Raw genomic sequence first — 57,671 nt, 5'->3', positions numbered from 1 at the left:
TGCATGGGACTACGCACCTTATACATGGCAAAACGTCCAGCAATTGAAAAAAGGCAAAGCCATTTTCACGCAGCCCCCGATGCCCATTAAATGTGCAGGTGCGCCACAAAAGGCGATGTATCTCGCTTGCAGTGAGTGGTTGTCGAAAGGTATTTTACCTGACATCGAGGTCGAGTTTTGTAATGCCGGTGGCGTGTTATTTGGGGTTACGGATTATGTGCCAGCTTTGGAAAGTTATATACAAAAGTATGGGATTGACTTGAATTTAAGCCAAAATTTGGTGGCGGTCGATGGCGAAAATAAGATCGCAACCTTTGAAATCGTATCAGAGCAGGGCGAAAAAGTTCGTATCGAAAAAGAATTCGACATGTTGCATGTTTGCCCTCCCCAAGGGCCTCTAGATTTTATTAAAGATAGCTCTTTGTCAGACGATGGGGGTTGGTTTGATGTGCACCCAGATACACTACAGCATAAGCAATATAACGATGTGTTTGGGTTGGGCGATGGTACTAACACGCCTAATGCGAAAACAGCGGCTGCTGTACGTGCCCAAGCTCCTGTCGTAGCGGAGAATGTTCTGTCAGTCTTGGTCAAACAACCCCCTCGTGCAATATACGATGGCTACGGCTCTTGCCCGCTTACTGTTGAGCGAGGCAAAATTGTGTTGGCTGAGTTCACCTACGGTGGCAAGATAAAACCCTCGTTCCCAAAATGGTTTATTGATGGTACTCAACCGTCCTATTTAGCTTGGCTGCTGAAAGAGAAAAGTTTGCCATGGGTATATTGGCAAGGCATGTTGAAGGGACATGAGTGGTTGGTAGATCCACTTATTTCCTCGAAACCACCGCGACAGTAACAGGCAAAAGGCGCTTTTAAAGCGCCTTTATTATATATAGTCCATTGCACCAATATATTTTTAATAAGCTGGCCAAAACAAGTTTTAGTAAAAGAGTAAATTTTTAAGTGTAGATGCCTGACGATTGATCAATTTGGGTAATTTGAAGAATAGGTTTTGTTTGAATATAGATTTCATTGCTATGCTAAAGCAGGGTAGAGCATGAAGTGTTTTCAGGGAAATAAGCACTACGTTGTCATGCTGTAGTCCATGGACGGCTAAATTTTATTAATAATAAGCGACTACATATTTATGAGTGATTCTGTCCCGAATAAGGCCAGTCAAAGTTCTTACAGTTTCAGTGTTATTGTGTTCCTCATAGTTTTTGCTCTGGGTTTAAGTGCATCGTATGCGTGGCAGTCACAACAGACTAAGGTGAAACGTACGCAGGCTATTTCGGTAGCTCAGTCCTATGCTTATCATTTAAAACAGGTGTTGGATCATAATCTGTCTGCGAATTATACCTTAGCAGCGCTTGTTCATGAATTTGGCGGCTTTACTCGTTGGTTTCCCCCCGTCGCTCAATCATTGCATCGTATTTATCCTGAAGTGAACAATTTTGCGTTGTCACCCGGTGGAATAGTTAAGCAAGTGTATCCAAAAGAAGGTAATGAGCGCGCTATTGGCTTTAACCAGTTAATGGATATTGAACAAGGCACTGAGGCTTGGTTAGCCATGAAACAACAGAAAACGATTCTGTCAGGTCCGCTAAACTTGGTGCAAGGAGGTAAAGGCCTTATTGCGCGCTACCCTATTATGTTAGAAAACCGAAACGAAGGGCCAGAAAAGTTTTGGGGCTTTAGTAGCGTCGTGATACGAATTGACTCACTACTTAAAAGCACTAATCAAATTGGACTGTCTGAACAAGGCTTTGCTTACAGTCTGCAACGAGTCGACACAGATGAACCTTTGCTAGTTGTACAAGACAGAGCTGAATTAATTAACGACCCAGTCTCGATGGATCTAAGTTTTCCAAGCGTTAAGTGGCGATTAGAGATTGCACCAGCCGAAGGCTGGATCCCTTCTTATATGCTGGTTACCTATATACTAGCAAGCCTAGCATTGGCATTGCTAGTCGCTCGATTTGCATTTATGGCACTACGTTTACGTCAACAAAAGCAGATGTTGACGCATTTATTGTCCGAACAAACTAAGTACGCCAACCAGTCTGATTATCGACTAAGTAGTACGCTGCAAGCGATCCCCGATCCATTAATTGAGTTAAATGCTGATGGCGTTGTATTAGAGGTGCGCTTGCCGAATGATGAAGCGGATCTCCAAGCGTTTTTTGTTCAAGGTGAACACTTCAGTGCACATTTATCAGAGCCTGCCGCTCAAACTTTAGAACTTGTGTTTAGCGAAGTAAGGCACAGCAAAACAAACAGTCATCGAGGTGCTTTGTTTAGTTTGCTGCTGTCTGACAGTAGAACGCTTTGGTTTGAAGTTTCTGCTGTCTTTCGTTCTTTTTCCGAAGAAGTCAGCGCAGGACATTTTATTGTTTTATTGCGAGATATATCACTGCGTCAGGAAGCCGAGCAGCAACAGCGTATTGCTGCTACCGCGTTTGAAACACAGGATGGAATTTTGATCAGTGACCGTCAGAACCGAATCATTCGAGTGAACAAGGCGTTTCAAAAGCTAACAGGGTATACCGAGAGTGAAGTGTTAGGGCAGACACCAGCGATTTTACAGTCTGGAAAACACAATCCTGAATTTTATCAAGAAATGTTTGAGAGCCTCGATCAGAAAGGCGCTTGGGAAGGAGAGGTTTGGAATCGCCGTAAAGATGGAGAGATTTACCCTGAATGGCTGAGTATTTCAACAGTACACGATCTCCTAGGTCAGGTGAGTCACTTTGTTGCGACGTTTAAGGATATTTCAGAACGTAAAGCTTCTGAACGTAAAATACAGCAACTTCATTATTATGACAGCCTAACTCGACTAGCGAATCGAACACTCTTGCTTGAAGAAATGAATGACCTATTGGAAAACTATGGCTTGCATCAATCTCAAGCCGCTGTTTTATTTATTGATTTGGACCACTTTAAAGACATAAATGATGTCTGGGGGCACAGCATAGGTGACCAGTTGCTGCAAAAAGTGGCAACACGTTTATCAGATACCATACGTACAAAAGACATCGTGGCTCGATTTGGTGGTGATGAATTCCTGGTGATGTTGGAGCCCGCAGATGTTTCAGCTAATCCCGACCGCATGGCTTATCGTGCGAGTCAGGTCGCAGGTAAATTGATGCGATCACTTGAGCGACCATTCACGATAAACTCTGTGGATTACCAAGTGGCGGCCAGTTTCGGAATCGCTTTGTTTGATGAGACATGCAGCGATCCGTTGGATGTGATCAAGCAAGCAGAGCTGGCAATGTATGAAGCGAAATCGTCTGGTCGATCCGGTTTCTATTTTTATAAGCAAGGCATGCAAGAGCGTGTACTGGAACGTGTGCAGTTGGAAAATGACCTAAGACATGCGTTAGAGAATGAAGAGCTTGCGTTATATGTTCAACCTCAATGGGATGCAAAGAAGTTTATGATAGGTGCCGAAGGCCTGTTACGCTGGTTTCATCCAGAGCGTGGTCCGGTATCGCCGGCAGCCTTCATTCCGTTGGCAGAAGAATCTCGTCTTATATTATCGATTGGTGATTGGGTATTAAGGCAAGCTTGCCAATGGCTATCGAAATGGAACAAAGATAAGCCAATGGAGAACTTTGTTTTTTCTGTCAATGTGAGTGCGGTGCAGTTTGCCCAGGAAGGGTTTGTACAACAAGTTGAGAGCATACTTAATGAATATCAGACGCCACCTTCTGCATTACAGCTTGAATTAACAGAAAGCATGCTGGCACATGACCAACAAGATATCATTAGTAAAATGGAAGCCTTAAAAGCGTTAGGTGTACTGATATCACTTGATGACTTTGGTACGGGCTATTCATCGCTGAGCTATTTACACCGATTGCCAATTGACCAATTGAAGATCGACCAATCTTTCGTCGCCAACATTGATAAAGGCGCGAAAAATGCTTCACTTGCTGAATCGATCATCAGCCTTGGGCATAACTTAGGCATGGAAGTTATTGCCGAAGGCGTGGAAACCTCTGCTCAGTTTGACTGGCTGAAAGAGCAAGGGTGTGACTTATTTCAAGGTTTTGGTTTGGCTAGACCAATGACAATAGAAGACTTGATCTTGCTCTACCGTAGCGCGGATTGAACGTCATTACTTAGAAGGGTATAGAGTGGCTCGTTGGGGATTAAGGTGGAAATCACTGGTAGTGCTGTTATTAGCAGGCGCTGTGGCATCTGTATTGGCGCTATCGTTGGGCTGGTATGTTGTCGCCGAGGGACGTCAGTATTCAGCTAAAGCGTATGCGGAAAATTTTACCGAGCTTAACTACCAAAAAATACTCACGCCCATGGCCCGTGAACTCGCCTTGGCACGTCGTTTTGCCGAACTGAGTACACTGCAACGGTGGTTTAAAGAGCCTGAAAATACAGTTCTTAAAGCGCAGGCTCTGCAAGATGTTGAGCATTTTCAGTCCGCTTTTGAAGACGGTGCCGTCTTCTTTGTTGCTGATAAAAGCTTAGCGTATTATTACTATGATGATCTGTTGCCAATTGACGGTGACTCCCAGTATTACCTTGACGAGCAGATGGAATCTAATAAATGGTATTTTTTAACTCGAGAACAGACTCAGCCCTATTACATAAACATCGATTTAAACGAGTATCTAAATAAAACGAAAATTTGGATTAACGTCCTAGTCCGAGATGAAGAGACATTTCTAGGTATCGCTGGGACAGGGTTTGAGCTGGGGCGTTTTATTGATAGTTTTGCTTCGTCACCGCAGCCAGGTGTGCAGCCATTTGTCATCAATGCAGATACGCTCCAAATTGAAGCCCACTCGAACACCGATTTAATTGCTATCGACGGTATTGCAAGTGCAGAGGATGAACAAAGTTTATACAGCTTAGTCGATAGCGATAACGATATTAAAGCGTTGCAAAAAAGTATTATTCAAGCGAAGCAGAATAGACAAGTTGAAACATTAAAACTTCGTATGGGTGGGGAAGATTTTATCTTATCCATACGCTATATGCCGGATCTGAATTGGCTGGTCGCGACCAGTGTGAATCTCGATGAAGTTCGCTTGCTGAATACCGACTTGATTATGGGTGTTGGGGTGGTTTTTGCTCTGTTACTCGCCATTGTTCTGTTGTTATTTGGTTTTGCGGTGGATCGCTTAGTATTACAGCCTCTGCGTCATTTACAAATGTCTGCGAAAGCGATCTCTCAAGGCTCTTACGAAGTCCGCTTACCAGTCAGATACGATGATGAAATTGGTGACCTAAGCCGTACTTTTAATTTGATGGCGCAGCAGGTAGAGAGTCATACTGCTGAGTTAGAATCTCGTGTAAAAGAGCGGACTTATGAACTTGAGCAAAGTAATGCTCAAATTAAAGCGGCAAACCGCAAGATAGGTGACTCGATTGATTACGCCAGTCTAATCCAACGAGCCATATTACCAGACCGACAAATGCAGCAATTCTTGGGTGCTCACCATAGTGTAGTATGGCGTCCACGCGATATCGTTGGCGGTGATTTTTATGTGTTCCATACCAATGATGAAGGGTGTTTATTAGGCATTGTAGATTGCGCTGGACATGGAGTCCCTGGTGCTTTGATGACCATGTTAATGCGAGCTGCGATAGACAAGGCGATCAATGAATTAGGCATCGCTGATCCCGCTAAACTGCTATATGCTATAGATCAGACTGTTCGGTCAATGTTGCATGAAGAGGCGACTGGCCATCAAGTCGCCACCAATGCGGACGTCGGATTGGTGTTTATTCGCCATCAGGGTGATCAGCTACGTTTTAGTGGTGCTAAAATTGCCTTATATGCAAGCGACGGTACATCAGTCGTCAAGCATGCAGCCAACAAGCGCGCCTTAGGCGACCGTAAACTCGGCCAATATGAGAATGTTGATTTACCACTTGCTGGTTGGACTTATTATATGACGACAGATGGTTACCTTGATCAAGCCGGAGGAGAGAAGAGTTTCGGTTTTGGTAATAAACGTTTTGAGCAATTGTTAGTCGAGAATACGCAATCTCCTTTGTCTGAGCAGACTACACGTTTTGCAGAAGCATTGGACGAATACATGGGGGATTTACCACAGCGTGATGATGTCACCTTGTTGTCTTTCCGCTTTGAGCATAATTCAAGTGAAGGAGGAGAATAGTATGTCAGTGCCGGACCTGTTCGACTTACGTAAACGTTTTGATAATGAAAAGATTCTATTGTGCTTCAATGGTCCTATCTCACGCAGCTTGATTGAAGAGATTGGTAATGCATTGCGAAATTACATGAAGTCTGAGCAGGCATCACCAGCCGACGCATTAGACGTATTTGCTGTATACATTGAGCTAACGCAAAATATTCGCCATTACGCTTTGGCTTCAAAACTGTTAGGTGCGGATACTGCTACGGTAGTTGTAAGCTACCGTGACGGGCATTATCACGTATCTGCGGGCAATATAGTACGTCAAGAAGACGGTCAAAGATTGATGGATCAAGTCGTTATGCTAGCGGCATTAGATAAAGTAGGGCTTAAAAAAATCTACAAAGAACAGCTGCGAAAGCCAAGAGATGTTGGGGCGACCAGTGGTGCGGGGTTGGGGTTAATTGACATTGCTCGAAAAGCATCAGCACCCGTTGTTCCAACTCTTCAATTACTAGACAACGGCACCAGTTATTTTAGTTTAAGTGTGCAAATTTGAGTAATAAAGCATGAAAGATTTAAACATTGTTTCCACCCAGGCAACACCTTTGATTGAAACCGATAGTAATCGCGGTGTGGTGTATATGGAAGGTGATTCTTACCCCGAGAATTCGTTTGAGTTTTACTCCGAATTGGTGGCATGGGTCACAACCTATCTTAAAAGTAATGATCGACCAATGACGGTTGAATTAGCACTGCTGTATTTGAATACCAGTAGCATTAAGGTCCTGATGGACATTTTTGATGAGCTTGAAGAACATCACCAAAAGGGTCGTGATGTCACGGTTAACTGGCGTTATGACGTGGATAATGAGCGTGTTGCAGAGCTAGCAGAAGAATTTAAGGAAGATTGTAGCTTTGCGTTTAATATCATAGGCCAAGAATGAAGCACAATATCAAAGAACTCGAACAGCGTGTTTTGGCGGCTCTCGCAGATGAGGCCCATCAAGAACATCCATTACATGACGTTTTAGAAGCCCTATGGGAATACAATCAAGATCAATGGTCACGTATGGAGCATTTGATTCGAGTGTCTGATTCTTATCAGGACATGATGATTCAGAAAAAGAAAACGTTGAGTGAGCGCTTTGATAAGCATCTTCGTCAATTAGATAAAATTACCCGTATTTCAGATCGTTATCAAACTGCTTTGCGTGAAGCAAACATTGAGCTAGAGCAAGCATCTTATATCGATGCTCTGACAGGGTTGCCGAATCGTCGAAAAATGCTGCGGCGCTTAAAAGCGGAGTTTGATATGCGCCCCGAGTCGGTGCGTCTTGCGATGATTGATATTGATTATTTTAAACGTATTAATGATGAATTTGGCCACTTAATCGGTGACGATGTTTTAGTCTCTGTTGGTAACTTAATTGAACTTACGGTGGGTGATTCAGGGCATATTTCCCGCTGGGGAGGCGAAGAGTTTCTTGTGATCTTCTCTCAGGTAGAGCATGCAGAAGTTGAATCTTGCTTGAAGCAGTTGACGAAGGTGATTCGAGAAGCCTATTTTGAAGCGGGTGATCACACTAAAATTCGCACTACGGTCAGTATTGGAGTCTCCCATTATCAAATCGGTGACTCAGCCGATTCATTGATTACTCGTGCCGATGATGCGCTTTATCGCGCCAAAGACAGCGGCCGCGACAAAGTCGTGTTTAGCTAAATTGCCAAAGCGCGACTAAATCTACCGAGTTCTTGTCTTGAATCCTTATACCTTGGTATTAAATCTTCATCCATGGTGGTAACTGTGGATATCTCGACGTATCTTTAAACCATAAAAATAACATTAGGTATTTGGTTTATGGCAGCGATAGATATCCCAGAAGTCCTAAAATTTATAGACAGTACGCCTCCGTTTTCAGGTCTAACATCCGTACAGCAAAAACATCTACTCGGTGGCGTCGAGCTCACGTATGCGAGGCAAGGTGAGAAGCTTAATCTAGAAGGTTCGCGTGCTACGCTGCACCTGATTCGACGCGGTGCGTGTGAAATCCGTTCAGCAAAAGGCGGGCTAGTAGATAAGCTGGCCGATGGCGATTGTTTTGGTGTATCCAGTGTCTTGGAGCAAAACCCAGACGGGTTACAAGTCGTTGTGTTAGAAGACAGCCTTATCTACCGTTTTCAAAAAGATGGCTTTCAAGAGCTGCTGCAGGAAAGCGAAGAGTTTGCATTGTTTTTTGCTCATACACGTACCAGTCGACTGCGTAAATTATCTCGAGCTCACGCAACAGATTTGGCCACTCCGGTACTGCAGCTCTCCACTTCGATTAGCCAAATCATGGCGCGTAATCTAATTACTGCAAGTGTTACAGATACCGTGCAGCAAGCCGCCTCTGTCATGACTGACGCTCGTGTCAGTTCGATTCTAGTATTGGAGAAAGACAGACTCGTCGGCATTGTCACAGACCGAGATTTACGCTCAAGAGTGTTGGCCGTCGGAGCATCAGCCGACATACCGCTTAGCGATGTGATGACGCATGCTCCAGCCTCGATTGATTCAAGAAGTTTGGTGATGCACGCGCAGACCTTGATGAGCGAAAAAAATATTCATCACTTGCCTGTTGTCGAGTCTGATCATACGCCTGTTGGTATGATCACAGCTGCAGATCTATTGAGGCATCAAGAACTTAGTCCATTACTTCTTATCAATCAGATTAATCGTCAGACGGATATCACCAGTCTTCGAGAAGTGTGTCAGCAGTTGAACAATTTGATTGTAAATCTGATCCTGACTGATATGAAAACCACAGACATTGGTAGCGTTATTGCGGCAATCAGTGACAGTTTAACGCGACGAATTATTGAGCTGGGCATCGAACGATATGGTGCAGCACCTTTTGCTTTTCAGTTCCTAGTATTCGGTTCACAAGCTCGTAAAGATCAATCGCTTGGCAGCGATCAAGACAATGGCATGATGTTGTCCCAAGAGCCGACATCCGAACAAGCTCAGTATTTCGCGAAACTGGCCCAATTTATCTGTGATGGCTTAGCACAATGCGGTATTCGCAGTTGTCCTGGTGACATTATGGCGTCGAATAAGAAGTGGCGTTTGACCCAGGACGGTTGGAAGCAAACATTTGCCAATTGGGTTGAAGCCAGCTCACCTTCGTCTTTACTGAACGCCAGTATTTTCTTTGATATTCGTTGTGTTTACGGTGATGAAAACGGTGTAACAGAACTGATTCAAGATATGCAATCACGTGTTGCCAAAACCTCGCTGTTTTTAGCCACCTTAACTCGAACAGCTACGGCCTCTAAACCTCCAATTGGTTTCTTCCGCAATTTTTTGCTCGAGTCCTCAGGTGAGCACAAGCATCAATTAGATCTAAAGCATCAGGGCTTAGCATTGATTAATGATTTGGCCCGAATTTATGGGCTAGGTTGTAAGCGCTATCATGTGGCGACAAAAGATCGTCTTGAACAGGCCGCTCGGGAAAAACTGATGGGGTTGGACATTGCCCGAAACTTGATGGACGCATGGGATGAGCTGAATGAGCTTCGCCTACAAGCGCAGCGTCAACATTGGCAAACCACAGGTGAGCCGAGTGCTTATTTAGATCCGTCTGAACTAAGTTCGCTAGAGCGTAAACACTTAAAGTCGACGTTTGCCATCATCGCAGACGGGCAATCTGCTGCCTTGCAACGTTTTGCTAGAGGTTATGCATAAGATGCCAAAGCGTATTTTTCAAGCTATTGATAGCTGGCGTGAGCGGCGTGAAGAGCAAACGAAGCCTTGGTATGAGCATTCTTATTTCGTGTTAGATATGGAAACCACAGGGTTGGATCCCAAGCAGCATCAGGTAATTAGTTTAGGCTGGGTGTTGATTGAAAATGGCGCGATTCAACTGGATACGGCTCAGCATTTATTATTAGACTCTGCTGAGATTGATGACGTCAGTGTCGGAATACATATGATTACCGACTCTGATGTAATGGAGCAAGGGCGTCGTCATGAGAGTGTGCTGCGTTACTTACGACAGATTATGAAAGATAAGATACTGGTGGTTCATTACTCACCACTGGAATTGGGCTTTTTAAAATCCCTCTGGCAGACTCAGCCCATGCCTGCGCTGGCATTTGATTGGATCGATACCATGCAGGTGGAAATGCAACGTCGCAGCCGTGCTCAAGAAGTCATTGGTGACGGTGGTTATCGCTTACCTGCTTGCCGTGAGCGTTATGGTTTACCTGACTACCCTGGACACGATGCGCTCACTGATGCCATGGCTACCGCGGAGCTGTTGTTAGCGCAAGTGGCGCATTTTAATGATCATGCGCCTAGCTTGCAGGAATTAGTCCGTATCGGCGGTGGCCGAGCTCGTTTATCATCCAATAATAAGGCGCCTTAAACGCGAGCCAAACAGCCTTATTTATTAAGCCAAGGAAGGTGTTGTTCCAAGTGTTTCGTGGCTGGGTTCACTGGCGAGGAAGCAAGGCTGTTCTGACCAATGTAATAGCTGCAATTCGCCATCCTCATGCTCTACTAGTGCGGTACAGTGTTCTACCCAATCCCCATCGTTGCAGTACAACACATCACCTTGACGTTGAAAGCGTGCAAAATGGATATGTCCACCAATATACCCATCTAGTTTTTTATTTCGTGCAGTTTTGATCGCCGCGGTTTCAAAGCGGGTGATGAACTCTTGTGCTTTACTGACGTGCTGTTTGAGGTAACCTGCAAAAGACCAGTAAGGTCGTCCAAAGGCGCGTCTAATGCGATTGAAATGGCGATTTAAAGACAGCATTAATCCATGGACTTTGTCACCAATTGCTAGCATAAATGGGCTGACTTTTACCATTTGATCAAACTCATCCCCATGGCTAACTAGAAAGCGACGGCCATCTGCTGTGGTGTGAATTGCTTGCTGCTCTAATGCAACGCCTGAAAGAGTTTGACCGCAAAATTGACGAAAGAATGCATCATGGTTGCCAGGGATGTAGGTTACCTTAGTACCTAGCTTTGCCAACTCTAAAATTCGTTGTACAACTTGCTGTTGCGTATCGTTGAAGTAAGCGCGTTTGCGCATTTCAATTAAGTCGATAATGTCTCCGACCAAATAGAGGTTTTCGGTCTCTATTTTATGAAGAAAATCGAGTAAGTGTTCCGCTTGGCAAGCTTTTGTACCAAGGTGGACATCTGAAATAAAAACCGCGCGGAATTGAGTCTTCATAGGCTAACCTCTTTAGCTGATAGCTTTAGGCTAGAGAGGTTACGTGACGCTTTCGTGAAGCCTAGATGTCGAATTGATGAGATCTAGCCGCAACAACGATTGACTTCAGCTGGAATGTCATCGTCGTAGTGGTATTGGTAGGGTTGTTGGTATATTTGATTGCCACCTCGTTGCTTGGCTGATTTCTTGGCTTGAGCGGCTAACTCTGCAACGAAGTGGTGGCTATCACATACCTTTGGGTTTGGGTTCACAACACCAATGGCCAAACTTAGAACATCAAAAAAAGTATGATCGCCATCACGACTTTTAGTCCAAATGCCACCTTCATCAAGGTCGGCAGGGTTATAGAATTTAATCACTTCTGCTGCGAATCGCTCAAGGATGATATGACATTGATCACACCAGTTTTCTTCTTGGAAGATGACCACAAAATCATCGCCGCCAACATGTCCAATGAAGTTCTCTTCTGAGGTTACGACACTACGTAAAATACTACCGACCAATTGGATTATGGCATCACCTTTAGCGTAGCCATAATAATCATTAAACGGTTTAAAGTTGTTTAAATCAAAATACGCTACATAGAAGTCGTGCTCAGCCAATAAGCGTCGATCAATCTCACGGTTAATCGGTACGTTACCCGGCAAAAGTGTTAGGGGGTTGGAGTAAGTCGCGTTTTGAATCTTCAGCTCTGTAATACGTTTCAGTAAGTCTTTTAAGTGTCCTAATCCAAAGTATAGCCCTTCGTGTACGATCACGATTTCATTATTGACCAAGTCGGTGTCTTGATCAGTAAACATCGTCGAAACACTGGCTAAGGATACATTGCTTTCGACAATCAGCACATCTGTAGAGGTAACTGCTAACGCGGATTTGTTTTCGTACAGTGCACGACCATAGGGGGTTGAAAACAGCTCATGTAATGCATGTCGGCGAATAATCCCTAACGGTTTACCATTTTCCACAACAGGCAGCGCGAAAATGTTTTTGTTTTTTTTGAAAAGTTTTGCCACTTCGTTTAAAGGACGGGTGCTTTCAACGAAAACTGATTCTCGATTTAATGATTGTACGGTTTCTCCTTGTTGAGCGTGGAATTTATTGCGCTTCGTTACATGATTAAGCAAATACTCATGAGGTTCTGTATTCGGTAATGGACTAGGGTGTTGTAAAAAGAAACCTTGTCCAAAGCGTACGCCCAACTCAAGTAATTGATCTAGCTCTTCTTTATGCTCAATCCCTTCGGCCACCAAAGCACATCGTAATCGCTGAGAAATGCTAATGATGGATCGAACAAACTCACGCTTAACCTCATCGCGGTCGATGCCTTCAATAAAGTGTTTGTCGAGCTTTACAATATCGGGTCTAACTTCAGACCAGAGACGAAGTCCAGAGTAACCAGCCCCCAAGTCGTCTATAGCGACCTGAAACCCCATTTCACGATAATGCTCGACACTTTGATGGGTAAGACCATTTTGATCGTAGGGGTGCTTTTCAGAGAGTTCAATAACAATGTTATTTTGATTTAACCCAAGGTCTTTCAAAATGGATAATGTCATGCCTTTTTGATGGTCTGGAGAGCTCAGTAGAGAGGCGCTGACATTAAGAAAAAGTTGGCCTGGAAGTTGAAGTTCGACAAAACGTGAGATGGCACGTTCACGGCACAAAAGCTCGAGTTCGTGTAATCGCCCTTGTGCTTGAGCAAATGGAAATAAAACGTCTGGGGCAAACAGCTCAGTGTCTTTTGGGCCACGAGACAGCGCTTCATAGCCAAAAATATGGCCTGAAGTTAGATCATAAATCGGTTGAAATAGAGGCGTTATTAGGCCTTCTTCTAAAACCTTATTAAGTAATGATGAGCTGTCTAGTTGCATGTCCGTGCCGCCACTTTGTGCCAAGAATATGTCGCTATGATATGAACAAATGATGACAGATATATGACAGGTTTTTGTAGTGCAGGGATTGATCTAAAAACTAAGTGTAAATAAAGGAAGGTTTGATATAGGGCAAAATGATATTAGATTAGTACATGAGAGGGGCTTCGTTATGCTGATCGTATTTTTGTTTTTACTGTTGCGATCAGTAACGAATATTGGCAAAAATGCCAATCAAGGACGCCAAACTTAGTGAACTGGGTTACCTTGTAAGGGTGCAGAAGTTGAACGTTTGCCAGAAGTTAGAGCAGACTTGATGCGGGCAACAAGAGACTTTACAGCGGCGGCAACGTATTCACTACGCAGCTGGTAAGCACGTTCTACATAGTATTCTGTATCTAAGTGATCGAATGAGTTGTTCATAGTTTTCTCCAGAAAAGTATTGGCTTTAAGATGATTAAATAGTAATCACTGGCCACTTAATAAACAAACGATCAATTTTCAGTAGATAGATGAAAAAAACTAACCATTTGTTTTTATTGTTTAATAATCAATTATTTAGGTTTTTTGGAGTGCTAGAGTTGCTGTCTGTACTGCCCAGGTGTGATGTTTTCACAGCGTTTAAAAAATCGTGAGAAATATCCGGGGTCTTTGAAGCCTAAGTCGTACGCAATTTGTTCAACCGATTTCTGGGTATAGATTAGATGACGTTTGGCCTCCATTAATAAATGCTCGTGTGTGAGTTGTATAACGGTCTTGCCAAAAGCGTGTTGGGTGAGCCGGTTGAGCTTTTTATCCGACACATTGAGCTGTGTTGCATAGTCCGTTAATTTCCAATGATCCGTAAGATGGTTATTCACGAGACTTTTCAAGCGCTGCAATGTGAGTTCGTCTTGGGTTTGTCGTTGGGCAACGTTAACTGTGTGGTGTCGCTCGACAAATATCAGTATGGCTTTTAGTAAATGCTCAATAAGCGTATTTTTATGATCTTTCACATGATGAAATTCATGTTCCAGTAACGTAATCAGTTGCCACAAGTGACTAAACTCTTCAGCGTCCCCATTGAAATTAAGGCAACCCGACGTAGTCACAAAGGCACTATTGGCATATTCATCTCCTAGTAGCGCATCTGAGATAGATAGCACACGTCCATCTGTTTGAGGGGCAAACCGAAAGCTATGCACGGTCCCAGGAGGAATAATGATCCCCCAGCAGCCTTCTAGGAAACGGGTTTGGGTATCTAGTTGTAGTTGCACCGAGCCACTTTTCAGTAACAGCAGTTGCACTAATTGAGTGTGTTGATGTGCTTTTATATGCCAACCCAAATGGCTACTGCGTGCGGCAATATCTTCTATGTGAACAAAGTCTGGATGATCGATCCAGCGTCCCTCACCGTATAAACCGAACTGCGGAATTGTCTGATTCATAATGTTTCTACTGAAAAATTAATGTCATTGCCAAAAACCAATAATGCACTTAAAAACCTCTAAAAAGCGTTTTATTTGGTTTTTATGTCTTTAAATTACGCTATTTTTATACTTTTTATTAAAGCTCTGCCTGTCCGAAAAGTACAATTTATTGTCCTGAAAGTTCCTGATTATTTTGTTCTTACTTGTCCATTATTAAGTGATTGAGAAATGATAACGAACAAAAATAATACAGGTAAAAAGTCATGAAAACACAAGTAGCGATAATTGGTGCGGGACCTTCAGGTTTATTACTGGGGCAATTACTGGCGAAGCAAGGCATCGACAATATTATTGTGGAGCGCGTCAGTGGTGAATACGTGTTAGGGCGTATCCGCGCTGGCGTACTGGAGCAAGGTATGGTCGAGCTACTCCACGAAGCCGGTGTGTCTGAACGAATGGACCGTGAAGGTGAGGTGCACACGGGGGTGGAATTGGCATTCAACGACAAGCGTGTACGCATCGCTCTAGATGAACTGACTGGGGGTGATACCGTCATGGTGTATGGTCAAACAGAAGTGACGCGTGACCTTATGGAGGCTCGTCAAGCGTCAGGTCAAACCACAGTCTATGAAGCCAGCAATGTACAGTTGAATGATGTGAAAACCGATGCGCCGTATGTCACATTTGAAAAAGACGGTGAATCGGTTCGTTTAGATTGTGAGTTTATTGCTGGCTGTGATGGCTTCCATGGTGTGTCACGTAAAACCATTCCTGATGACGTCAAAACCGAGCACGAGCGAGTGTATCCATTTGGGTGGCTAGGTTTACTATCCGATACCAAGCCTGCCCACGATGAGTTGATCTACTGTAAAACCGATCGAGGTTTTGCCCTAGCCAGCATGCGATCGGCGACTCGTTCACGCTACTACCTTCAAGTGCCTCTGACGGATAAAATAGAACAGTGGAGTGATGACGCGTTTTGGAGCGAATTAAAACGTCGATTACCGACGGATGTGGCCGCTTCCATGGAAACTGGACCAAGCATTGAGAAAAGCATTGCACCACTGCGTTCCTTTGTCTGTGAGCCCATGCAATATGGCAACATGTTCTTAGTCGGAGATGCCGCGCACATCGTACCGCCTACAGGCGCGAAAGGCTTAAACTTAGCGGCGTCTGACGTAGCGACACTTTATAAAATCTTGACAAGAGTGTACCAAGACGGTGATCGAGACTGCATCAATCAATATTCAGAAGTCTGCTTGCGTCGTGTTTGGCACGGAGAGCGTTTTTCTTGGTGGATGACCAATATGATGCACGACTTTGGTGATGTGGAAGTTAACGGTACAGATTCCCAGACCTTCTCACGCTTTATGGAATCTGAATTGAACTTCTACACCGATAATGAAGAAGGTCGTCGCGTGATTGCCATGCAATACGTTGGTTTACCTTATGAACAAATCAAGTAGTGGTGTAGCCGGAAGGTAGCGATTAAAGAAGCCGGTCATCGTCAAACGGTTGCGATGGAATGTGCATAACTTGTTGGTTTTTCAACAAGCATAGTCATGGTTGGTAATGCTCAGTTTTTATTTAGAAATTCTTGTAAAAACAGCATACCAATCATGCCCATGCAAACCAAATACAACAGCATCCAGCGCATCTTCATGCAGTAGGGACAAGGTTTACGTTTTTTCTTAGCCATAAGCGTTCCTGCTGAGGCCAAACAAACGCCTCGATAATGATAGTACCTGATGATGGTAGCAACTATTCCCCTCCAGTACGACCCGACCCTGTTTGGGGAAGCGATATCACAACCTCAGCATCACCCAATTTTGCTCTACTTCAATCTTTGTGGAAAGGAGAATCCATGCATTGTATTCGCTTGCGCAATGTCGCTCCGCGACCGTCAGCGCGAATCCAAAGCATGTGTTCTTAATCAAGACTGAATCATCCCTTTTGTAAGGTTCGACTTGCTTGGGCAACGACTTATAAATTCCCATAAAAAAATCCGATTAAGTTGCCTTAATCGGATTTTTAATTTGTAACCTTGGCAGTGGCGATTATTGAGTCGCTTCCGCTGTTTCGTTTTGTTGCTGCTGTAGGTTTTCTAGGTACAGTGCATCAAAGTTAATTGGTGCAAGCATCACTGGGTTGAAACTACCCTTCGTGATAACAGAGTCAATCGCTTCACGTGCGTAAGGGAACAATGTGCCAGGGCAGAATGCGCCAAGAGCGTGATGTAGTTGGCGCTCTTCAAAGCCAGCAATCGTGAATAAGCCACCTTGTAAAACTTGTACTAGGTAGGCAGGTTCATCGTTGTTTTTAACGTTAACAGTGATGTCTAAAACAACTTCGTAAAGGTTCTCACCAACTTGACGGCTTTTAGTGTTTAGCTCAAGGCCTACTTCTGGCTTCCACTCTTCTTGGAATACAAGTGGAGAGCGAGGAGATTCGAACGATATATCTTTTAGGAAGATACGTTGAATTTGCAGTTGTGGTTGAGCTTGGTTTTCTTCAGCCATGATAGTTCCTTGGTTTGTTTAGTTAGAAGCAAGCAGAGCATCAAGCTCGCCAGCATTGTCGAGAGCAAATAGGTCGTCGCAACCCCCTACATGACGCTCGCCAATCCAGATTTGCGGTACCGTGTGGCGACCGCTTTTTTCCTTCATTTGTTGACGTGAAGTATGGTCGCCGTCGACACAGATTTCACTGAAGTCCGCTTGCTTGTGTTGCAACAGTTGTTTTGCACGGAAGCAAAATGGGCAATAGTTGCTTGAATAAATAGTGACATTTGCCATTGCGGACCTCTTAATTATTTTTTAACAAGTGGTAGACCAGCACTCTGCCATTCAGTGATGCCGCCTTGAAGCTTGTAGACATCAAATCCCGACTTAATCAGCTCTTTAGAACTAGAGCCAGCCGTCATCCCATTTTTACATACTAAGATAATGGGGGATGATTTGTATTTTTCTAGGGTATCGGATGAATCTTTTAGTTTTGCAGAAGGAATATTGATTGAGCCAGTTAAGTGGCCTGTACGAAACTCGTTTGCTGGACGAATGTCGACGACAACCGCTTCTTTATCGTTGATTAAATTGGTCGCTGCGGCGGGAGTCACGGTGCGAGCACCCCCTCGGGTTTCTATAAAAATCACAGTAGCAGCGATGGCAATAAAGACCGCTACCATTTCCCAATGGTTCAAAGAAAATTCTATTAGTTGGTTCATCATATCGGTTCAAGCCTGTCAAAAAACTGCGAAGCATTATACACGGTGAGGGTAAAGGGTACATACTAGCAAACCAGTAGAGCAAAAATGGAGTGAAAGCAGTGTTTTATAACAGTTTAAAGGCATTATGTTGCATTCTTTTTATCAGCAGCCTAATTGCCTGCAGTAGTATAGAAACAAAGTCAGCTGTTAAACAAACGCGTGATCAGCAGCAGGTCGAGTTGGCCACCTTGCTTGATCGACTTTGGCAGCGAGCACATATCATTCCAACCTTGCAGCAGGGTGCGCCGTTAATTAGCACGGCCGAGGCAGGTCAGAAAGCGATCGCGGAGCAGAATCAGCACAATATTAGCGTGGCTAAAGCTGCGATTTCAAAGTTGGATCAAGTGTTAGTTGAGCGTAAGCAACAGCCTTCTACAGGTGACCTTGCAGTGTTAATGGCAGTGAATATCCGAGATGCACAACAACATATTTATTATGCGGAACCTTTAACGCTATACCGTTCAGAGGAAGCTCAGTGGCGCCTAATGAGTGCGACAGGACAAGAGATTGTGCTTAATGTGATTTGGAACGAAGAAGGCAACTTGTATATTGAAGGTCAAGATACTATGGATTTAAGCCCAAGTAGTCCTGATACGCCGATCACGCTACAAGTGTTTTATTATGCTGGAGAAGTGCTGGCACAAGCTTCGTTGACGTTGGAGTTGCAAGCAAAAGTACCGCGTTTAAACTAACGCGGTACTTAAATAGATCTAGCTTGATGCATTCGTTGAATCAAAGATCTTATCGGCGTTGCCTTCGATAAAGCTATCAAACAGTTTGCCGTCAGGTTGCTTGTGACGTAAAGCAAATTCGTAGAAGCAGCTAGGAATAACGCGCGTTTCACCGCCTGAAAATGTAAACGTCACTTTGTCTGCCATGGTTGAAGACTGTTCTAAAAACAGTTCAGGTGAACCTTTCACCAACCCACCTGTTTGATTCAGCGTATAGCCTTCATCCATTAGTAGTTGATTGACCTGTTCAATGGTCGGCGTTTTGGTTAGGTGGTTGATGCTGACAGTAAAGTGATTAGCTTGCATACCCATAGTACTTAACCACGCGGCGTATTCACTGTGTTCAACCAGCGTTAAGTAATCTTGTTCTGCGATGGGCTGCCAAAGACATTTAGACCAGAAAATCTCAGGGCCTTTAACAACATCACTTGGGATTTGTGCAACCAGACGATCAATGATGGTTTGGCATTCTTCAGGCAGTTCTTCTGTTAACAGCTCTGACAAGAAAATTTTAGGGGCATTTTCTTGGCTTTCATGTTTGTAGCAACGTGCTTTCAAATGTTTGCTGTCAAAACGAAATGCACCATAGGCTTGGTAACCTAGACTTTCTAAAACGGGCTCAAGTTTTTCAAGAGCGATAGGCGAGTTGGCAAAAGTACGAAACGCAATGTGGTCATTGATGACCTGTTCACCTTGCTGTTCAAACAATGCTTGAATGCGCTGGGCTTGAGGAGCTACCTCAGTATAAGTGTCCCATAATGATGCAAAAAACTGATCGACTGGCATATGTTACTCCTTCGTATTTGGTTGGCTAGAGTCGCTCTATAGGGTTCAATGTAAGAGGAGTGATTCAGCAACGCAAAAGGTAAAATGACATCTATTGATGCATAAAATTCATGCGTTGGCTTAAATGGCTGCGGTTTTGTTGTTCATGAGGGGCTTCATTGACAAAATTGTGTTGATTAAATGCGCAGGAAGATTAATACCTTTGTTGTGAGCAATGCCGACAACGCGTTTAAGTGCGACATCATTAATCGGTCGTATGGTGACATCTTGCCTTCCTCTAAGCGAATGCTCAGGTATCAGCGATATCCCCAGTCCTGCGGCAACGAGATCAAGAGCGTATTCTTCGGTTTTTACTTGAGCTCGAATATCCATGCTAATGCCTTGTTTTTGTAGCAAGTAATTCCACGATTCTTGTATGTCGCATGGGCGGCGTGAAATGAATGCCAATTTGTCGATTTGTTTAATCGATAGAGAAGCAAACTCAGTCAGCCAGTGATCATTGATCATCGCAATCACATAGTTGTCTTCCCATAATTGATAGAACACATCGTTGTCGGTAACAAAACTATCGCAAGTAAAACGTAAATCTGCTTCCTCAGATGCATCCACTAAGCTGAAGGTGAGACCAGGGATTTCATCTAACAAAGTCTTCAGTACTTGACTGACTAAAGCGCCTGAAAGAAAAGGTGTTAAAGCAATCGAGACTTCAAGCGGTGCATGGGAATCGACAAACATACTGCGCATAGCATTCATCTCATTCACCATGCGACAGGCATGAGGGTATAACTGAGCACCGCTGTCTGTAGGAATCACACCTTTCGAATGGCGTACAAAAAGCTGAGTGCCTAGGTCTCCTTCAAGTTGCGCTAATGTTGTTGAAATAGAGGGCTGAGCGACAAAACAGCGCTTGGCTGCGGCACTTAAACTGCGTTCTTCAAAAACCGCGATAAAATATCGCAGTGAGCGAATGTCCACATTAGGCTCCTTGATCTGATTGGTTTATAAGACAAACGACCTTTATTATAGGCTAAACCTATACCATATCCATAAAATCAATATTTCTCATCAATACATCTAGTGGGTAGAGTGATTTCAAACTTGCTTGATGCAATTTAAATTTACTTGATGAAATAGATGGGGATAAACCATGACATTAACGTGCTTAGAAACACTGGGTATTAACAGCCTAAAACAAGGCGAGACCTTTTACAGCGTATTAACAGGTAACTCAGTGTCTTTGGGTGAAGGCAGTGCTTTTTCTGCGCACAGCCCTATTGATGGAGCGGCGCTGTCTACTTTTAACAATGCAACGCCAGCACAGCTAGAAGACGTTAACGCTCAGCTGCAAGATGCTTTTAAAACATTGCGTTCTATTCCAGCTCCTCGTCGCGGTGAGTTAGTGCGCCGTATTGGTGAAGAAGCACGTAAATACAAGACAGAATTGGCGCAAGTTATCTCATTAGAAGCTGGCAAAATTCTTCCAGAGGCATTGGGAGAAGTTCAAGAGTGGATTGACGTATGTGACTTTGCGGTTGGTCAATCACGCATGTTGCATGGTTTGTCTATTGTCTCTGAACGTCCTGGTCACCGAATGATGGAGCAATGGCACCCACTTGGCCCAGTCGCAGTAATTACCGCTTTTAACTTCCCGATGGCAGTATGGGCGTGGAACGCTATGTTAGGTCTAGTGTGTGGCGATCCTATTCTGCTTAAACCTTCTGAAAAAGCGCCGTTATGTGCATTGGCAATGTATAAAATTGCGCAAAACGTGATTGCTGATATGCCAGATATTCCAAAAGCTTCGGTCAGTGTAATGATCGGTGGTCGTGATTTAGGTGAAGCGATTTCAGCGAGTCCTGTGTTCCCACTTGTTTCTGCAACAGGTTCTACTGCAATGGGCGTAGCAGTTGCGAAAACAGTAGCTGGTCGTCTTGGTCGTTCTTTATTAGAGCTAGGTGGCAACAATGCCATGATCGTATCCGATACGGCGGATCTAGATCTTGCATTACGTGCAATCGTATTTTCTGCAGCGGGTACGGCTGGTCAGCGTTGTACAACACTTCGTCGCTTAATCACTCATGAGTCAGTCGTAGATGGTTTGGTTGAACGTGTAGCGAAATCGTACGGCACATTGCGTATTGGTAACCCATTAGAAGACGGAAATCTAGTTGGGCCGCTGATCGACGAAGGCAGCTTTGCTCGTATGCAAAGTGCGTTGGAAGCGGCTAAAGCACAAGGTGGTGAGGTTGTATGTGGTGGTGAACGCGTAACAGAAGGCGTACCAGCAGGTGGTTTCTATGTGAAACCTGCGATTGTTCGCATTGCTCATGATGCACCGATTGTTCACGAAGAAACCTTCGCTCCTATTATGTACGTGTTGACATACAAAACTTTCGAAGAAGCCATCGACATTCAAAACGAAGTGCCACAAGGCTTGTCTTCTGCAGTGTTCACTGAAAGCATGCGTGAAGCTGAAATGTTTATGTCTCCTGACGGTTCAGATTGTGGTATTGCCAATGTCAATATCGGTACTTCTGGTGCTGAGATTGGTGGTGCGTTTGGCGGTGAAAAAGAGACCGGTGGTGGTCGTGAATCAGGCTCTGATGCATGGCGCAACTACATGCGCCGTACCACTAACACAGTCAACTACGGTGGTGATTTACCACTGGCTCAGGGTATTGTTTTCGAATAATCGAAGCGTTCCCCACTCTGTAAAAAAGGCGAGTCTTTGCTCGCCTTTTTTGATTTTCGAATAAGTCTTTTTATCTTTTTGCGTTATAGGAGTTCGTCTCTATGTTGATGCAGCCTTGTGATTCTTTATGGCGTGCCAGTGCCCCAACTGCGCCAGAGTTACCGATGCTTGATCAAGAACTGACGGTAGATGTCGCCATCGTAGGTGGTGGATTTACTGGATTATCTGCGGCGTTGCATTTAGCGAAACTGGGTATAAGTGTCGCGCTGGTCGAGGCCGAAGAAATTGGCTTTGGTGGGTCTGGACGAAATGTCGGCTTAGCCAATGCTGGGTTATGGCTAGAGCCTGATGAGTTGGATCGACAGCTAGGCGCTGAAGCGGGACGTACCTTATATGATGCATTGGCCGTGGCGCCCAGTTACGTGTATGGCCTGATTGAAGAGTACGGCATTGAATGTGAAGCAACTCGACATGGCACATTGCATTGTGGCGTAGGCAAGTTGGGCCTAACACAACTTCAGCGTCGCTGTGAGCAAATGCAACGTCGTGGAGCACCAGTAGAATTATTATCCGCTGCAGAGGCACAAGAGCGTATAGGTTCAGAGAAATTCAATGCCGCGTTGTTTGATCCTAGAGCTGGAACGATTCAGCCGCTAGCTTATGCCCGAGGCTTAGCTCGCGCAGCATTAAAAGAAGGCGCACAACTATTTGATCATTCACCGGTAGAAAATATTGTACCGGAAGGTGACTTATGGAACGTTAAAACGGCTCAAGGTCATCTAAAAGCTGACCGTGTCATACTGGCGACGAACGCTTATGGCGAATACGGTGTGAAAGACCAAGCGCGTAAATTTGTACCTATTTTTTACAGTCAGTTGGCGACGAAACCATTGTCAGACCAGCAATTAAGTACGGTTCTACCTAACAAAGAGGGTTGCTGGGATACTTGCACTGTCATGAGCTCGTTCCGTATGGATCAACAAGGGCGTTTGGTCTTTGGTGGTATGGGAGGAGAATCACACTATCATGCAAGCTGGGCCTCGCAACGTCTGAAAGAGCTTTGGCCAATACTTAATAAAGTGGAGTGGGAGTTTTCGTGGACGGGCAAGATCGCTTATAGCGAAGATCATTTGCCACACTGCCAACAACTACAGCGAGGTTTGTTTAGTATTGCAGGTTATAGTGGTCGAGGGATTGGGCCAGGAACGGTGGTTGGTAAAGAGCTGGCAGAATGGTTTGCTGGACACCGTGACAATTTGTCGGTACCCATGACAACATTACGCGATATTCCTTTGCGCGAAGTTAAGCGAATGTTCTACGAAGTGGGGGCTCATGGCTATCATTACGGGCAATCCGCGCACCTATTGAAATAGCCTAACGGAATGCAACTGTTCAGAGATTTTTGACATAAAAAACGAGAAACCCATAATGACAATCGTTTTTTTTAGCGTCACAATGGTCGAGTTTTAAAAAATTAATGTACAGTTGTTTTCCATCATTCTAAACATGGTCGCCCGATGCGCAGATACATTCCATCCTCGACGGCACTCAAATGCTTTGAAGCGTCTGTTCGACACTTAAGTTTTACACGTGCCGCGCAAGAGTTATATCTTACTCAGAGTGCCGTCAGTCGTCAGATTCGTAATCTGGAAGAATTTTTGTCGAGAGATTTATTTATTCGATTAAATAAACGACTGGTACTTACCAATACGGGCGCAGCGTATTACAAAGAGATCGTCCCGCTATTAGATTGCATGGAAAATGCCAGTTTGCGCATGTTGCATCGTGAAGATGAAAAGACCACTCTGACGATCTCAGCGTTACCGACGTTCGCATCTTATTGGCTAATGCCAAAATTGGCCGAATTTTCTAAAACGAACCCTCAGTTCCAAATCAAAGTACGCTCGCTCGATGATGCGGCTAAATTTGATCCGGAAGCGATTGATATTATTCTGCATTATGGTGGCGATCATTGGCCTCGTGCCGTCAGTCATCATTTGTTGAGTGAGTCTGTTGAGGCCGTTTGTGCCCCTTCTATTTTAGAGCAGCTAAACATAGATAAATTAACGCCTAGCAATGTACTTGATTTTCCACTGTTACATTTAACCTCGCGTATTAATGCTTGGCCTGATTGGCTAGCCGCTCATGACTTAGAGAGTGATTCGTTAGCAGGGCCTGCTTTTGCACACTTCCATATGTTACTGGAAGCTGCAAAGCATGGTATGGGCATCGCGATACTCCCGTCTATTATTGCCAAACAAAGCCTTACCAACGGTGAGTTAGTGGCACCTTTTAGCCAAGCCCTAGAAACACCGCACGAGTACTTGTTGTCTTATCCCGCCGATAAGGCCGACTTAGAACAAGTGGTTACCTTCCGTGATTGGTTGCTGAATCAAGCCATTGTAACGAAATAGATTTCATCGCTCAGAGTGTTTGTCTTGCTGTGCCCCTTACTAAGGCTATGGTAGTATCAAATCTACTGCTTAGTTACAGATCGGGATGAGCACTTATGAACAAGAAAACCACAGCATTGTTTATTTTAGATGGGTGGGGTTACAGCGAAACCTCTTCATCTAATGCAATCGCAGCAGCGAATACGCCAAACTGGGACAAACTCTGGGGCGAACGTCCTCATAGCTTAATTAAAACGTCTGGTTTAGCCGTTGGTTTACCTGAAGGTCAGATGGGCAACTCTGAAGTCGGTCACATGAATTTAGGTGCTGGCCGAGTGGTGTATCAAAACTTCACACGCATTGGTAAAGCGATTGAAGACGGTAGTTTCTTTGAAAACCAAGCGCTGGTAAACGCTGTTGATAAGGCTTTTGCAGCCGACAAAGCGGTGCATGTGTTGGGTTTAGTCTCTGACGGTGGTGTTCATTCTCATCACGAACAAATTATGTCTATGTGTGAACTGGCTGCAAAGCGTGGTGCGAAAGCGATCTACGTACATGGCTTCACTGATGGACGTGACACACCGCCGCGTTCGGCTCATACGCCGGTCGCGCAAATCGAAAATAAATTGAAAGATCTTGGTGTTGGCCGTATCGCAACCTTAACGGGACGCTATTACGCCATGGACCGTGATAACCGTTGGGATCGCGTACAGCAAGCATACGATGCTATTGTGCTAGGCGAAAGTGAATACCAAGCAGACCGTGCTTTTGATGCCATTGACGACGCGTATGACCGTGATGAAAATGATGAATTTGTGAAAGCAACCATTGTGGGTGAGCCCGTCAAAATGGAAGACGGTGATGCCATTGTATTCGCCAACTTTAGACCGGACCGTGCACGTCAATTGACGCGTGCTTTTACAGATGCTGAGTTTTCTGGCTTTGAACGCAAGGCGACTCCAGACTTATCTGCATTTGTTACCTTCACTGAATTTGCCTCAGACATCAATGCTGACGTTGCTTTTCCACCTGTAGCACTGAGTAACACCTTAGGTGAAGTGCTGTCGAATACAGGTAAAAAGCAGCTTCGTATTGCCGAAACAGAAAAGTACGCACATGTTACCTTTTTCTTTAATGGCGGCGAAGAGGCCGTTTTTGAGGGTGAAGAGCGTGAGTTGATTCCTTCTCCAGACGTCGCAACGTATGACCTTAAGCCAGAAATGAGTGCTCCAGAGGTGACGGATAAACTGGTTGAGGTAATCGAGGCTGGTAAATACGATACTATCATCTGTAACTTTGCCAACGGTGACATGGTTGGTCACAGTGGTATTTTTGATGCAGCGGTCAAAGCAGTCGAAACTGTGGATCTGTGTTTAGGGCGTATTTTAGAAGCCTTAGAGAAAAATGAAGGCCAGTGCTTGATCACTGCTGATCACGGTAACGTGGAGCAAATGTTGAGTGATGATGGCTCGCAGCCACTCACGTCTCATACGCTTGAGCCAGTGCCATTAGTCATGGTGACACCACAAGCGAACTGGTCGCTAAAAGAAGGAGCCTTGTGTGACATTGCTCCGACCATTCTTGAAATGATGGGCATGGATGTACCGGCAGAAATGACTGGTCACAGTTTACTTGTCCGTGCTTAATATAGGGAATCCTTATGGGTTTAAAAGCCTGTTTGTTGATGCTCACGGTTTTGTGGTCCAGTTTTAGCTGGGCTGCAGAACCACAAACACCAGAAGAAGCGCGCCAACAAATCCAATCTTTGCAACAGGACCTGAGCAAACTTAATAGTTGGCTAAAAGATCTGAAAAGCGAGCGCTCAAGTGTTGAACAACAGCTTGAGAGCAAAGAGCAGTCGATTCAGGATTTATCGAAGCGTATTTTGGAGTTGCAACAGAGTTTAGAAAAAGGGGCTGAGCAGTTAGAGAATTTGCAGACCCAACAACGAAGCTTGCAACAAAGCATTCAGCAGCAATACCAGCAGATCGCCGCCCAACTTCGGGCGGTTTATCGTTCTGGTGGTGAAGAAGGTTTAAAGTTCCTGCTCGAAGATATTCCAGCGGATGAATCCATGCGCTTGATTCATTATAACCGCTACTTTTCTACTGCCCGCCAATCCCTTATTAATGGCTTTTCTGCCGAGGCTGAAGACTTAAATCTAGTCGAAAAAAGCATTCGTAGTCAGCGCGCACAAATAGCGCAAGAGCAAAGTGACCTTGAAAAACAGCAGAGTCGAGTCAAAGGCGAATACGCTCAGCGACAAAAGTTGTTAGCCAAAATTGAAACTGATTTGAATTCCGGTGATCAAAAAGCGAAGCGCATACAAAGAAACCAAGCGCAAATGCAGGCACTGTTAAAACAGTTAGAAGAAGCGTTAGCGTTGGCAGACATACAAATTCCTGACCAAGATACGCCTTTTGGCGCACAAAAAGGAAAGTTGATTCCGCCCCTTAACGTGATTAAGCAATTGCCGGATAATTCACAGATCAATTTAGGTGGTGTGACCTTCGCCGCGAAGACGGGTGACCAAGTGCATGCTGTGCATCACGGTAGAGTTGTGTTTTCCGACTGGATGCGTGGTTTTGGTTTTCTGATTATTTTAGATCATGGCGGTGGCTACATGTCTTTGTATGGCTACAACCAAAGCCTGTTAAAAGATGTCGGAGAATGGGTAAATGCCAATGACGTCATTGCTACGGCAGGCAGTTCGGGTGGTCGTTCAGAAACGGGCTTGTTTTTCGCGATACGACACAATGGTGCGCCAGTGAAACCAGTGAGTTGGTTTGGCAAAGGTTAGCGGCAGAGTTAACTAGAAGGAATGAAATATGGTTGGTATCAAGCGTCACCTTGTTATAGGAATTAGTGCTTTATTATTGAACCAAGCATGGGCAGCACCTGAGCCTAGTGAGTCGGTTCAGTCAGTTCCACTGACACAAATTCGTACATTTGTCGAAACGTTTGAAACCATCAGTGCAGGTTATGTTGAGGCACTGGATGATGAAGCGATCATTAATAAAGCACTCAAAGGGATGGTGTCGTCGCTTGATCCGCACTCAGAGTACTTGACTAAGGATGAAATGGCGGAATTCGATGAGCAAACATCGGGTAATTATGCCGGCATCGGTGTTGAAGTCGAAATGGTTGATAACAAATTGACCATTGTCTCGCCCATTGATGACTCACCCGCAGCCGAAGCTGGGTTAAAAGCGGGTGATATCATTATTAGGATTGATGATCAGCTTGTATCAGACATGGGGTTACAAGAAGTGTCTAGTTTGATGCGAGGAGAGCAGGGTAGTGAAGTCTTATTGGATGTTGATCGTGATGGTCAAATTACACAATATTCAATTATCCGAGCAGAGATTGAAGACAGCAGTGTTTCCAGTGACTGGTTGGGTAATGACATTGCTTACATACGCATCAGCCAATTCTTAGGTAATTCAGGAAAAGAGTTTCGTGAAAAGCTTGAAACTTTACAAAAAGATAATGACCTCAAAGGCTTAATTCTAGACCTTCGTAATAACCCTGGGGGAGTCTTGCAAAGCGCAGTGGGTATAGTTGATACCTTGATTGACGATGGTTTAATTGTCTACACCGATGGTCGTCACGAATATTCTAAAACCGAATTTGAGGCAACAGAAAAAGCCACCTTGTTACCTAAAGCGCCATTAATTGTGTTAGTGAATGAAGGTTCAGCTTCGGCCTCTGAAGTATTAGCGGGAGCCATTCAAGATCATCGTCGTGGCTTAATTTTGGGGACTGAAACATTTGGTAAAGGTTCCGTGCAAACGGTAGTGCCATTGAGTATGGGCGGCGCTGTAAAGTTAACGACAGCGTTATACTACACCCCTAATGGTCGCTCTATACAAGCACAAGGTATCATGCCAGATATGGTTATTCCGCAAGCGAAAGTGGAGGTCGAAAAAGGCCGTTTCTTTATCAAAGAGGCGGAGCTAAAAGGACATTTGGGCAATGGTACTGGCGGTAAAGAGCGCACCAGTTCAGATGTCGACAGTAAGTTGAACGATTTGGCTGTCAGTGATTTTCAACTATTTCAGGCATTTTCAATGCTTCAAAGTGCACAGCAATTTTTGGTTAACTAATGCGACAACTTTTATCTAACTGGGTGCTGGCAAGTGCTATATTTTCCTGTGTTAGCAGTGTTTTGTATGCCGATGAAGCAGCTGATCCCGCTACAGTCCCGTTTCCTGTATTGGACCGAGGTGTACCGAAAAGTATGGGGCAATTTCCTTACCTAGTGCCCCTGACTAATCAAAAATCTGATTGGCCTCCCTTGTTTAAAACGCCTAAAACGTTGCCAAATGAGACTCCTAAAAGCAAGACATCGCTAGAAATATCGGCTATGGATGCTTTACCTGCGCCACCTAAAATCGCCGTCGTTATTGATGATGTGGGCTATAATCGTCGCGGTATGGAGGAAAGCTTAGCGCTGCCTTTACCGGTTGTATTGGCAATTTTGCCTGAGACACCCTACGGGGCGAGAACTGCCCAGCGAGCTCATTTGCAGGAGCGTATTACTATCCTCCATGCACCGATGGAAAATGAGCGTGAGCTGAAGCTTGGACCAGGTGGTTTGTACGTCAACATGGATGAGCAGACGTTTAAACAAACATTGTACGACGACTTAGACAGTACGCCGTATGTCACAGGTGTGAATAATCATATGGGCAGCTTGTTAACAACACATTCAGAACATATGGGTTGGGTCATGGATATCATGGCAGAGCGGTCGTTATTTTTTATTGATAGTTTAACTAGCCCAAAAAGCGTGGCGTATAAAACGGCTGTTGAAAGAGGTGTTCGCACTGTAACACGGGATATCTTTCTCGATAATGTGCGTTCGGAAGAAGCTATTAGCAAACAGTTTGAGCGCTTACTAAAGCGTGCCCATAAACAAGGATCTGCCATCGCAATTGGTCACCCTTATCCCGAAACCACACGCTTTTTGAAGCGTCGTCTGAATCAACCACTTTCTGCACAATTAGTGACCATCGACACACTTCTTCAATAGCCTGTTCAATGAAAAATCAGGGAGGAGCCAAGAGGGCTTCTCAGTGTTTTCGGCTGACTTTTTGTACTGATATTAGGATAAAATTTCATGCGAACGCTTTTTTTAGGTGTATTTGACTCTATTTAATTGTTTTATTAGGTATTAATAGGTTCATAGTATCGCACTTAATTTGACCATTTCGCATACAGCCGCTATTGTTTGTGTTCTTAAGTAGTGCACAATTCAAAGATTATTTCCGTGATTCTTCCTACTTCTAGTTGGTCGAGTGGGTTGTAATTTTCTGGAACACTTCTTGCTTTTTAGAATAATGATAAAAAACCAAAATGAGTAGGAGTTCTACATGTCTAACACAGTTGTAAGAAAAACACTTATTTCTTTGGCAATCGCTGGTGCAGCATTTTCGGCCCAAGCAGATGTTGTCATTGGTGTCGCTGGTCCCCATACAGGTGCGTATGCTGCATTTGGTGAGCAGCTTTGGCGTGGTGCTGAAAAAGCAGCGATGGATATCAATGCCAAAGGTGGAATCAATGGCGAGATGATTAAGCTTGTGAAAGCTGACGATGCGTGTGAACCAAAGCAGGCGGTATCGATTGCCAACCGCTTAGTTGACTCCGATGAAGCGGTAGCTGTTGTTGGGCATTTCTGTTCTTCTTCATCTATACCAGCGTCTACCATCTATGAAGAAGCGGGTGTGCTAATGGTGACGCCAGCATCAACCAACCCTACTTTAACAGAACGCGGTTTACCTAATGTCTTCCGAGTATGTGGTCGTGACGATCAGCAAGGGGATGTGGCTGCGAGCTACATTGTTGACGACTTAGGTGCTAAACGTGTTGCGATTCTGCATGACAAAGATACTTACGGTAAAGGCTTAGCGGATGCAATGAAAGCCACAATGAACTCATATGGTGTCGATGAGGTGCTATATGAAGGTCTAACGCGTGGTGAGAAAGATTTCAATGCAGTAGTCACGAAGATTCGTTCGGTGGATGCTGATGTCGTGTATTTTGGTGGTTTGCATTCGGAAGCAGGTCCGTTAGTTCGTCAAATGCGTGAGCAAGGTTTAACTGCGACCTTTATCTCAGGTGATGGCATTGTATCGGATGAGTTTGTGTCGGTGGCTGGGTCGCCTGAGTACGTGGATGGCGTGCTGATGACATTTGGTGCAGATCCAACCTCTTATGCAGCAGGCAAAGTTGTTGTTGATGAGTTCCGCGAATCTGGCGTTGAGCCAGAAGGTTATGTGATGTACTCCTACACGGCGATGCAAGTCGTTGCCGCTGCGTTAGATGCAACAGAACTGGATCCTATTGCCGCTTCTGATTGGCTTCACGAGAATTCTATTGAAACAGTAATGGGAACTAAAAAGTTTGATGAAAAGGGTGACTTAACTATCTCCGATTACGTTATGTATGAGTGGGATGATAAAGGCAAGTACACCATGCTCAACAACTAATATCACTGGTTGTTGATTAGAGGCGCAGTCCTTGCGCCTCTTACTCTTCTTGTTACAACTCGCTAGAGGTTACTTCGATGGATATCGTTCTACAGCAGTTAGTGAACGGCCTGACACTTGGTTCTGTTTACGGGCTAATCGCAATCGGATATACCATGGTTTACGGCATCATAGGGATGATTAACTTCGCCCATGGTGACGTCTATATGGTATCGAGTTATTTAACCGCCATTGCGATTGCGCTATTTTCTTTTTTTGGTTTGGAGTCGTTCCCAATAATCATTTTCGGGACACTCATTTTTACTATTATCGTAACCGGTGCTTATGGATGGGTAATCGAGCGAGTGGCCTATCGACCACTGCGTAATTCCAGTCGTCTTTCGGTATTAATATCGGCCATCGGTATGTCGCTAATTTTACAAAACTACGTCCAAATCTCTCAAGGTGCTCGTCAGCAGGGGATTCCCACTATGTTGACTGGTGCTATTCGCTTTGATATTGGCGACGGCTTTGTACAAATTACCTATATGAAGTTATTTATTCTATTTGCTGCTTTTTTGGGAATGGGTGTATTAACTTACATCATTCAAAAAACGAAATTGGGTCGCATGTGTCGTGCAACTCAACAAGATCGAAAAATGGCCTCGATCCTTGGTATTAATACCGACCGCGTGATTTCATCTGTATTTGTAATTGGTGCTGCTATGGCTGCGCTTGCGGGCGTGTTGGTAACGTTGGATTACGGTGCCTTCGATTTCTATGTAGGGTTCATTATCGGTATCAAAGCATTTACTGCTGCCGTATTGGGTGGCATCGGTTCATTACCAGGGGCCATGCTAGGTGGTGTAATCCTTGGTTTATCTGAAGCTTTGTTTGCTGGTTTGATCTCTTCAGATTACAAGGATGTGTTCTCTTTCTCATTATTGGTGATCATCTTGATTTTTCGTCCAAGTGGTCTTCTGGGTAAACCTGAAGTGGAGAAAGTCTAATGAGTCAAGAAACTGGAATTAACATAGCCTCCAGCATCAAAGACACTATAATTGCAGGCTTGTTGGCACTCATTGTGTTTGGACCTGTTGTCGGCATATTGTTAGATGGCTACGGATTTGAGACACGTTTTGACGATGTCGCTTGGATAGTAGCCATTGTTATGGCAGGCCGTTTTGCCATCTCTGTTTTCGTGCAAACTGAGGCAGGCAAAAAGTTTATCTATCGTCAATTGATCAAAGAAGATGGCGTGACGGTGACGGCGCCAGACTATAAAAGCAAAATGCGTTATATCATTCCGATTGTGATTATTATTGGCTTGATTGCGCCTTTTATTGCTTCGAAATACGTGCTTACTGTAGTGATCCTCGGATTAATATACGTATTACTTGGGTTAGGTCTGAATATTGTAGTAGGTCTTGCTGGTCTCTTAGACTTGGGTTTTGTTGGCTTCTATGCCATTGGTGCTTATGGCCTAGCATTAGGTTATGAGTACTTAGGGCTTGGGTTTTGGTCAATGTTACCGCTTGCCGCCATTATGGCGGGTGTTGCCGGAGCGATTTTAGGGTTTCCCGTACTACGCATGCATGGTGACTATTTGGCCATTGTGACCTTGGGTTTTGGGGAGATTATTCGTCTTGTATTGACGAACTGGACTGAATTTACCCATGGACCAAATGGTGTGTCTGCACCGCTGCCAACATTGTTCGGATTAGAGTTTAAGCGGCGTTCCCGCGATGGCACCCCGTTCCATGAGTTTTTTGGTTTGTCCTACGACTCTGCATTCAAATACATTTTTATATACTTAGTTCTATTCCTTGTTGTGTTGGCCGTTTTATACGTTAAACATCGCCTCACACGTATGCCAATTGGTCGAGCTTGGGAAGCACTGCGCGAAGATGAAATTGCGTGTCGTTCGCTAGGTTTGAATCACGTGTTGGTTAAACTGTCTGCGTTTACTTTGGGGGCTGCGACAGGGGGAATTGCAGGCGTATTTTTTGCTACGTACCAAGGCTTTGTTAACCCCTCTTCGTTTACGTTTTTCGAATCTGCGCTCATCTTAGCAATTGTTGTCTTAGGTGGCATGGGGTCGACATTAGGTGTAGTGATTGCAGCTTTTGTCTTAACGGTTGCACCTGAGATGCTGCGAGAATTTGCTGACTATCGTGTGTTGATGTTTGGCATCTTGATGGTTGTGATGATGATTTGGAAACCTCGCGGTTTGGTGCGAGTGACTCGTAAAGGGTTTGCGACACGAAAAGGGGTGGTTAAATGAGCCAAGAAAATATATTAGAAATAGAAAACTTGGTGATGCACTTTGGTGGTATCAAGGCCCTAAATGACGTGACCTTTGATATTAAACGAGGTTCTGTATCAGCGTTAATTGGGCCAAACGGCGCAGGAAAGACCACGGTATTTAACTGTTTAACAGGCTTTTATAAAGCAACGGGCGGCGGCATTATGTTGAATGCTGGCGAAAAGCCTACCAGTGTAATCAAAGTCTTGGGTGAAAAATTCAAAGGCTCTGATCTCGTCTCGCCTGCTGCATTTTTAGAGCGCGTAAAATATAAAATGTTTGGTGGCTCTCATCTGGTTAATCGCGCAGGTCTTGCCCGGACTTTTCAAAATATTCGTCTATTCAAAGAAATGTCTGTAGTAGAGAACTTACTGGTAGCGCAGCATATGATTGTTAATCGAAGTATGTTGGCTGGTATTTTAAATACTGAAAGTTATAAAAAGACCGAAGAAGAAGCTTTGCAGCGTGCTTTTTATTGGTTAGAGGTAGTGCATTTGACAGAGTTTGCCAATCGTTTAGCTGGTGAACTGTCGTATGGGCAGCAACGTCGTTTAGAAATTGCGCGGGCAATGTGTACAAACCCTGAAATTATTTGCTTAGACGAGCCTGCGGCGGGTCTTAACCCTTCTGAAACTGAAGCGTTAGCCTCCATGATTCGTGTATTGCGTGATGAGCATAATACAACCGTGCTTTTAATTGAGCATGATATGGGAATGGTGATGAATATCTCTGACTATATTGTGGTGTTAGATCACGGAGAAGTGATTGCCAAAGGTGGGCCTGAAGATATTAAGTCGAACCCGAAAGTTATTGCTGCCTATTTAGGGGCTGAGGAAGGGGAGGACGTTTCATTATGAGTGCATTACTTCAATTCAAGGATGTGGACGTTCATTATGGGCCAATTCAGGCGCTGAAAAAGGTTAACCTTGAAGTCAATCAAGGGGAAATTGTCACCATGATCGGCTCAAACGGTGCAGGTAAGTCCACCTTGCTAATGTCTATTTTTGGTCAGCCTCGTATCAGTGGGGGGCAAATCATTTACCAAGATGAAGATATCTCTCAAAAGTCTGCTCATTACGTTGCGTCGAATGGCTTGGCACAATCACCAGAAGGCCGTCGAATTTTCCCAGGTATGTCCGTAGAAGAAAATTTACTGATGGGGACCATCCCCATTGGTATGGATCATTGTGATGAAGACATGCAGCGCATGTTTGAGTTATTTCCAAGGTTAAAAGAGCGACGTAATCAACGAGCATCGACCATGTCAGGCGGAGAGCAGCAAATGCTGGCGATAGCCCGAGCGTTGATGAGTCGGCCAAAGCTATTATTGCTGGATGAACCCAGTTTAGGATTGGCGCCGATTATCGTGAAGCAAATTTTCCAGATTTTGGCGGATGTTGCGAGTACTGGGATGACGATATTCTTAGTAGAACAAAACGCCAATCATGCTTTAAAGCTTGCTGATCGGGGTTACGTATTAGTCAATGGCGAAATTCGGTTAACCGGGTCTGGTGATGATTTACTGGTGAATCCAGAAGTTCGAGATGCCTACTTGGGTGGTCACTAGAACGAGCTAAGTTGTAAAGCAAAGAGCCGAGCATCACGCTTGGCTCTTTTCGTTAAGCTCTAAATTGCTTACCTGTAATAAGGTCAAGCACTTGAGAGGGCTGGCCTGCGTTACCGAGTGGTGCATCGAAAATCGCATCAAGTGTATCACCGAAATAGTTAATGACTTCTTCTTTCGAGCGCGCAGGATCCAGACCAGCGGGGTTAGCAGAAGTTGATACCAGCACACCTCCGTAAGCAGAGCATAAGTTTTGAACAGGCTCGTGCTGGCTGAGTCGAATGGCAACACCTGGGTGTTGGCCGCGAACCCAATCTGGCGTGATAAGGGTATCAGGAACAACCCAAGACGTTGGGCGATCAGTGACTTCTATTAAGCGCGTAAACATGACGTGTTCGAGGATTTCTTGCCAAGGCTCTAAATGTTGCGCAGCTCCAGAGATCAGAATCAAACCCTTTTCAACTGGACGAGACTTTAGGGTAAGGATGCGTTGCACAGCTGGTTGATTGAACGGGTCACAGCCCAGCCCCCAAACAGCTTCTGTTGGATAAGCAACAACCCCACCGTTACGTAAGATCTCTGCAACTTGTGTTGCATCAGACGTGATCAGCATAGCGGTTCTCCGTTATTTTATAATATACGGAGTGTAAAACTTTCCCAAAAAAACGGCCATAGAATCTATAGCCGCTGTTTCAAAGATTAAGACAGTTTCTCGATTTTTGCTTTAATTTCGACGATTTTGTCTGCGACAACACGCTCTAAGTGATCTAACTCTTTGATAAGGTCTTCTTTGGTTTGCTTATCGTCAAACTCTTGACCTAATAAACGACCTAACTCATCTACTGCGCGCAGAACGACTAAAGAAGGTTCGCTGATCTCGCGGTATTGTTGTTGACCGCCATCTGCCAATACAGTGCGGGTGGCACGACCAAATTTGAATTTCTTGCTCTTTGGTAGTAAAGAGCCTTTTTCTCGACGGTAATAGATCTTCAGAACATCAAAACCACCTTCATAACGTAAGGTATATTTTTCAATATTTTCGAAGCTGTTGATGCCCATCGACTCGAGAGTTGGGTACATAAAGAAATCCTTGTAAATGTGCGGTTGTCAGATTTCTTTATGAAAGTGGATTATTGTCAAAAAAGCAAGAAAAACCAAGATTAACTAACTAAAAACGACACCTTGATTGAGCATGATCTAAGTGTCGTTTGTAACAGCATGAGGTGAATTATTCTTCTTCGCTGTCTGAGTGGTCGATGCCCAGCTCTTTGATTTTACGAGTCAATGTATTTCGACCCCAACCTAGAAGCAATGAAGCATCACGGCGGCGGCCAGCGGTATGAGCTAAAGCGGTTTCAATCATGATACGTTCAAATTTAGGCACAGCTTGTTCTAAAATCCCTTTTTGACCGCTTGCTAATGCACTGTCTACCCAGTTTTTCAATGCGTCTTCCCAAGAGCCATGAGGTCTTTCTGAAGGCGGTGCGTTGAGTAATTCCGGTGGAAGGTCTTCGATTAATACTTCTCGACCGGATGCCATAACGATCAACCAGCGACAGGTATTTTCCAGTTGGCGCACATTTCCAGGCCAATCTAACCGACTCATGTAGTTTTCTGTGTCACTTGTTAACACTTTCGGTTCAACATGCAGCTCATCCGCAGCACGGCTTAAAAAGTGGCGTGCCAGTTTTGGAATGTCTTCGCGACGCTCTGCCAATTTAGGTAGGTGAACGCGGATCACATTCAAACGGTGGAATAAGTCTTCACGGAAAGAGCCTTTTGTGACCAGCCCTTCTAAATCTTGGTGAGTGGCGGCAATGATGCGTACATCTACTTTGACTGGTGTATGACCACCGACTCGGTAAAACTCACCATCAGCTAACACGCGTAATAAACGTGTTTGCGTTTCGGCTGGCATATCACCGATTTCATCTAAGAATAACGTACCGCCGTTGGCTTGTTCAAAACGACCACGACGTTGTGTGTTGGCACCAGTGAAAGCACCTTTTTCATGCCCGAACAGCTCTGACTCAATAAGATCATGTGGTATCGCAGCCATGTTGAGTGCAATAAATGGGCTTGATGCTCTGGGGCTGTGGCGATGTAAGGCTTGGGCAACAAGCTCTTTACCTGTACCAGATTCGCCATTGATGAGTACCGTAATATTGGAGTTTGCTAAGCGTCCGATGGCACGAAACACTTCCTGCATAGCAGGCGCTTCACCTATAATTTCTTTTTCGGCGAGTTGCTCTGCTTCCACAGCTGCTGCAATCGATTCTGGTTTAGATTTGTTATGGTGCAAAATTGCGCGTTTGATCAGACTAACGGCTTCTTCTACATCAAAGGGTTTCGGTAAGTATTCAAAAGCGCCCCCCTGATATGAGGCCACAGCACTTTCCAAATCAGAATGAGCCGTCATGATAATAACTGGGATATAAGGATGTTCTTTTTGTAGCTGACTTAAAAGCGTAAGACCATCCATACCCGGCATTCGGATATCACTAATGATGACGGTTGGTTGCTCTTTACCAATCATATTGGCTAATGCTTCAGCGGATTCGAACAAACGGCATTGGATGCCTTCCTGTTCTAAAGTTTTTTCTAATACCCAGCGAATTGAGCGATCATCATCGACGATCCAAACAGTTTCTTGTTGTGACATGTTTTCCTCCTAGCCTACTGCCGAACTTTCAATCGGTATTAGGATGTTAAATTCGGTACGCTGTGGTTGGCTGTTGCATTCAATAATGCCGTTATGTTGATGAATGACAGATTGTGCAATGGATAAGCCGAGACCGGTGCCATCTGCGCGGCCACTTACCATTGGATAAAACAGCGTTTTTAATAAGTTTTCAGGTATACCTGGACCGTTGTCGACGATGCTGAGTCGACATACGAGACGATGCCTTTTTGCGCCGATGGTGAACTGACGTAAGGTACGGGTGGAGACAGTTATTTGCTTTTGTACATTATCAGATTGCTGGATCAGCGCCTGCATGGCATTACGCATGACATTTAAAACCGATTGAATAAGTTGTGCTTCGTCTCCAATGATGTCGGGAATACTGGGGTCATAGTCACGAATGAGTGTAATCTGACCTTCTGATTCCACAGAAATTAATTGATTAACGCGTTCGATGACACGGTGGATGTTGAGTGGCTTATATTGAGGCAGTTGACGCGGTCCTAATAAGCGGTCGACCAGATCACGTAGACGGTCGGACTCTTCAATAATAACTTGGGTATAATCTTTTAAATCTTCATCGTCGAAAACACGACTAATAAGTTGGGCTGCACCGCGAATACCACCTAGTGGATTTTTTATTTCATGGGCCAGGCCGCGGATCAGTTCTTTGCTGGTTTGATGGTTGGCAATGAGCTCATCTTCTTGAGAAATACGCTTCATCCGGTCTCTTGGATGCAACTCAATCAGTAGACTATCGGTATTATTAAGAGCACCCATAACCGGAGTGACATTGTAGTCACATAGAATCATCTTTCCGGTTGTTAGTGTTACCTCGGCTTCACGTTTTGTAAAAGCATGACCTGATTGAATAGCGGACAGTAAAGCACGACGACTCTCATCATCTTCGCTGAATGCCGCAGCGAGGTCTTGGCCATAGATACGACGTCGACTGACCTCTAGCATCATTTCTGCTGAAGGATTGAGATACTCAATGCTAAGTTCTCTGTTTAGCTGCAGTACCGCAGTGGATAAATGGTCGATCAGTAAGCTGTACACCGGAAGTGCCTCTATAGAATATTTTATTGTGTGATGTTATGCATGCGCTAAAAAGGAACACGGTTAGAGTAATATCACTTTATTAGTGTCTAGCATTGCAAAATACGAACCAACATTGGGCAGAGTTTAATGCCTTTGTTTTTCTAGGTTTATTAATACTATAGTGCTTATTTTTGCACTTAAATGGTGCGTTAATATTTTAATGTTTTTTAGTAGGGCAAAAAAAAGCCCCAACACAGGTCGGGGCTTTTACTGTCAATCTAAGAGCTAGAAGCAGTTATTAAACGCTGTAGTACAGGTCGAACTCAATTGGGTGAGTTGTCATGTTTACAAGGTTAACTTCTTCAGACTTAAGTGCGATGTATGCATCGATCATGTCATCAGAGAATACGCCACCTTCCGTTAGGAAAGCGCGATCTTCGTCTAGACACTTAAGTGCTTCTTCAAGGCTGCTAGCAACTGTTGGAATCAATTTACCTTCTTCTGGTGGAAGATCGTAAAGGTCTTTGTCTGCAGCATCGCCAGGGTGAATCTTGTTCTTGATACCATCAATGCCGGCCATCAACATGGCTGCGAAACATAGGTACGGGTTAGCGGTTGGATCAGCGAAGCGTGCTTCGATACGCTTACCTTTAGGGCTTGAAACGTAAGGAATACGAATAGACGCAGAACGGTTACGAGCTGAGTAGGCTAGCATAACAGGTGCTTCGAAGCCTGGAACAAGACGCTTGTATGAGTTAGTAGAAGCGTTTGCAAAGGCATTGATTGCGCGAGCGTGCTTGATGATACCGCCAATGTAGTAAAGGGCCATATCAGAAAGACCTGCGTATTGATCACCAGCAAATTGGTTTTCGCCGTCTTTCCAGAAAGATTGGTGCACGTGCATACCAGAACCGTTATCACCAACGATAGGCTTAGGCATGAAAGTCGCTGTTTTACCATATGCGTGCGCGACGTTATGTACACAGTACTTCATTACTTGCACTTCGTCGGCTTTTTTAACAAGAGTGTTAAATTTAACACCAATTTCGTTTTGACCAGCCGTCGCTACTTCGTGGTGGTGTACTTCAATCTCTTGACCCATTGCTTCGATAGCGTGACACATTGCCGCACGAATTTCGTGATGAGAGTCAACTGGTGGTACTGGGAAGTAGCCGCCTTTAACACGTGGACGGTGACCCGTGTTGCCGCCTTCGAAAGACTTGTTAGTTGACCAAGCTGCTTCTTCAGAGTTGATTTGTACGCTACAACCTGACATATCAGCATGCCATTTTACGTCGTCAAAGATGAAGAATTCTGGCTCAGGACCAAAGAATGCAGTGTCGCCCATGCCTGTAGATTTAAGGAATTCTTCTGCACGAAGTGCAACAGAACGTGGGTCACGGTCGTAGCCTTGCATTGTTGCTGGCTCAATGATGTTACAACGAACGATAACAGTCGCATCTTCAGTGAAAACATCAAGAATCGCTGTATCATCTTGAGGCATCATGATCATGTCAGATTCGTTGATGCCTTTCCAACCAGCGATAGAAGAACCATCAAACATTTGACCGTTTTCAAAGAATTCTTCGTCTACAGTAGCCGCAGGAATAGTTACGTGTTGCTCTTTACCTTTGAAATCTGTGAAGCGTAGATCAACCCACTTCACGTCATGTTCTGCGATCAAACCAAGAGTGATGTTTGACATGTTTGTTCTCCAATGTTGTTTAATCAAAATTTCTTTCGAATTCAGCGTTGCTTCAAGATGAAGCGTATTTTGCAAAATGTAAAGCATATCCTGTGCCAGAATTTTGGGCAGAAATAAAAATCTTTTAATTTCAGTGGTTTAAGGTATGGGCTGGCTATCAGATGAATATAGGCGCACTTTGTTGAGTCTCTTTTTAAATGTTGTTGCACCAATATGTTGCAATGTTAACTGGCTGTGTGTTTTTTTGGTGCAGTCATTTAGGGTTGGCTTCAGCGCTGTATGCTTTATACTGTGCAGCCTTCAAAATCGACTGTACGAAAAACACACACCCAATGAAATTTATCGTTAAATTCTTTCCAGAAATTACTATTAAAAGCCGCCCTGTACGAAAAGCGTTCGTAAAACAGCTTCGTCACAATATTCGTCTCGTTTTGCGTGATCACGATGATAACGTGACCGTGGCAGGAAACTGGGATTTTATAGAAATTTTCTCTGAACAAGAGGAACAACGTGACGCTTTTGTAGAGTCACTACGCAATATTACCGGTATTGCTCATTTCCAGTACGTGCGAGAATTTCCGTTGACGGATTTAGATGGCATTGTTGAGGAAGCCATAAAATCCTATGGTGAGGAATTAAAAGGTGCTGTGTTTGCGGTACGTGTGAAGCGTGTGGGCAATCATGATTTCTCCTCTGTGGAGGCTGAAAGACACATTGGGGGCACGTTAAAAGCACGCTGTGACGCTTTAGCGGTTCGTTTGAAGAGCCCAGATGTATTGGTACCTATCGATATTCGTGATGATCGTGTGTGGATGATTGAGCAGCGTATTGAGGGCCTAGGCGGCTACCCATTGGGGTCACAAGACGCCGTGCTGTCATTGATCTCTGGCGGTTTTGACTCCACAGTGAGTTCTTATTTGACGATGAGTCGTGGTTTGAAAACACATTTTTGTTTTTTCAATTTAGGGGGCGATGCCCATGAAATTGGAGTGAAGCAAGTGTCTCATTTCTTATGGGACAAATACGGCTCAAAATTGGGTGTAAAATTCATTACGATTCCGTTTGAAGACGTTGTTGGAGAGATTCTCAATAATGTTGATAACGCCGAGATGGGGGTTATCTTGAAACGTATGATGCTGCGCGCGGCGTCTCGCGTCATGGAAGGAGTGAGTGCAAAAGCCTTAGTGACAGGAGAAAGTGTTGCGCAGGTATCGAGTCAAACCCTAATCAATTTAAAAGTCATCGATAATGTCACGGATGAACTGGTGTTGCGTCCGCTAGTGACAATGAATAAACAGGAAATCATTGATAAAGCTAAAGAAATTGGTACAGCGCCGTTTGCTGCCAGCATGCCTGAATTTTGTGGCGTAATTTCTGTTAAGCCCACGACACGTGCCAAAATGCACCGTGTAGAACGCGAAGAGGCGAAGTTTAATTTTGATGTATTAGACAGTGCCGTAAATAACGCTCGCGTTATGTCGATCCAAGATGTGATGGCCGATGTAGACCAGCAGTATCAAGGCGATGTGCCTGTGGTGCGTATGCCCGTTAGTGATGAAGTGATTATTGATATTCGCCATCCAGATGAAGCCGAACGTAACCCAATTAAAGCGTCTGGTCGTCAGATGCTAAACATACCCTTCTTCACATTAGGGAATAAGTGGCCCAGCTTAGATCAAGACGTAACATATCTTTTATACTGCGGAAAAGGCGTTATGAGTCGAATTCATGCTTCTCATCTAATGTCGAAAGGTTATGAAAATGTAGGCGTTTACCTACCGTAGTCGAATTAGAGTGAAAAGATTTATATGTTGTCTAAAAACGCACCTAGATGGTGCGTTTTTTTATGTGTTATTTTTTATTTAATGTCGTCATTGGTTGAATTCATTGTGCGCAAAAATGAACATTTTATGAGTGACAGATCGGTTAAGTGAATAGATAAAATGTGCTTATCATGATTTTTGTCAAGATGGCTATTTGATAGCACGATACACTCCTATCCTTATTTTTTACTAAATTAGTAGGGATACAAATGACTTATACGCAACAGGGGCAAGAGCGTATATTGGATAAGAGCTCCAATATACTGTCACTGACAAAGCTCGATAGTACAATCACCTACATTAATGAAGAATTCGAACACATCAGTGGATTCAATTCTCAAGATTTGCTTGACCATCATCATAATATTATTCGACATTCTGATATGCCCAAAGTGGCATTTTCTGACATGTGGCAACATTTACAACAAAAGCAATCGTGGATGGGGATTGTTAAAAACCGATGTAAAGATGGTAGCTATTACTGGGTAGACGCTTATGCGAGTCCTGTTATGGCAGATGGACAAGTAGTTGAGTATCAATCTGTTCGTCGAGCGCCGGAAGTCGAGGTGAAACAACGTGCCGAAAAACTTTACTCTAGTCTAAACTCAGTCTCTCATCCCGAGAAAAAATTACCTAGAAAGTCTTTCTTATCGTTTCCAGTTCGTTGCTTGATGATTTTTGTTAGTTACTTTTTACTGTCAAACCTCATCGCTCAACAATTCGATGCGAGTACTACTTGGCTGGCTAATACTGCCTTGTTTTTAGTGATGCTAGGTTTGCTGTGGCTGGTATACCAGCCGTTAGCGACCGCAATTAAAAAATCCCGCCAGGTGTGTGATTCGGAGCTTGCTGCGTATATCTATACAGGGCGAACGGATGAAGCGGGTATTATTCGATTGGCTTTGACGAAGCTGCGAGGTGAAACTGCCGCTGTGGCGGGTCGTATCAGTAGTTTCTCGTTAATGTTGCGCGATAAGCAGACTCAAGTTTGCGCCAGTGTGCAGTCCAGTGAGCGTGCGTTAGATGAACTATCAAAAGATTTTAGCTCGATTGAACGAGCGACGGATGAAATGGTGGCCGCGGTAGAGGAAGTTGCTCAGGCTACGCAAGACGGCACTCGTGTTACGGAAGCTGCATTTGATACTATGTCTGACGGTCAAAAAGCGATTGTTACGGCGCGTGATGCAATGGATACTGTTCGTACCCATATTAGTCAAGCGAATGATGAGCTTGCTCGATTGCGCATTGATAGTGAAGCTATCAGTTCGGTTGTAGAGGTTATTCAAGAAGTAGCTGAACAAACTAATCTTCTTGCACTTAATGCAGCGATTGAAGCAGCGCGGGCAGGCGAACAAGGACGTGGCTTTGCTGTGGTTGCAGATGAAGTTCGTAGTTTAGCTACTCGAACGTATAAATCTACGGAAGATATTGTTAGTGCGATTGAGAGGGTGCAGTCAGGCTCAAATGCTGCATGTGCGAAAATGGAGTCTGCTGTGATGGCCGTGGAGCGAACTCACGAAGAGTCAATGAATGTTGATATTGCAGTAACAAGAGTTCGTGAAGGTTTGGATCAAATTCATCAAAATGCATTGCAAACAGCGGTAGCGATGAATCAGCAAAGTGAAACAGCGATGCAAATTAATCAACGGATTGCGAATGCAGTGACCGTAACGGCCGGAATTGTTGAAAAATGTCGAGATAATTCCGGAGCTTGTGACGAGCTGTTTGTGTTGTCGGAGAAAATGGAGGGTATTGCCCAACAGTTCTGGCATCAGGTCACGGTACCTAAGAGCTAATTCTACGATCATTACGTGAGATTTGCGCGATGGACTTTTTTTGTCTTTTTTCGGGAACTTCATAGGAAGTTCACAAAGATAAGGGTACAATTGCGCGAATTTTACTCCGAATGACAACACAAGATTGCTTTTAAGCGTACCGATTCCCGCTTAATCTTGTTATATCTCATTCCCTGTCGCTAAATACAGAGAAATATTAATGTCTATTGATATCAGTAAGTTACGCAACGTTGCAATCATTGCCCACGTTGACCATGGTAAAACAACGCTGGTAGACCAGCTTCTAAGTCAGTCAGGTACACTGGACCGTAAAGAAATGGGTTCAGAGCGTATTATGGACTCGAATGACCAAGAAAAAGAGCGTGGTATTACCATTCTTGCGAAAAACACTTCAATTAAGTGGAATGACTACCGCATCAACATCGTAGACACACCTGGACACGCCGATTTCGGTGGTGAAGTAGAGCGTGTACTATCGATGGTGGACTCTGTACTACTATTGGTTGACGCTGTAGATGGCCCGATGCCACAAACGCGTTTCGTAACCTCTAAAGCCTTTGAGCGTGGTCTGCGTCCGATCGTTGTAATCAACAAAATCGACCGTCCAGGCGCACGTCCTGATTGGGTAATGGACCAAGTATTTGATTTATTTGACTCTCTTGGCGCGACAGAAGAACAACTTGATTTCCCTGTGATCTACGCTTCAGCAATCAATGGTATCGCGGGTAATGATCCAGAAGCGATGGCAGAGAACATGGAACCGCTGTATCAAATGATCGTAGACAGCGTACCTGCTCCTGATGTTGATCCAGAAGGCATGTTCCAAATGCAGGTGTCTGCGTTGGATTACGATGCGTACGTTGGTGTTATCGGTATCGGCCGTATCACACGTGGCCTATTGTCTCCAAACCAGCAAGTGATTGTTAAATCGGCTGATGGCAAAGAGCGTAAAGGTAAAGTCCTAAACGTTAAGGGCTACCATGGTCTACAGCGAGTTGATACTGAACAAGCGGCTGCCGGTGATATCGTATGTATCACTGGTATCGACGGCCTAAGTATTTCTGACACGCTATGTAACCCTGAATGTGTTGAAGCGTTGCCTGCGTTGACAGTTGACGAACCAACGGTAAGCATGACTTTCATGGTTAACGACTCACCGTTTGCTGGTAAAGAAGGTAAATACATTACGACACGTAATATTAAAGACCGTCTAGACCAAGAGCTTATCCATAACGTGGCTTTGCGTGTGAAACAAGGCGAAACGCCTGATAAATTCATCGTATCAGGCCGTGGTGAGCTTCACCTTTCTGTATTGATCGAAAACATGCGTCGTGAAGGCTTTGAGATGGGTGTTTCTCGTCCTGAAGTAGTACAGAAAGAAGTTGATGGAAAAACTCACGAACCATTCGAATTGGTTGTTATTGACGTTGAAGAGCAGCATCAAGGTTCGATCATGGAAGAGCTTGGTTTGCGTAAAGCTGAACTGACTAACATGGAACCGGATGGTAAAGGCCGTGTTCGTCTTGAATTCATGACGCCTTCTCGCGGTTTGATCGGTTTCCGTGGATTGTTCCTGACGTTGACATCTGGTTCAGGTATCATGACCAGCGTATTTGATCATTACGGTCCAGTGAAAGACGGCGATACTCATGGGCGTCAAAACGGTGTGTTAATCAGTATGCTGACGGGTAAAACTGCAGCTTACGCATTGTTTAACCTACAAAGCCGTGGCCGCATGTTCCTAGGCCATGCCGTAGAAGTATACGAAGGTCAGGTAATTGGTATTCACTCACGTGATAACGACTTGTCTATTAACCCAGTTAAAGGTAAGCAGTTAACAAACGTTCGTGCATCAGGTACAGATGAAGCATTGACGCTTACGCCGCCAATTCGTCATACACTTGAGCAAGCACTTGAGTTTATCGAAGACGATGAGCTGGTAGAAGTAACACCAGAAAGCATCCGTATTCGTAAGAAACTATTGACTGAAAACGAGCGTAAACGCGCTGGCCGTAAGTAATAGAGCAGCAGCAAATAGACCGCAAGGTCTTGAGCGGAATGAAAGCGCCTTAGGGCGCTTTTATTTTGTCCAAATTTTATGTTTGTTACATAGCAGAAGGAGCACAGATGAAAGTCTTGGTACAGCGATCTCTTGAAGCGAAAGTCATTGTTGATGGCGAAACCATTGGTGCCATTGATCATGGGCAGATGGTTTTGGTTGGTATTGAAAAAGGCGATACTGAAGCGGACACACAACGTTTGGCTGATAAGCTTTTAAAGTACCGTATGTTCGGTGATGATGACGGCAAAATGAACTTGAATGTTCAACAGGTAGGCGGCGAGGTGCTGTTAGTTTCGCAATTTACCTTGGCGGCTGAGACTAAAAAAGGGCTGCGTCCAGGCTTTTCTAGTGCTGCGGTGCCGGAAGAAGGCGAGCGTTTGTTTAATGATTTTGTCGCGAAAGTACGTGCGCAATACGATAAGGTAGAAACAGGGCAGTTTGGTGCTGACATGAAAGTGCAGTTTACCAACGATGGTCCTGTTACTTTTATGCTGGATTAAATCAAATAGGCATAAAGCGAAAAAGGCTAACCCAAACAGGTTAGCCTTTTTACATTTGCGAGCTGAGTCAATGATTAGGCTTGGCTGGCCTCGGTTTCATCTTCGTCTTCTTCATCTTCTTGTTTGACGGTTCGGCCAGCGAGTAAGCCGAGCTCAAACAGGAGCCACATAGGAATAGCCAGTAAGGTTTGTGAAAAAATATCTGGAGGGGTAATCAACATGCCCACGACAAAGCAGCCTAAAAATACGTAAGGGCGCTTTTTCGATAGATTTTTTACTGTCGTTACACCGGCCTTAATTAACAAATAGGTAGCGACAGGGATTTCAAACGTCACGCCAAATGCGAAGAACAGCTTTAGCACGAAGTCTAGATAGTTATTAATGTCGGTCATCACGGTCACTTCACCTGGGCCTACGGAGGTGAAGAAGCCAAAGATTAAAGGCAGTACAACGAAATAAGCAAAAGAGATGCCGCAGTAAAATAGCAAAACACTCGATATTAAGAGTGGTATCGCGACGGTTTTTTCTTCTCTATAAAGTGCTGGTGCGATAAATGACCATGCTTGGTAGAGAATGTAAGGTACAGCAACCAATACCGCCAAGGCAAAGGTTAGCTTTAAGGGGGCCATAAAAGGAGAAGCCACTTCTGTTGCAATCAGAGAGCTGCCTTCAGGAAGTAAGGCTCTCAATGGCTCAGAAACAAACAGATACAGCTCATTAGCAAACGAATAAAGACCCGCAAATATCAGTAAGATGATGAATACAGATTTAAGGAGTCGGTTACGCAACTCAACGAGGTGTGTCACCAACGGTGCTTGAGAAGATTCTTCATGACTCATTTGGGGGTTCCCAATGAAAGTTAAGCGCGAGACTGAGTGTCGTCAGGTGCTTTGTTTGCAGTTGGTTGCGTAGCGTCTACCTGTGAGTCTTGAGAAGGAGTCTCAGCTTTAGGCTCTGGGTCTGCCTGAGGCTTAGGAGAGGGCTTTTTGGCCTGCATTTCCTGTTCAAAGTTTGCCGATTCACGCATGATACGTTCATTAGTTTCTTTGATGGAACGCTGCATCTCTTCTTGGTCCAATTGCGAGTTGATCTCTCGCTGCACAGATTGAATGCTACGACGAATTTTTCGAATCCATAAACCGGCTGTTTTCGCCGCCATAGGCAGACGTTCAGGACCCAAAATAATGAGTCCTACGACGGAAACAACCAGTAATTCAGAGAAGCCGATATCGAACACAGATTAGGCGCTCTTATCGTCTTTCTTTTCTTCTTGGATAGCTTTGGCTTGGCCTTCGCCATCCTTTTGCTCTTCGTCTTTATCTACAGCTTCTTTAAAGCCTTTTACTGCGCCACCTAAATCAGAACCAAGGTTTTTCAACTTCTTAGTGCCGAAAATTAGGATAAGAATCGCTAAGACGATCAACAGTTGCCAAATACTAATGCCACCCATTTGTGGTACTCCTACTTTTTACGGTTGGCTTTTTCTTCTAAGCCAGACAAATTAAAACGGCGTGCCAGCTCATCTAATATGTCCTGCGGAGCAAGATCTAAATGAGATAGCATCACAAGCGTGTGAAACCAAAGATCTGCTGTTTCATAGATCACGTCTTTTTTATCACCAGAAATAACCGAATCTTTGGCTGCGATGATAGTTTCGACGCTTTCTTCGCCGATTTTCTCAAGGATCTTATTTAAGCCTTTAGCATGCAGGCTAGCGACATAAGATGAGTCTGCGGCAGCAGATTTACGTTCTTCTAACGTAGTGGCCAATTCAGCCAAAACATCAATATTCATTATAGTCTCTCAAATGTTACGGTTTTAATACTAGCAGGTAAATGCCGCCTAAAAACAGCGCTAAACTCAACATATCTGCTTGCGCAAGGTGCTCTAGAGCAATGTTATCGGTAGTTATCCACGCACCACCTATGGCTAATAGGCCAAGTAATTTAAAGGGCTGATTTCGGCGTGAGCGGCGCATCTCTTTACGTAAACGCTCTAGGGACTCAGTTTGTTCTGCGATTCGAGCTTCTTGATGTGACAAGTGGGTCAGCGTTGAAAAGACAAGGTTTGGAATTTGAGGCAACTGCCCAGCCCATTCTGGTGCTTGTTTCTTCACTTCATCCAGTAGGCGTCTAGGCCCTACTTGTTCGCTCATCCAGCGTTCTAGAAAAGGTTTAGCGGTAACCCATAGATCTAAGTCTGGGTAGAGTTGACGACCAAGACCTTCGATATTCAACAGTGTTTTTTCCAGTAGCACGAGCTGCGGTTGTACTTCCATATTGAAGCGACGTGCCGTTTGGAACAACCCAAGTAATACTTGGCCAAATGAAATCTCTTTCAGGGGCTTGGCAAACATAGGTTCACAGACGCTACGAATAGCGGATTCAAACGCATGCACTGGTGTGCCCTTAGGAACCCAGCCACTTTCTACATGCAACTCTGCGACCATGCGGTAATCGCGTTTAAAGAAAGCCAGTAGATTGCGTGCTAAGTAGTTCTTATCGGCATCGTCGAGGCTACCCATAATGGCACAATCAATTGCGATGTATTTCGGTCGTTCTGGATTAGAAGGATCAACAAAGATGTTACCGGGGTGCATATCAGCATGGAAGAAACTATGAGAGAACACCTGAGTAAAGAAGATCTCTACGCCGCGTTCAGCCAGAACTTTCATATTGACGTTATGTTCGCGTAAGGCAGGAATGTCAGCTACAGGTATACCTGAAATTCGTTCCATTACCATCACGTTACGTCGGCTATAGTCCCAGTAAATATTGGGTACATACAGCAAATCAGAGTCAGTAAAGTTGCGTTGCAACAATCCTGTGTTGGCGGCTTCTTTTGCTAAATCCAGTTCATCAAGAATCGTGTACTCATAATCTTGAACCACTTCGACAGGTCGTAATCGTCGGCCATCTGTACTGGTTTTAGCAACAAAACGAGCCAACATGTACAGTAATTTAATGTCCTGACGAATGGTTTTCTCAATTTTTGGTCGAATGACCTTAGCGACAACGTGCTCACCCGTTTTCAACTTTGCTGTGTGTACTTGAGCGATGGAGGCAGACGCCAATGGGGTTCGATCGAATTCGTCAAAAATATCATCGATCTTAGCATTTAGGTCTTTTTCAATAATGGCGACAGCCAAGTCGCCGGAAAAAGGTGGTACGCGGTCTTGTAACCGAGCCAGTTCGTCGGCAACATCGTCAGGTAGCAAGTCACGCCGAGTGGACAAAATCTGGCCAAATTTAACAAAAATAGGGCCCAATGATTCAAGCGCTAAGCGTAAGCGTTCACCACGATTGCGTTCTGCACCTTTTCGGCCAATGGCGAGTACAATACCTAGGGTGTATTTTAGGTACCAAGGTAGCAACTTGATTGGAATAAAAGTGTCTAGTCGGTACCGTAAAACGGTGAGTACGATACGTAAAAAACGAGTGGCGCTGTTCCACATGATTAAAACTTAAATCCCTTGTGAAGGGCGACAATGCCGCCAGTCATATTTTGATATGTCACACGCTCAAAGCCGACATCCTTCATCATCTCTTTAAGCGTCTCTTGGTCTGGATGCATACGGATTGATTCCGCTAAATAACGGTAGCTTTCAGAGTCATTCGCAATGAGTTTGCCCATAAAAGGCAATAAACGAAATGAGTACTGATCGTAAATTTGACTGACGCACTCGGTTTCAGGTTTAGAGAATTCTAATACCAATAATCGGCCACCAGGCTTCAATACTCGCTGCATAGAAGCTAACGCTTTAGACTTATCCGTGACATTGCGTAGGCCAAAAGCAATCGTAATGCAGTCAAACGTATTATCTGGAAACGGTAACTCTTCAGCATTAGCTTGTACGTACTGAACGTTTCCTACGACGCCTAGATTTGCCAGTTTGTCACGGCCAACTTTTAGCATGGAATCGTTAATGTCCGCTAATACGACTTGACCTGATTGGCCCACTAAGCGAGAAAATTTTGCGGTTAAGTCGCCTGTACCTCCGGCAATATCAAGGACTTTTTGGCCCGCACGAACACCTGATTGACTAATGGTATGACGTTTCCATAAACGATGAATACCTCCAGACATCAGGTCGTTCATGATGTCGTACTTGGCAGCTACGGAGTGAAATACTTCCGCTACGGCGTCTACTTTTTTGTCTGTAGGGATTTCTTTAAAACCGAAATGGGTGGTGTTCTCTTTGTCTTGCATAAAATCTCGTTCCTAATACGACCTTTAGGGAGGCGAATAATAAAAATCTTGAGTGCCTCTATTGTAACCGTGTCTGATGACTTGTTGCACGATAAAGCAGATTAATTGTCGTGAATTACTCTATTACGACCTTGTTCTTTTGCTTTATAGAGGTTTTTGTCAGCTCGGCTAAACAGCTCATCATGAGACTCTTTGCCATTAAATTGTGCGATGCCAATTGAGATACTGACCGAGACCGGGTCGCCATTCATATTAAATGGCGTTGATTCTACCGCCTCACGTACTTTTTCACAGTATTCTCGGGCTTTATCAATCGCCGTCATTGGAAAGACAATAATAAACTCTTCACCACCATAGCGGAAAATAAGTGACTCTTTGCTTAGGGCATTTTGCATTTGGCGAGGGATGATGCGCAGTACTTTGTCACCGGCTAAATGCCCCCATGTGTCATTGATGCGTTTAAAGTGATCCACATCGCACACAGCAATACAAAGCGGCTGTTTGATTTGAGTGGCTGATGTAAGTAATGGAAAAATAGCTTCTTGGTAGGCAGCGCGATTAGGCAACCCTGTTAAGGCATCAGAAAGTGCTTGGGCAATTTTTTGCTGCATATTGGAACGGAGCTGAGTCGCATCTTGCTCCATGCGATTGACTTTGTTTTTTAATAATGAGATTGATTGGGCGGCATGTTTCTCTTGGTTTTGCATTTTGTCTTGAAATTGAGTCATGGCTTCAGTAATCGTGTGCATGCGTTCATCAATTAAAGATTTTAAGTCGTTCAAATCTGTGGCATTACGAACATCTGTTTGAGTACTGTCGACATGTTGCTGAAAAGTTTCGCCAAGATCTTTTCGAGTTGAACTCATCGAACGCTGGGCTTTGTAGTTCGCAATAATAGATGCATTAATGCTAGCCAGTTGCTCGTTTAACTGACTTAAGTAGAGTGTTAAGTCTTCTTGAGTTTTGCCTACAGCCACCATGATAAGGTTAATAACTTCATCCAACAGAGCTGGCAAATGGTTAATGTCTTTATTGCCAGTTAGAGCATTCTTAATATCAACCAATTGATCGCGGTATATGTCTGGCAGAGTGATGTTAGCAAGTAGAGCAGCCAAAGTGTGACTCACATGAGACATGATCTCAGAATCGTTTTTTGAAATTGGGCTTTGGTCGCCTTTGCGTCTAAAAAATCGGCCCAATAAGGAGCCATTCTTAGTCTCAGTGGTGGGCTGTGTAAGTGTATTAGTAACAAGCTTAACGGTTTTGGCAAGCAACTCAGGCCAACTTGATACCGATTGCCAATGTTTGCGGATATCTGCTTCAAGCTGTTTCTTAGCCTGTGGCAGCATTTGTGTATTAGGAAGCTCATCGACCGAGTCTATCAAATCAAGTAGCTGGCCACGAAAGGCTTGAGCTCTTGCTAGACGTTGTTCGTCAAAGCTCAATACGAGAGGCTCTAGTGTTTGAAGTGTCTGCTGTAAAACTTCCGGGCTTTGTGACTTGCTCAGGTTTGTACGGATGTTTTGTAACGTTGCATCCAACTCAGGGTCTGTACCCTCGGCCAGCATACTGGTACGAGAGACAGCTTTTAATAAGCTTTCAATGACTTTGTCCTGAGTTGGATCCATAGGTATGCCTTAATACATTATTAGTTACTCAACTGGCGCTCTTGATCTATCAAGTAGTTCACCACAGAGTAAATATTATTATTGCCACCAGCCGTAGCAGCCGTGACTAAGTATTTACCATTCACGATTAGGCCCGGAACACCGCGCGCACCGTAGGCTCTAATTTTAGCATCTGCTTGTGACAAACGGCTATTTACTGCGAAAGAATTGTATTGTTTTCGAAACTCATCTTCTGAAATACCATAGTTTGTAAAAAACTGTGCTAGTTGGTCTTCAGAACTCATTCGTTTGCCATCTTGATGAATAGCATTAAACATATCAGAATGTAGCTTTTCTTCCACACCTAGGATGTCGGCTACATGAAATGCTTTCGCATGAGCCAGCCAATTACGGCCAAACACAGCCGGCATATATTTAAAGTCCACATCTTCAGCAAGGTCTTTTTTCCACGTTTGAGTCAACGGCTCAAGTTGATAACAGTGTGGACAGCCGTACCAAAAAATCTCAACAACTTCGACCTTGCTTGGATCAGCGGTACGAACAGGGGTTTTAATGGTGGTATAGCCATTGCCATCGCTGTAATCCTGCGCCCAAGCGCTGAAAGGGATTAGCAAGGCAACGATCAATGCCGTAAAAAGCTTTTTCATGTAATGCTCCTAGAATAGTTGGCTCAATGACATCCAAATGGAGTGGATCTTGTTAGGATGCTTAAACTTACAGAAAGTTCGTATATTCCAGCAAGTTTATATCGTCTAGATAATGAAAATCCTCCATAAAGGAGGATTTTACATCAAGAAAAAGCAAATATTAGATCTTAGTACAAGCCTTGGATATAGCTTGAAACCGCTTGAATTTCGCGTTCATTCATCTTAAACGCGATATTTTGCATGATTTTAGCAGCGTCGTTATTACGATCACCAAACTGGAACATCTTCAGTTGAGATGCTGTGTAACTAGCATGTTGGCCACCTAGTTGTGGAAAGCCGGCTGAGTTCAAGCCTTTACCTGCAGGACCATGGCAGGCCATACACGCAGGGACCCCTGTCGCTGGGTTACCGTCACGATAAATATTTTTGCCAGCCTCAACTAACGCTGGGTCCGCTTGGCCGACAACAACGTTTTGGCTGGCAAAGTAAGCCGAGATGTCGGCAAGGTTTTGCTCTGACATACCGTCTAATAGTCCGGTCATTTGCGCAACAGGGCGTGCACCAGACTTGATGTCTGTCATTTGTTTAAGCAGGTAAGACTCATTTTGGCCTGCAAGTTTAGGGAACGTCGGTGCAAGGCTGTTACCATCTGCACCATGACATGCACCACATACTGCTGTTAGCGCTTTGCCTGCTTCAGGATTTCCTTCAGCGATGGCAACGGAGGTTGCTCCGACTGTTACTAACAAACTGATAAGAACTTTTTTCATTCGCTGCCTCTGGTGTGCGTTGAACCGAAGATAATCAACATCTTTTTCTGGCATCAAGATGCTTCGTTTTCTGTTATGCTTACCAGTATGAATTAGGGCACAGCCACATTAAGCCAGTAAGCAGGATGGCTTGCATTATATACAACTGTGCAAAAACTTATAACGCGATACAATTTCCCTTTGACTGATATCAATCTATGACGCCTTTCGACTCGATCTTTCAATCCGCTCACTTCATTAAAAGTGCAGAAAAACTTTCACAGTGTCCTTTAGACCAAGGCCTTGAAGTGGCTTTTGCAGGACGCTCAAACGCTGGTAAATCCACCTCTTTGAATACGCTCGCCAATCAGCGCAAGTTGGCACGTACTTCTAAGACACCAGGTCGGACTCAGCTTATCAACTGTTTTGGCCTAAATGTGGAAGATCGACGTCTTGTCGATTTACCAGGTTATGGCTTTGCCAAAGTGCCGATTGCCATGAAAGAAAACTGGCAAGCACACATGCAAGACTACCTCATGAACCGTCGCTCCCTTGTGGGTGTGGTATTGGTGATGGATATTCGTCACCCAATGAAAGAGTTTGATGAGATGATGCTGGAATGGGCGGCCAACAACAATGTTAAAGTACATGCGTTGCTGACCAAGTCCGACAAACTAAAACGTGGACCGGCTCAAGCGACCATGTTAAAAATCATGAAGGAGATGAAAGCGCGTGGCGTTGAAGCTTCCGCGCAAACATTCTCTGGTTTGAATAATGATGGTGTGGATCAATTGCGTGAGAAATTGGCGCAGTGGCTACAGCTTGAAAACACCACTGAGATTCCGGTTAACTTGTAGTGTCTAGCGAGTAAACCTAAAAAGGGCTTCATAATGAAGCCCTTTTTAGTATTGTTTGTGCCACAGAACTTACTGTGGCTGCATGTAATGCTTTAAGAACGTATCAAAATCAACGTCGTCACTGGCTTCAATGTGCGCTTGCTGCGTAATGGAATCTTCTGCCCATTGCTTAAACTTCTGCTCAAGCTCTGGTGACATACTTTGTCCCAGCCATGCTGCCTGCTGAGCTTTACCGATCGAGAGCATCGCAGCTTGATAGCTGCCAAATTGTTCACACAGTTGAAGAACGTGCGCTGAAGGTAGAGTCTCTAAATGCGTCAGTTTGTTTTGCTGGACTTCTAAACTTTCAACATAGGCTTTATTGCCAGTGCGTTCCGCTAGAAATTGAGCGATTTCTTGCATGTGAGCTAACAGCTCTGATGCTTTATCGCGCAGCGCGACAGGGCCAAAGCCAAAATCAAACTGACTATCAAGCTCTCGTCCGTGGGTGGCGATTTCCTGCTGGGTTTTACGTAGTTGTTGGCACTCATCTGCATCAAGAGGTGTGTCTCCGTGCAACATACAGCACATCAAGAACGTATCTAAAAAATAGAGCGTTTCAGGTTGCATACCAATTGGTGAGGTTGGATCTAGATCCATAATACGAATTTCAATGTATTCCACGCCACGCTTTTGTAATGCAGCACTTGGATGTTCACCGGATTGCGTTACACGTTTTGGTCGAATATCACTGTAATACTCATTTTCGATCTGCAGAATATTATGGCTTAGCTGTTTGTAGTCGCCGTCTACTTTAACGCCAATCTGCTCATAAGCAGGGTAAGGCGTACGTAATGCACCTTTGATGGTATTAATGTAGGTATCGACTTCGTTATAACAAACAAACAAGCCGTCTTGCGCTTTGTTTTGGTAGCCAATATCACTCATACGAAGGGACGTTGCGCTCTGGCCGCCCCACGTTCGCTCATCCAATGGCGCAAGTTTTGATGGCTTTTGTTCTAGGAAGCTGGCATCAATCGCCGGCGAGGCGCCGAATAGTAAAGACAACATCCAAGATTTACGGCGAAAGTTGCGAATCAGAGCGAAATACTGCTGTGACTTAAATGCTTGTAACGCATCAGGAGTATCGATATTGGCACCACGAAGGTCGGCCAAAAAATGCCAAAACTCATCACTAAATGAGAAGTTATAATGCATGCCCGCAATGCACTGCATAATGCGGCCATAACGGTTTGATAACCCTTCACGGTAAATACGCTTTAATTGACCTGAGTTAGACTCGCCAAAATACGCAATAGGAACTTCTTCATTACTTGATAGAGCACATGGCATGCTACCTGGCCATAGACATTCATCCATGCTATCCAATACACGGTTTGTATACAGGTGAATATCATTCAGCTCATCGATGACGCCTTCAACCGAGTCATGGACTCCTGTAATAAACTCCATCAGAGCTTCAGAGTAGTCTGTGGTGATTGAAGGGTGTGTCAATGCAGACCCTAATGCACTTGGGTGAGCCGCTTGAGAGATTTTGCCATCGGTACGAGAAACACGTAGCGCTTCGCGTTCTACGCCACGATGGAAGGTAATAGCGGATACATCGCCAGTTTGATTCATGCACTGATCAAGTTTTGTCAGAGCGTCATGTATATTGCGCAACAAGGAGAGTCATCCTAAATCAGGAAAAGGGTTAATTGGATTGTACTAGGCAATTTAGAAGGACAGCAAGAAAAGCACAATACAGATGCGCAAAGATTACAGAATTTCTTATATATGGCATGATAGTGATGCATATAATGAGGAACTAAAACGCTAATGCGCCATCCATTTATAAAATTATTTGTGATTGGCTTTGCCATCGCTGTATTACTTGCGTTTAATTACCGCCAGTTTGCCTCAGAAAATGACGCAATGGTCGCTGAATGCAATGTAAAAACGGGTCAATGTGACAGTATTTCTGGTCTCTCGCTCGGCTTTTCTGGGCCAATTAAAGCGAATGTTCCTTTGCCGCTGACGTTAACGCTACCTGAGGGCTCGAAACAACCCGTCTCTAAGTTAAAGGCGACGTTGACAGGGCAAGACATGTACATGGGTATTACCGAAGCAATATTGCTGCAACAAGGTAATCGCTATGTCGGCGAGATACGTATTCCGGTTTGCACCACAGAAACCATGGATTGGCGTTTGGCTATTTCCGTTGCAGATGGTTCAGATGTTGAACCGCTTATTTACCATTTTTCTATGACTCAACCCTAGGGTAACCCAATGAAGTTAAAACCGATTTATATTTTTGCCATGTTAGTCGTGTTGGCTATTACAGGCACTCTGCTAGCGATGCAGAAAAACGCAGCAACCGATACTCAAAAAACTGGCAAAATAGGTGGAGACTTTACTTTAACCGGTGCTGAAGGACCTGTTTCATTAAGTGATTTTGACGGTAAGTTAAAGCTGTTGTTCTTCGGTTACACACACTGCCCCGATGTTTGTCCGTTAACCATGGCGAATGTAAAAGTAGGGTTGAAACAAGTACCGGAAGCCATGCGCAATCAAGTACAAACTGTCTTTGTGAGTGTCGACCCAGAGCGTGATACACCTGATCATCTAAATGAATACGTTCACTTCTTTGATCCAAACTTCGTTGGTTTAACGGGTACAAAAGAAGAAATTGATAAAGTGGTTCGCCAATACGGCGCTTTTTATCGCATCGAAAAAGGCGACGAAAAGAACTACACAGTCAGCCACAGCGCACGCGTATACTTGATTGGTAAAGACAACCAGATCAAGCAATATTTGTATCATGACTCTACATCAGAAGAGATCGCAGCAGCGATTCAAAAGCAGTTGGCTGACTAGCGCGAAATAGGTTCAGAACAAAAATGGCGCCGAGGGCGCCATTTTTTTGCTAGAGTGAGTCGCATCTTTAAAGACGCATTTCAATGCCCGCTGCTTGCATGGTTTCTTTGGCTTCTTGGATCGAGTGTTCACCAAAGTGGAAAATACTCGCTGCCAATACCGCGTCCGCTTTGCCTTCAATAACGCCATCTACCAAGTGCTGTAGGTTGCCGACACCACCGGATGCGATCACAGGAACATGAACGGCTTCACTGATGGCGCGCGTCACGC

The 57,671-nt window shown here is 44.4% G+C and carries 55 protein-coding genes (2 of these 55 cut by a window edge); 29 read left to right on the top strand and 26 right to left on the bottom strand.

What is annotated here, in order from left to right; genetic code table 11:
- From AYW75_RS14975 to AYW75_RS14940, 8 genes are all read left to right on the top strand, one after another.
- Positions 1 to 856 carry the 3' portion of an NAD(P)/FAD-dependent oxidoreductase gene (locus AYW75_RS14975; protein WP_067101057.1) on the top strand. The gene continues 407 nt to the left of window position 1, outside the view, so 856 of the gene's 1,263 nt are visible here — the last part of the coding sequence; its start codon lies beyond the left edge, outside the window; it ends in the stop codon at positions 854 to 856.
- A gap of 291 nt (positions 857 to 1,147) precedes the next feature.
- Positions 1,148 to 4,117, top strand: a complete 2,970-nt coding sequence (locus AYW75_RS14970; RefSeq protein WP_067101054.1) for a bifunctional diguanylate cyclase/phosphodiesterase — start codon at positions 1,148 to 1,150, stop codon at positions 4,115 to 4,117.
- A 25-nt stretch (positions 4,118 to 4,142) separates the two neighbouring features.
- The gene (gene siaA, locus AYW75_RS14965) at positions 4,143 to 6,149 is read left to right on the top strand and encodes a biofilm regulation protein phosphatase SiaA (RefSeq protein ID WP_067101051.1); all 2,007 of its coding nucleotides are present in this window, start codon (positions 4,143 to 4,145) and stop codon (positions 6,147 to 6,149) included.
- A 1-nt stretch (position 6,150) separates the two neighbouring features.
- Complete coding sequence (gene siaB, locus AYW75_RS14960) at positions 6,151 to 6,687, top strand: biofilm regulation protein kinase SiaB (protein ID WP_067101048.1); 537 nt, start codon at positions 6,151 to 6,153, stop codon at positions 6,685 to 6,687.
- 10 nt (positions 6,688 to 6,697) lie between these two features.
- Entirely contained in the window at positions 6,698 to 7,075 is a 378-nt protein-coding gene (siaC, locus tag AYW75_RS14955) for a biofilm regulation phosphoprotein SiaC (protein ID WP_067101045.1), read from the top strand.
- A complete protein-coding gene (locus AYW75_RS14950) occupies positions 7,072 to 7,851 on the top strand; it encodes a diguanylate cyclase (protein ID WP_067101042.1) in 780 nt (259 codons plus the stop codon). The genes siaC and AYW75_RS14950 overlap by 4 nt, the downstream gene beginning before the upstream one ends.
- A 138-nt stretch (positions 7,852 to 7,989) precedes the next feature.
- A complete protein-coding gene (locus tag AYW75_RS14945) occupies positions 7,990 to 9,855 on the top strand; it encodes a DUF294 nucleotidyltransferase-like domain-containing protein (protein ID WP_067101039.1) in 1,866 nt (621 codons plus the stop codon).
- Between the two features lies 1 nt (position 9,856).
- Positions 9,857 to 10,537 carry an exonuclease domain-containing protein gene (locus AYW75_RS14940; RefSeq protein WP_067101036.1) on the top strand — a complete coding sequence of 227 codons (681 nt, stop codon included), beginning with the start codon at positions 9,857 to 9,859 and terminating at the stop codon, positions 10,535 to 10,537.
- Positions 10,538 to 10,561: 24 nt separating this feature from the next.
- Here AYW75_RS14940 and AYW75_RS14935 read toward each other — a convergent pair whose 3' ends face one another.
- From AYW75_RS14935 to AYW75_RS14925, 4 genes are all read right to left on the bottom strand, one after another.
- On the bottom strand, positions 10,562 to 11,359 hold the full coding sequence (locus tag AYW75_RS14935; RefSeq protein WP_067101033.1) for a UDP-2,3-diacylglucosamine diphosphatase: 798 nt from the start codon (positions 11,357 to 11,359) through the stop codon (positions 10,562 to 10,564).
- Between the two features lie 83 nt (positions 11,360 to 11,442).
- Positions 11,443 to 13,230, bottom strand: a complete 1,788-nt coding sequence (locus AYW75_RS14930; RefSeq protein ID WP_067101030.1) for a GGDEF domain-containing protein — start codon at positions 13,228 to 13,230, stop codon at positions 11,443 to 11,445.
- 249 nt (positions 13,231 to 13,479) lie between these two features.
- Entirely contained in the window at positions 13,480 to 13,653 is a 174-nt protein-coding gene (locus tag AYW75_RS18815; RefSeq protein ID WP_156490869.1) for an RSP_7527 family protein, read from the bottom strand.
- A gap of 152 nt (positions 13,654 to 13,805) precedes the next feature.
- On the bottom strand, positions 13,806 to 14,657 hold the full coding sequence (locus tag AYW75_RS14925; RefSeq protein WP_067101027.1) for a helix-turn-helix domain-containing protein: 852 nt from the start codon (positions 14,655 to 14,657) through the stop codon (positions 13,806 to 13,808).
- Between the two features lie 245 nt (positions 14,658 to 14,902).
- On the opposite strand from AYW75_RS14925, the gene pobA reads away from it, so the two are divergent.
- Positions 14,903 to 16,105, top strand: a complete 1,203-nt coding sequence (gene pobA / locus AYW75_RS14920; protein ID WP_067101024.1) for a 4-hydroxybenzoate 3-monooxygenase — start codon at positions 14,903 to 14,905, stop codon at positions 16,103 to 16,105.
- A gap of 110 nt (positions 16,106 to 16,215) precedes the next feature.
- Here the strand turns inward: pobA and AYW75_RS19140 are convergent, their stop codons facing one another.
- The 4 genes from AYW75_RS19140 to AYW75_RS14900 form a co-directional block, all read right to left on the bottom strand.
- Entirely contained in the window at positions 16,216 to 16,338 is a 123-nt protein-coding gene (locus tag AYW75_RS19140; RefSeq protein WP_269447795.1) for a hypothetical protein, read from the bottom strand.
- A gap of 358 nt (positions 16,339 to 16,696) precedes the next feature.
- Entirely contained in the window at positions 16,697 to 17,158 is a 462-nt protein-coding gene (gene secB, locus AYW75_RS14910) for a protein-export chaperone SecB (RefSeq protein ID WP_067101019.1), read from the bottom strand.
- 18 nt (positions 17,159 to 17,176) lie between these two features.
- Positions 17,177 to 17,434 carry a glutaredoxin 3 gene (grxC, locus tag AYW75_RS14905; RefSeq protein ID WP_067101016.1) on the bottom strand — a complete coding sequence of 86 codons (258 nt, stop codon included), beginning with the start codon at positions 17,432 to 17,434 and terminating at the stop codon, positions 17,177 to 17,179.
- A 14-nt stretch (positions 17,435 to 17,448) separates the two neighbouring features.
- Positions 17,449 to 17,865 carry a rhodanese-like domain-containing protein gene (locus AYW75_RS14900; protein WP_067101013.1) on the bottom strand — a complete coding sequence of 139 codons (417 nt, stop codon included), beginning with the start codon at positions 17,863 to 17,865 and terminating at the stop codon, positions 17,449 to 17,451.
- A 98-nt stretch (positions 17,866 to 17,963) separates the two neighbouring features.
- Between AYW75_RS14900 and AYW75_RS14895 the strand changes: the two genes are divergently transcribed.
- Positions 17,964 to 18,596, top strand: coding sequence for a hypothetical protein (locus AYW75_RS14895; protein ID WP_067101010.1), 633 nt, complete (start codon positions 17,964 to 17,966; stop codon positions 18,594 to 18,596).
- An 18-nt stretch (positions 18,597 to 18,614) separates the two neighbouring features.
- On the opposite strand, the gene AYW75_RS14890 is transcribed toward AYW75_RS14895, so the two are convergent.
- Positions 18,615 to 19,421, bottom strand: a complete 807-nt coding sequence (locus AYW75_RS14890) for a DUF1338 domain-containing protein (RefSeq protein WP_067101008.1) — start codon at positions 19,419 to 19,421, stop codon at positions 18,615 to 18,617.
- A gap of 120 nt (positions 19,422 to 19,541) precedes the next feature.
- The gene (locus AYW75_RS14885; RefSeq protein ID WP_067038464.1) at positions 19,542 to 20,396 is read right to left on the bottom strand and encodes a LysR family transcriptional regulator; all 855 of its coding nucleotides are present in this window, start codon (positions 20,394 to 20,396) and stop codon (positions 19,542 to 19,544) included.
- Positions 20,397 to 20,568: 172 nt separating this feature from the next.
- Between AYW75_RS14885 and amaB the strand changes: the two genes are divergently transcribed.
- The 12 genes from amaB (at position 20,569) to AYW75_RS14825 (ending at position 34,848) form a co-directional block, all read left to right on the top strand.
- On the top strand, positions 20,569 to 22,113 hold the full coding sequence (gene amaB, locus AYW75_RS14880; RefSeq protein ID WP_067101005.1) for an L-piperidine-6-carboxylate dehydrogenase: 1,545 nt from the start codon (positions 20,569 to 20,571) through the stop codon (positions 22,111 to 22,113).
- A gap of 101 nt (positions 22,114 to 22,214) precedes the next feature.
- Positions 22,215 to 23,486, top strand: a complete 1,272-nt coding sequence (locus AYW75_RS14875) for an NAD(P)/FAD-dependent oxidoreductase (RefSeq protein WP_067101002.1) — start codon at positions 22,215 to 22,217, stop codon at positions 23,484 to 23,486.
- Positions 23,487 to 23,630: 144 nt separating this feature from the next.
- Positions 23,631 to 24,527: a LysR substrate-binding domain-containing protein gene (locus tag AYW75_RS14870; RefSeq protein ID WP_067100999.1), complete on the top strand. Its 897-nt coding sequence runs from the start codon at positions 23,631 to 23,633 to the stop codon at positions 24,525 to 24,527.
- 95 nt (positions 24,528 to 24,622) lie between these two features.
- Positions 24,623 to 26,152, top strand: coding sequence for a 2,3-bisphosphoglycerate-independent phosphoglycerate mutase (gpmI, locus tag AYW75_RS14865; protein WP_067100997.1), 1,530 nt, complete (start codon positions 24,623 to 24,625; stop codon positions 26,150 to 26,152).
- Positions 26,153 to 26,166: 14 nt separating this feature from the next.
- On the top strand, positions 26,167 to 27,306 hold the full coding sequence (locus tag AYW75_RS14860) for a murein hydrolase activator EnvC family protein (protein WP_067100994.1): 1,140 nt from the start codon (positions 26,167 to 26,169) through the stop codon (positions 27,304 to 27,306).
- A 28-nt stretch (positions 27,307 to 27,334) separates the two neighbouring features.
- On the top strand, positions 27,335 to 28,612 hold the full coding sequence (locus AYW75_RS14855) for a S41 family peptidase (protein WP_067100991.1): 1,278 nt from the start codon (positions 27,335 to 27,337) through the stop codon (positions 28,610 to 28,612).
- Positions 28,612 to 29,541 carry a divergent polysaccharide deacetylase family protein gene (locus AYW75_RS14850; RefSeq protein ID WP_082856552.1) on the top strand — a complete coding sequence of 310 codons (930 nt, stop codon included), beginning with the start codon at positions 28,612 to 28,614 and terminating at the stop codon, positions 29,539 to 29,541. Before AYW75_RS14855 ends, AYW75_RS14850 begins: the two co-directional genes overlap by 1 nt.
- 340 nt (positions 29,542 to 29,881) lie before the next feature.
- A complete protein-coding gene (locus AYW75_RS14845; RefSeq protein ID WP_067100988.1) occupies positions 29,882 to 30,997 on the top strand; it encodes a branched-chain amino acid ABC transporter substrate-binding protein in 1,116 nt (371 codons plus the stop codon).
- A gap of 77 nt (positions 30,998 to 31,074) precedes the next feature.
- The gene (locus AYW75_RS14840) at positions 31,075 to 31,986 is read left to right on the top strand and encodes an ABC transporter permease subunit (protein ID WP_067100985.1); all 912 of its coding nucleotides are present in this window, start codon (positions 31,075 to 31,077) and stop codon (positions 31,984 to 31,986) included.
- Entirely contained in the window at positions 31,986 to 33,260 is a 1,275-nt protein-coding gene (livM, locus tag AYW75_RS14835) for a high-affinity branched-chain amino acid ABC transporter permease LivM (protein WP_067100982.1), read from the top strand. Before AYW75_RS14840 ends, livM begins: the two co-directional genes overlap by 1 nt.
- Positions 33,257 to 34,138: an ABC transporter ATP-binding protein gene (locus tag AYW75_RS14830; protein ID WP_067100979.1), complete on the top strand. Its 882-nt coding sequence runs from the start codon at positions 33,257 to 33,259 to the stop codon at positions 34,136 to 34,138. Before livM ends, AYW75_RS14830 begins: the two co-directional genes overlap by 4 nt.
- The gene (locus AYW75_RS14825) at positions 34,135 to 34,848 is read left to right on the top strand and encodes an ABC transporter ATP-binding protein (RefSeq protein ID WP_067100976.1); all 714 of its coding nucleotides are present in this window, start codon (positions 34,135 to 34,137) and stop codon (positions 34,846 to 34,848) included. The genes AYW75_RS14830 and AYW75_RS14825 overlap by 4 nt, the downstream gene beginning before the upstream one ends.
- 52 nt (positions 34,849 to 34,900) lie before the next feature.
- Here the strand turns inward: AYW75_RS14825 and AYW75_RS14820 are convergent, their stop codons facing one another.
- The 5 genes from AYW75_RS14820 to glnA all read right to left on the bottom strand — a co-directional run bounded on the left by AYW75_RS14820 (position 34,901) and on the right by glnA (position 40,274).
- Entirely contained in the window at positions 34,901 to 35,458 is a 558-nt protein-coding gene (locus tag AYW75_RS14820; RefSeq protein WP_197478964.1) for an L-threonylcarbamoyladenylate synthase, read from the bottom strand.
- An 86-nt stretch (positions 35,459 to 35,544) separates the two neighbouring features.
- Complete coding sequence (locus AYW75_RS14815) at positions 35,545 to 35,925, bottom strand: DUF3461 family protein (protein ID WP_067100973.1); 381 nt, start codon at positions 35,923 to 35,925, stop codon at positions 35,545 to 35,547.
- Positions 35,926 to 36,073: 148 nt separating this feature from the next.
- Positions 36,074 to 37,507: a nitrogen regulation protein NR(I) gene (gene ntrC / locus AYW75_RS14810; protein ID WP_067100970.1), complete on the bottom strand. Its 1,434-nt coding sequence runs from the start codon at positions 37,505 to 37,507 to the stop codon at positions 36,074 to 36,076.
- 9 nt (positions 37,508 to 37,516) lie between these two features.
- On the bottom strand, positions 37,517 to 38,587 hold the full coding sequence (gene glnL / locus AYW75_RS14805; protein WP_082856551.1) for a nitrogen regulation protein NR(II): 1,071 nt from the start codon (positions 38,585 to 38,587) through the stop codon (positions 37,517 to 37,519).
- A 280-nt stretch (positions 38,588 to 38,867) separates the two neighbouring features.
- The gene (gene glnA / locus AYW75_RS14800; protein ID WP_067101140.1) at positions 38,868 to 40,274 is read right to left on the bottom strand and encodes a glutamate--ammonia ligase; all 1,407 of its coding nucleotides are present in this window, start codon (positions 40,272 to 40,274) and stop codon (positions 38,868 to 38,870) included.
- Positions 40,275 to 40,606: 332 nt separating this feature from the next.
- Here glnA and thiI point away from each other — a divergent pair, with 332 nt between their 5' ends.
- The 4 genes from thiI (at position 40,607) to dtd (ending at position 46,455) form a co-directional block, all read left to right on the top strand.
- Positions 40,607 to 42,058 (top strand): tRNA uracil 4-sulfurtransferase ThiI, encoded by a 1,452-nt coding sequence (gene thiI, locus AYW75_RS14795; RefSeq protein WP_067101137.1) that lies wholly within the window; start codon positions 40,607 to 40,609, stop codon positions 42,056 to 42,058.
- Positions 42,059 to 42,306: 248 nt separating this feature from the next.
- Entirely contained in the window at positions 42,307 to 43,893 is a 1,587-nt protein-coding gene (locus tag AYW75_RS14790; RefSeq protein WP_067100964.1) for a methyl-accepting chemotaxis protein, read from the top strand.
- Positions 43,894 to 44,092: 199 nt separating this feature from the next.
- Positions 44,093 to 45,913 (top strand): translational GTPase TypA, encoded by a 1,821-nt coding sequence (gene typA / locus AYW75_RS14785; RefSeq protein WP_067100961.1) that lies wholly within the window; start codon positions 44,093 to 44,095, stop codon positions 45,911 to 45,913.
- Positions 45,914 to 46,020: 107 nt separating this feature from the next.
- A complete protein-coding gene (gene dtd, locus AYW75_RS14780) occupies positions 46,021 to 46,455 on the top strand; it encodes a D-aminoacyl-tRNA deacylase (protein ID WP_067100959.1) in 435 nt (144 codons plus the stop codon).
- A gap of 74 nt (positions 46,456 to 46,529) precedes the next feature.
- Here dtd and tatC read toward each other — a convergent pair whose 3' ends face one another.
- The 9 genes from tatC to AYW75_RS14735 all read right to left on the bottom strand — a co-directional run bounded on the left by tatC (position 46,530) and on the right by AYW75_RS14735 (position 53,709).
- Positions 46,530 to 47,294, bottom strand: coding sequence for a twin-arginine translocase subunit TatC (tatC, locus tag AYW75_RS14775; RefSeq protein WP_067100956.1), 765 nt, complete (start codon positions 47,292 to 47,294; stop codon positions 46,530 to 46,532).
- Positions 47,295 to 47,314: 20 nt separating this feature from the next.
- Positions 47,315 to 47,692, bottom strand: coding sequence for a Sec-independent protein translocase protein TatB (tatB, locus tag AYW75_RS14770; RefSeq protein ID WP_067100953.1), 378 nt, complete (start codon positions 47,690 to 47,692; stop codon positions 47,315 to 47,317).
- A 3-nt stretch (positions 47,693 to 47,695) separates the two neighbouring features.
- Positions 47,696 to 47,905: a Sec-independent protein translocase subunit TatA gene (gene tatA, locus AYW75_RS14765; protein ID WP_067038486.1), complete on the bottom strand. Its 210-nt coding sequence runs from the start codon at positions 47,903 to 47,905 to the stop codon at positions 47,696 to 47,698.
- 11 nt (positions 47,906 to 47,916) lie between these two features.
- A complete protein-coding gene (locus tag AYW75_RS14760) occupies positions 47,917 to 48,249 on the bottom strand; it encodes a phosphoribosyl-ATP diphosphatase (protein WP_067038487.1) in 333 nt (110 codons plus the stop codon).
- Between the two features lie 16 nt (positions 48,250 to 48,265).
- Complete coding sequence (ubiB, locus tag AYW75_RS14755) at positions 48,266 to 49,909, bottom strand: ubiquinone biosynthesis regulatory protein kinase UbiB (protein ID WP_067100949.1); 1,644 nt, start codon at positions 49,907 to 49,909, stop codon at positions 48,266 to 48,268.
- Positions 49,910 to 49,911: 2 nt separating this feature from the next.
- Entirely contained in the window at positions 49,912 to 50,664 is a 753-nt protein-coding gene (gene ubiE / locus AYW75_RS14750; protein ID WP_067100946.1) for a bifunctional demethylmenaquinone methyltransferase/2-methoxy-6-polyprenyl-1,4-benzoquinol methylase UbiE, read from the bottom strand.
- 101 nt (positions 50,665 to 50,765) lie between these two features.
- The gene (locus AYW75_RS14745) at positions 50,766 to 52,292 is read right to left on the bottom strand and encodes a GGDEF domain-containing protein (protein WP_067100943.1); all 1,527 of its coding nucleotides are present in this window, start codon (positions 52,290 to 52,292) and stop codon (positions 50,766 to 50,768) included.
- Positions 52,293 to 52,312: 20 nt separating this feature from the next.
- On the bottom strand, positions 52,313 to 52,939 hold the full coding sequence (locus AYW75_RS14740) for a thiol:disulfide interchange protein DsbA/DsbL (protein ID WP_067100940.1): 627 nt from the start codon (positions 52,937 to 52,939) through the stop codon (positions 52,313 to 52,315).
- 167 nt (positions 52,940 to 53,106) lie between these two features.
- On the bottom strand, positions 53,107 to 53,709 hold the full coding sequence (locus tag AYW75_RS14735) for a c-type cytochrome (RefSeq protein WP_067101134.1): 603 nt from the start codon (positions 53,707 to 53,709) through the stop codon (positions 53,107 to 53,109).
- A gap of 197 nt (positions 53,710 to 53,906) precedes the next feature.
- Here AYW75_RS14735 and yihA point away from each other — a divergent pair, with 197 nt between their 5' ends.
- Positions 53,907 to 54,545 (top strand): ribosome biogenesis GTP-binding protein YihA/YsxC, encoded by a 639-nt coding sequence (gene yihA, locus AYW75_RS14730; protein ID WP_067100937.1) that lies wholly within the window; start codon positions 53,907 to 53,909, stop codon positions 54,543 to 54,545.
- Between the two features lie 69 nt (positions 54,546 to 54,614).
- Here the strand turns inward: yihA and gshA are convergent, their stop codons facing one another.
- The gene (gshA, locus tag AYW75_RS14725) at positions 54,615 to 56,165 is read right to left on the bottom strand and encodes a glutamate--cysteine ligase (RefSeq protein WP_067101131.1); all 1,551 of its coding nucleotides are present in this window, start codon (positions 56,163 to 56,165) and stop codon (positions 54,615 to 54,617) included.
- 198 nt (positions 56,166 to 56,363) lie between these two features.
- Here gshA and AYW75_RS14720 point away from each other — a divergent pair, with 198 nt between their 5' ends.
- Positions 56,364 to 56,804 carry a hypothetical protein gene (locus tag AYW75_RS14720; RefSeq protein ID WP_067100935.1) on the top strand — a complete coding sequence of 147 codons (441 nt, stop codon included), beginning with the start codon at positions 56,364 to 56,366 and terminating at the stop codon, positions 56,802 to 56,804.
- Between the two features lie 9 nt (positions 56,805 to 56,813).
- Entirely contained in the window at positions 56,814 to 57,401 is a 588-nt protein-coding gene (locus AYW75_RS14715) for an SCO family protein (protein WP_067100932.1), read from the top strand.
- Positions 57,402 to 57,468: 67 nt separating this feature from the next.
- On the opposite strand, the gene hisF is transcribed toward AYW75_RS14715, so the two are convergent.
- A protein-coding gene (gene hisF, locus AYW75_RS14710; protein WP_067100929.1) for an imidazole glycerol phosphate synthase subunit HisF crosses the window boundary here: on the bottom strand, positions 57,469 to 57,671 show its final stretch. It continues 571 nt past the right edge of the window; 203 of the gene's 774 nt are visible here — the last part of the coding sequence; its start codon lies off the right edge, out of view; its stop codon occupies positions 57,469 to 57,471.

The organism is Marinomonas atlantica (assembly GCF_001639725.1).
Classification (GTDB): Bacteria; Pseudomonadota; Gammaproteobacteria; order Pseudomonadales; family Marinomonadaceae; genus Marinomonas; species Marinomonas atlantica.
This window is presented reverse-complemented; position numbering and strand designations above follow the sequence as displayed.

What these genes read in the sequence shown, in the direction of transcription:
- typA (WP_067100961.1), top strand. Translation starts at nt 44,093, where the DNA reads ATGTCTATTGATATCAGTAAGTTACGCAACGTTGCAATCATTGCCCAC.
- AYW75_RS14745 (WP_067100943.1), bottom strand. Translation starts at nt 52,292, where the DNA reads ATGGATCCAACTCAGGACAAAGTCATTGAAAGCTTATTAAAAGCTGTC.
- AYW75_RS14790 (WP_067100964.1), top strand. Translation starts at nt 42,307, where the DNA reads ATGACTTATACGCAACAGGGGCAAGAGCGTATATTGGATAAGAGCTCC.
- yihA (WP_067100937.1), top strand. Translation starts at nt 53,907, where the DNA reads ATGACGCCTTTCGACTCGATCTTTCAATCCGCTCACTTCATTAAAAGT.
- AYW75_RS18815 (WP_156490869.1), bottom strand. Translation starts at nt 13,653, where the DNA reads ATGAACAACTCATTCGATCACTTAGATACAGAATACTATGTAGAACGT.
- livM (WP_067100982.1), top strand. Translation starts at nt 31,986, where the DNA reads ATGAGTCAAGAAACTGGAATTAACATAGCCTCCAGCATCAAAGACACT.
- AYW75_RS14850 (WP_082856552.1), top strand. Translation starts at nt 28,612, where the DNA reads ATGCGACAACTTTTATCTAACTGGGTGCTGGCAAGTGCTATATTTTCC.
- AYW75_RS14950 (WP_067101042.1), top strand. Translation starts at nt 7,072, where the DNA reads ATGAAGCACAATATCAAAGAACTCGAACAGCGTGTTTTGGCGGCTCTC.
- AYW75_RS14840 (WP_067100985.1), top strand. Translation starts at nt 31,075, where the DNA reads ATGGATATCGTTCTACAGCAGTTAGTGAACGGCCTGACACTTGGTTCT.
- ntrC (WP_067100970.1), bottom strand. Translation starts at nt 37,507, where the DNA reads ATGTCACAACAAGAAACTGTTTGGATCGTCGATGATGATCGCTCAATT.
- ubiE (WP_067100946.1), bottom strand. Translation starts at nt 50,664, where the DNA reads ATGCAAGACAAAGAGAACACCACCCATTTCGGTTTTAAAGAAATCCCT.
- AYW75_RS14855 (WP_067100991.1), top strand. Translation starts at nt 27,335, where the DNA reads ATGGTTGGTATCAAGCGTCACCTTGTTATAGGAATTAGTGCTTTATTA.
- AYW75_RS14900 (WP_067101013.1), bottom strand. Translation starts at nt 17,865, where the DNA reads ATGATGAACCAACTAATAGAATTTTCTTTGAACCATTGGGAAATGGTA.
- AYW75_RS14930 (WP_067101030.1), bottom strand. Translation starts at nt 13,230, where the DNA reads ATGCAACTAGACAGCTCATCATTACTTAATAAGGTTTTAGAAGAAGGC.
- AYW75_RS19140 (WP_269447795.1), bottom strand. Translation starts at nt 16,338, where the DNA reads ATGGCTAAGAAAAAACGTAAACCTTGTCCCTACTGCATGAAGATGCGC.
- AYW75_RS14825 (WP_067100976.1), top strand. Translation starts at nt 34,135, where the DNA reads ATGAGTGCATTACTTCAATTCAAGGATGTGGACGTTCATTATGGGCCA.
- dtd (WP_067100959.1), top strand. Translation starts at nt 46,021, where the DNA reads ATGAAAGTCTTGGTACAGCGATCTCTTGAAGCGAAAGTCATTGTTGAT.
- AYW75_RS14720 (WP_067100935.1), top strand. Translation starts at nt 56,364, where the DNA reads ATGCGCCATCCATTTATAAAATTATTTGTGATTGGCTTTGCCATCGCT.
- AYW75_RS14715 (WP_067100932.1), top strand. Translation starts at nt 56,814, where the DNA reads ATGAAGTTAAAACCGATTTATATTTTTGCCATGTTAGTCGTGTTGGCT.
- AYW75_RS14890 (WP_067101008.1), bottom strand. Translation starts at nt 19,421, where the DNA reads ATGCCAGTCGATCAGTTTTTTGCATCATTATGGGACACTTATACTGAG.
- ubiB (WP_067100949.1), bottom strand. Translation starts at nt 49,909, where the DNA reads ATGTGGAACAGCGCCACTCGTTTTTTACGTATCGTACTCACCGTTTTA.
- AYW75_RS14935 (WP_067101033.1), bottom strand. Translation starts at nt 11,359, where the DNA reads ATGAAGACTCAATTCCGCGCGGTTTTTATTTCAGATGTCCACCTTGGT.
- tatC (WP_067100956.1), bottom strand. Translation starts at nt 47,294, where the DNA reads ATGAGTCATGAAGAATCTTCTCAAGCACCGTTGGTGACACACCTCGTT.
- AYW75_RS14735 (WP_067101134.1), bottom strand. Translation starts at nt 53,709, where the DNA reads ATGAAAAAAGTTCTTATCAGTTTGTTAGTAACAGTCGGAGCAACCTCC.
- AYW75_RS14870 (WP_067100999.1), top strand. Translation starts at nt 23,631, where the DNA reads ATGCGCAGATACATTCCATCCTCGACGGCACTCAAATGCTTTGAAGCG.
- AYW75_RS14875 (WP_067101002.1), top strand. Translation starts at nt 22,215, where the DNA reads ATGTTGATGCAGCCTTGTGATTCTTTATGGCGTGCCAGTGCCCCAACT.
- AYW75_RS14820 (WP_197478964.1), bottom strand. Translation starts at nt 35,458, where the DNA reads ATGCTGATCACGTCTGATGCAACACAAGTTGCAGAGATCTTACGTAAC.
- glnA (WP_067101140.1), bottom strand. Translation starts at nt 40,274, where the DNA reads ATGTCAAACATCACTCTTGGTTTGATCGCAGAACATGACGTGAAGTGG.
- gshA (WP_067101131.1), bottom strand. Translation starts at nt 56,165, where the DNA reads ATGAATCAAACTGGCGATGTATCCGCTATTACCTTCCATCGTGGCGTA.
- pobA (WP_067101024.1), top strand. Translation starts at nt 14,903, where the DNA reads ATGAAAACACAAGTAGCGATAATTGGTGCGGGACCTTCAGGTTTATTA.
- AYW75_RS14860 (WP_067100994.1), top strand. Translation starts at nt 26,167, where the DNA reads ATGGGTTTAAAAGCCTGTTTGTTGATGCTCACGGTTTTGTGGTCCAGT.
- AYW75_RS14830 (WP_067100979.1), top strand. Translation starts at nt 33,257, where the DNA reads ATGAGCCAAGAAAATATATTAGAAATAGAAAACTTGGTGATGCACTTT.
- AYW75_RS14925 (WP_067101027.1), bottom strand. Translation starts at nt 14,657, where the DNA reads ATGAATCAGACAATTCCGCAGTTCGGTTTATACGGTGAGGGACGCTGG.
- secB (WP_067101019.1), bottom strand. Translation starts at nt 17,158, where the DNA reads ATGGCTGAAGAAAACCAAGCTCAACCACAACTGCAAATTCAACGTATC.
- grxC (WP_067101016.1), bottom strand. Translation starts at nt 17,434, where the DNA reads ATGGCAAATGTCACTATTTATTCAAGCAACTATTGCCCATTTTGCTTC.
- thiI (WP_067101137.1), top strand. Translation starts at nt 40,607, where the DNA reads ATGAAATTTATCGTTAAATTCTTTCCAGAAATTACTATTAAAAGCCGC.
- siaB (WP_067101048.1), top strand. Translation starts at nt 6,151, where the DNA reads ATGTCAGTGCCGGACCTGTTCGACTTACGTAAACGTTTTGATAATGAA.
- AYW75_RS14945 (WP_067101039.1), top strand. Translation starts at nt 7,990, where the DNA reads ATGGCAGCGATAGATATCCCAGAAGTCCTAAAATTTATAGACAGTACG.
- siaC (WP_067101045.1), top strand. Translation starts at nt 6,698, where the DNA reads ATGAAAGATTTAAACATTGTTTCCACCCAGGCAACACCTTTGATTGAA.
- AYW75_RS14845 (WP_067100988.1), top strand. Translation starts at nt 29,882, where the DNA reads ATGTCTAACACAGTTGTAAGAAAAACACTTATTTCTTTGGCAATCGCT.
- AYW75_RS14815 (WP_067100973.1), bottom strand. Translation starts at nt 35,925, where the DNA reads ATGTACCCAACTCTCGAGTCGATGGGCATCAACAGCTTCGAAAATATT.
- AYW75_RS14940 (WP_067101036.1), top strand. Translation starts at nt 9,857, where the DNA reads ATGCCAAAGCGTATTTTTCAAGCTATTGATAGCTGGCGTGAGCGGCGT.
- gpmI (WP_067100997.1), top strand. Translation starts at nt 24,623, where the DNA reads ATGAACAAGAAAACCACAGCATTGTTTATTTTAGATGGGTGGGGTTAC.
- amaB (WP_067101005.1), top strand. Translation starts at nt 20,569, where the DNA reads ATGACATTAACGTGCTTAGAAACACTGGGTATTAACAGCCTAAAACAA.
- AYW75_RS14970 (WP_067101054.1), top strand. Translation starts at nt 1,148, where the DNA reads ATGAGTGATTCTGTCCCGAATAAGGCCAGTCAAAGTTCTTACAGTTTC.
- AYW75_RS14760 (WP_067038487.1), bottom strand. Translation starts at nt 48,249, where the DNA reads ATGAATATTGATGTTTTGGCTGAATTGGCCACTACGTTAGAAGAACGT.
- tatA (WP_067038486.1), bottom strand. Translation starts at nt 47,905, where the DNA reads ATGGGTGGCATTAGTATTTGGCAACTGTTGATCGTCTTAGCGATTCTT.
- AYW75_RS14740 (WP_067100940.1), bottom strand. Translation starts at nt 52,939, where the DNA reads ATGAAAAAGCTTTTTACGGCATTGATCGTTGCCTTGCTAATCCCTTTC.